Raw genomic sequence first — 55,248 nt, forward strand, 5'->3', positions numbered from 1 at the left:
CCCGCCGCGGCTGACCGGCGTCGCCTCCGGCATGTTCACCACGTTCCGGCAGATCGGCGCCGTCGTCGGCGCGGCGGCGGTCGGCGCGCTGCTCCAGAACCGGCGAGCCGCCAAGGGCGTACCGGAGGAGGTGCGGCAGCAGGCCGGCCGGCTCGCGGACGCGGCTTACGCCGACGGTCTCACCGACGCCGTGCGCTACGGCCTGTTCCTGACCTGACGGTCGCCGTGGCCGTCGTCGCCGCCGCCCTCGCACTGTTCCTGCCGCCCGCGGCCCCGCCACCGGAGCCGGAAGCGCCCGCGGAGCCGCCGGGGCGGATGTTGCCCTGGCCGTGGACTAGAGGAATTCCCCCCTCGCCGCCCTTCCCGGACCTCAGCATCCCTGCCTTTCGCACTGTTCCCTAGGAGGAATTTCCATGTCGGAGAAGACTGTCATCCAGCGCTACATCACGGCTCTCGGTGATCAGGACTGGGCTGTCCTGGAGAAGTTGTACGCCCCGGACGTCACCATGTACGCACCCACCGCCTGGGGGGTGAAGGGCGTGGAATTCCTGCTGAAGTTCTGTCAGGAGATCCACCACGCCCACCCCGGTGTCCGTGCCGTCCTGCACGACGAGTTCTACAGCGCCGACGGCACCCGGGCGGCCTTCCGGTTCGCGCTGCACTGGCACAACACCGGCTCGTACTTCGGCAACGCGCCCACCGGCGAGCGCGGATCGAGCATCGAGCAGCACACCGTACGCATCGAGGACGGGCGGATCGTCGAGCAGGTCGTCGGGGTCAGCACTCTGGGGCTGCACTTCCTCCAGAAGGAGGCGTGGGCGGTGGCGTACGTGACGGACGCCGTCGATCCGGCCCCCGAGATCGTCTCCGCGTCGCAGGCGCGGCAGTCTTCTCCCGCGAAGAACCGTCCGTGACAGAGCCGCTCGTCAAGGGCCCGGCAAGATTCGGTACGAGCGGTTGAAGGTCATGATTGTAGACTCGGCAGGTCAGTTGACTGAGCAAGCGCGACGAGCGCCGATCCTGGGGGAACGGGGAGTCATGGCCGAGGCGACGGCCGTCTCCGAGCCGTCCGGGGCCTCGGATCCGTTCGAACGGTACCGGCAGGTGATGTTCGGCATCTCGTACCGCATGCTCGGTACCGTCGTCGACGCCGAGGACGTCGTCCAGGAGACCTGGTTGCGCTGGCAGCGCGTCGACCGGGACGCCGTCGTCGATCCGCGCGGGTATCTGGTGCGGGCCGTCACCCGCACCGCCATCGACCAGCTGCGCCGCAGCCGGGCCCGGCGTGAGGAGTACGTGGGGCCCTGGCTGCCCGAGCCGCTGCTGGTCTCGTCCGACGTCGCGGTGGAGTCCTCGCTGCTCGGCGAGTCGCTGAGCATGGCGGTCCTGGTGATGATGGAGACGCTGTCGCCGCTGGAGCGCGCGGTGTTCGTGCTGCACGAGGTGTTCGGCTTCAGCTTCCCCGAGGTCGCCGAGGCGGTCGACCGCACCGAGACGGCGGTACGGCAGCTCGGCAGCCGGGCCCGGCGCCATGTGCGGCTGCGCAACCGGCGCTTCGAGCCCGATCGCCGGCAGGCCCGTGAGATCACCGAGCGCTTCCTCGCCGCCTGCCTCGACGGTGACGTGGAGGCGCTCATGGCTGTGCTGGCACCCGACGTGACGCTGTGGGCGGACGGCAACGGCCACGCGGAGACCCCGCGCGTCCCGCTGCACGGCGCCACCGCCATCGCCGAGTACTTCGCGTCCACGGCGGGCCGCTATCCGGCCGGGCTGGTGGTCCGCATGCACAAGCAGTACGACGGCGCGCCCGCCGCCGTCCTGACCACGCCGACCGGCGTGTTCGCCGTGGTCACCGCAGACGTCGACATGGCCGACGGACTCCCCCGCATCACGGCCGTAGGAGCCGTGCGCAACCCCGAGAAACTGGGGCGGGTGCCGGCGGGGCGCTGAGCGGGCGCGGCCGTCCGTCCGCCCACAAGACCCCGACGTGACCTCCTCGTTGAACCACGGCAGCCGGCACGTGTTTTTGGATCTTGACCGAATCCGACCGAGACACCGCAGAACAGTACGAGCCCGTCACCGGCTCCCACTATTCGGCTGACGGTCTTGCGATGTCGGCGTAGAGGCGGAAGAGGGTCGGCCGGGCTTCGTCGTGGTCGTGTTCGGGCAGGGCCGCCCAGCACCGGGCGATGAGCTCCCGGGCCTGGGTGCCGGGCCAGGGCTGGGGCAGGAGCTGAGGCGGCAGCAGCGGGTCGGGCTCCATGGCGCGGGTGAGTTCGGCCGCCAGCTCGACAGCGATGGTGAGCAGTTCGGACGGGGAGAGTCCGGCGGAGCCGGTGAGCCGGTCGAGGCGGGGCCGGGCGATGCGGCTGAGGCGGTGGTAGCGGTCGGCGATCTCCTGCAAGGGCCATAGGTGGCGGGCGAGTTCGGCAGGCTCTCGGGTGTCGCCCCTGCGCAGGTCCGTCGTGCTGAGCAGGGTGAGCGCGCCGTGGGCGCCGAGGCGGTGTGCCGCGTCTTCGACGTACGGTTCCCAGGCGTTGGCGCAGACGTACAGTCCGCCCTGGAGCGGGGCGCCGCCGAGGTGGACGAGCGTCTCGCGCAGGGCGTCCCGGGCCGTGCGCGCCGATTCGGGCACGGCGAAGGCGGCCAGGTGCCAGACGCCGTCCCAGGGGGCGAGCCCGGCGTCCTGACGGAATGCGTGCCGCAGGAAGTCCGCGTTGGGAGCCAGGGATTGTGTGGTGGCTTCCGTAGCGTGCAGCACTGCTTTGCGACCGCGGCCCTCGTGGGTGAACCGGCTCTCGGCCACGAGGCGTTTGACGCACAGCCGTACCTGCTGGTCGCTCATGCCGAGGGTTGCGGCGACGGTGTACAGCTCGTCCGCGCTGACCGTGCCGTCCTCCCGGATCAGCGCGTGGACGAGCATGCGGGTGGGGATCTCGACGTGGTCGGTCACGGCGTGCGCGGTCCTCTCTGCCCGGTCGCCTCGACTGGGCGGTGCATGGTGGTCACCGCGCCGAACCCCAGCAACCTGCGGAGGTAGGGCGTGCGTTCGGTCCGTACGGCCGTGAAGCCGCGCCGCTCGTACAGGGCTCGGGCACGCGGATTGGTGTCGATCACGTCCAGCCTGATCTCCCGGCAGTCCCGCTCCGCCGCGACGGCGGCCACTTCCTCGATGAGCAGGCTTCCGACGCCGCGGCCGCGCACGTCCGGGGCGACGGCGATGCCGTCCATGACGAGCTGTCCGGGGGCCGGCCTGCGTTCGAACAGGGCGAGGAGCGGGAGTCGGTGCAGTACTCCCAGGCATCCGTACGCGCGCAGCACGGCGGAGGCCGACCCCCCGGTGAGGGCCCGCCCGCCGAGCTGGTAGCCGGCGAGGCCCACGAGTTGCCCGTCGAGGAGCGCGCAGACCGCGCGATCGGCGTTCAGGTGGGCGGCGATGAAGGGCACCGCCTTGCCCGGCGGGTTCAGTGCGGGGCCGAGTTTGCGGCCGAAGGCGTCCCAGTAGAGCTCGGCCGCCCGCCGCTCGGCTCCCACCGGAACGCCTCGCTGGACCGTCACCGGCCCGGTTCCGGGTCTTGTCGCGTCCATTGCCATGCCGTACCCCCCTTGTCGCTGCAACTCTCACTGCAACCTGGAACTTAAATCTATCAGATTCACAACGACCGTTCCCGCACTGATAGTTTGGGTGCCTGTCCAACCCGAACAGAGGCGGTCATCCCATGTGTGCAAAGACCCAGCCCCGACGGCACGGGCTCCGCACCGTCGTGTGGTCACTCGTCATGGTCCTGGTCGTGGCCGCCGGTTGCGTCGGTGTGGTGCTGTGGCAGCACTCCTACGACATGGACGAGCAGCGGGTCTCGATCCGCCACGGCGGTCACACCCTCAACGGCGTACTGGCCACCCCCAAGGACGGCCGCAAGCAGCACGGCCTGGTCGTGTACGTCCACGGTGACGGTCCCATCGACGCCACCCACGACGACGGCTACAAGCCCATGTGGGAAGCGAACGCCAAGGCCGGGTACGCCTCTCTGTCCTGGGACAAGCCCGGCGTCGCAGGCGCACCCGGCAACTGGCTCGACCAATCCATGGACGACCGGGCCAAGGAGGCAGCCGCCGCCATCGCCTGGGCGCGCGCCCGCCCGGACATCGACGGCGAACGGATCGGGCTCTGGGGCGCCAGCCAGGCGGGCTGGGTCCTGCCGAAGATCGCAGCGCAGACCCCGGTGCAGTTCGTCATCGCCGTCTCGCCCGCGATCAACTGGCTCCAGCAGGGCCGCTACAACCTCCTCGCCGAGCTGCGCGCCGACGGCGCATCGGCAGCCCGCACCGAGGCCGCGATCGCCAAGAGCGACACCACCCGCCGACTGCTGGAACGCCACGCGACCTTCGAGGAGTACGTCAAGGCCACGCGCGGTGAAACGGACGGCATGACCGCCGACCGCTGGAGCTTCATCTCCAAGAACCACACCGCGGACGCCACGCGGGACCTGCGCGCCCTGCGCGGCATACCGGTACTGCTGACCCTCGCAGGCCATGACATCAACGTGGACACCGCCGACACGGAGCGCGTCTACCGCGAAGTGCTGGACGCAGACGGTGCGTTGACGGTCAGGCGCTACCCGCAGGCGACCCATTCACTGCTCAAGCAGTCCATCGAGCAGTCGGACGTCAAGACCACGCTCACCGCGCTCTTCTCCCCCCGCTCACTCTTCGCGGACGGATTCCTGGACGACCAGCGACAGTTCCTGAAGGATCGCGGATGAGGCACGTTCGCGCCGCTTCACCGTGTCGTCGGGTCCGTTGCCCCCGTGGGGAAGCAGGTGGCCGACCCGCGGATGCAGCAGGGTCTCGCGGTCGGCACGCCGGACCGTCACCTCGTGCTCGTCCAGGTCACCCTTCGGGGGCGCTCAGCAAGGCCTGGGGCAGGTAGGCCGATCGGACGCGCAACGCCCAGCCGTGTACCTGGACTGCCAGTGCGGCCAGGGCGATGGTCTTCTGCGGGAGCAGGCTGCGGGGAGCCGCATCGGGAGGTGCGCTCTCCCGGTGCTGGACAAGACGATGCGACAGAGCCTGTTCGAAGGCCGACTGGTCGTCCTCCAAGAGCACGCGCAGCAGCTGCTGATCCGGCGTCAGGTCGCCAAGGGCGTTCAGCCGCAGCGCCCCGTCGAGACGCTCGTCGACCTCCGGCATGCACAAGGTCACCGAGGGCCAGTCCCGAGGCAGATGCCCACGCGCCTTGGTCAGATAGCAGGCAAGAGTGTCCATCTCCGCCAGTTCCCCCGGATCCGACTTCGACTCCAGCTTCGAATACGGCACCCCCTCGTGGATCGCGGATGCGTGGTCACGCAGCAGCAGCCCGATGACGCGGTCCCGCTCCCGGACCATCCCGCTGATCACACCCAGCGCGAAGGTGTCCAGCCAGTCCCTCGCGGTGGACGCGTGCTCGACCACGGCCTCGAAGTCCGTTTCCTCGCTGCTGATGCTCTCGTCGATGAGGGGGAAGAGGATCTTCTGGTCACCGTTGGGATAGCAGCCGAGGTCCAGGAATCCCAGGGCGCACTCCGCCGCGGTGCGCAGAACGATGCGTGACGGAGCGGTGCCGAGTTGGGGATCCGTCAGCGTGCGGGCGGCGAGGTGATCGAGGAGGTCGTCGCGCATCGCCTGCAGTTCCCCATCGGAGTAGCAGTCATATCGCATCGTGTGCCAGCGGCGGCGGGTCCGCCGCTCGATGTCCTCCAGGGCTTGGTCAATCCGCTGCCGGCTCACGTCATGTCGGGCCACATCCTTGATCTTCATGCACTCATCCTGACAGCCACCACTGACATCAAGGAGGCATGCGGGCTCAGCCCTTGACGGCGGAGCTGGCGACGCCTTGGACGAACCACCGCTGGAAGAAGGCGAAGACCACCAGGACGGGCAGGACCAGGAGGACGCCGAAGGCGAGGATCTGACCCCAGTCCGGGGGCTCCTGGCCCTGGAAAACGCTCATCTCCAGCGGCAGCGGGCGCACCGACGGATCGGAGACCATCAGCACCGGCCACAGGAACGAGCCCCACTGGATGAGGAAGGTCAGGATCGCCACGGAGGCGAAGGCCGGCTTCGACATCGGGACGATGATCGCGAAGAACGTGCGCCAAGGGCCCGCGCCGTCGATGCGGGCGGCTTCTTCGATGCTCGGCGGGATCGAGCGGAAGAAGGTGTGGAACTGGTAGACCGAGAAGGCGTTGGCGATGAACGGCAGCGCCAGGATGGGGAGGGTGTTGCGCTGGTCGTTGAACATGTAGAAGAGCGGCACCGCCACCGACTCGAACGGGACCAGCATCAGCAGCAGGATGAGCGTGAAGACGGCGTTCCGCCCCCGCCACTTCAGCCGGGACAGCCCGTAGGCGGCCATGGAGTTGACGAACAGCCCGCCGGTGACGACGACGAACGCCAGCAGCAGTGAGACGCCCATGAAGCGCCAGAAGTAGCCGGTGCTGTCGGAGTCGAGGCTGTCGAGGACGGCGGAGTAGTTGTCGAAGGACAGGTGAGTGGGGAGGAAGCCGGACAGGCCGTTGAGGACCTCGTCGGACGGCTTGAGGCTGCCCAGGAACAGGTAGATCACGGGCAGGATGAAGATGAAGGCCAGCACGCTGAGTACGGCGTAGTCCAGGAAGCGGCGCAGGGGCGTAGGGGTGGTGCCCATGGGTCAGTCCTCGTTTCCGGGCCGGACGACGCGGCGCTGGATGAGCGTCAGGACGACGACGATCAGGAAGAAGACGACGGTGATCGCGGACGCCTGGCCGATGTTGTTCTGGTCGAAGGCGGTGGTGACGGCCTGGTACATCACGGTGCGGGTGGCGTCCTCGTCCAGGCCGCCGCCGCGGACTAGGACGTACACCTGGTCGAAGACACGGAAGGACAGCACCGAGGTGAGCATCGCGACGAAGACGAGGGTGCCGTGGATGCCGGGCAGGGTGACGTGGCGGAACTGCTGCCAGCGGGAGGCGCGGTCGAGTGCGGCGGCCTCGTACAGCTCCCCCGGGATCTGCTGGAGGCCGGCCAGGAGAATGACCATCTGAAAGCCGACGCCCTGCCAGATCGACAGCACGATGAGTGAGGCCATGGCGGTGGCGCCGTCGCCGAGCCAGTCGAAGGCGCCCCAGTTGCCGAAACTCACCGCGTCCAGTGCGGAGTTGAGCATGCCCTGGTCACTGCGGGCCAGGATGAGGCGCCAGATCACGGCGACCAGCGCCATGGGGAAGACGACCGGCATGAAGAACAGGGACCGGAAGAGGCCGATGGCCTTGAGCTTGCGGTTGAGCAGGATGGCCAGTCCGAGTGCCAGGGCCGTCTGCACCGGGACGACGACCACGGCGAAGGTCAGGTTGTTGAGCAGGGCCCGCAAGAACGGGCCCGACAAGTCCGGGTCGGTGAACAGCCGCCGGTACTGCTCCAGGCCGAAGAAGGTGGGCTCGAGCGGTGAACCCAGGCGGACGTTGTAGAAGGAGAGCACCACGGCGTAGCCGAACGGCACACCGACGAAGACGATGAGTCCGACGACGGCCGGAGCGGACATGAGCAGCCCGTGCATCCAGTCGCGGTCCTTGCGGCCCGGCCGCGTCGATCCTGTCGATGGCGTCGATCGCTTCGACCGCGCGGGCTTCACTGATGTCACGGACGGGGCCTGCTCCGGGCCGGGTGGCACGGCGGGTGCGGGTTCCACGGATGTCACGGGAGGGTCCTGTTCCCGGCGGGGCGGGCGCGCGGTGTGCGGGCCCGCCCCGGCCGAAGGGTCCTACGGGATCTTGTAGCCGGCGTTGTCGGAGAAGTCCTGGTCGATGGCGCGGGCGGCCTTTTGCAGGGCGCTCTTGGGGTCGGTGCCGCCGTAGACGGAGTTCAGGGCCTCGCTGAACTTGGATGTGATGACGGGGTATCCGGCGGTCACCGGGCGGGTGACGGCGACGCAGGACTTGGTGATGTCGCTGTCGCCGCAGGGCTTGGCGAGCTGGTCGGCGAAGAGCTGGAGGGGGCCGCCCTCCTTGTAGAGGCTGCTCTTGGCGAGCGCGGTCTTGGTGGCGGGCACCGCGCCGTTGGCCGTCGTCATGGCGGTGACGTTGGTGTCGTTCAGGAGGGCGTCCAGGAACGTGCCGGCGGCCTTGGCGTTCTTGGTGTCGGCGCCGATGCCCCACGCCCAGGAGCCCTGGCCGGTCTTGGGGCCGTTGCCGAAGTCGGGCAGCGGCAGGACGACGAGGTCGTCGCCGAGGCCCTGGCTGTAGGCGGGGTACATCCAGTGGCCGACCCAGCTCAACGCGACGCGGCCCTTGGCGAAGGCGTTGCCGTCGGTGTTGGGGTCGACGTAGGTCTTCCAGGACTGGAAGGTCTTCAGCGCCGAGGCCACGGCCGGGGTGTCGAGGGCGCCTTCCGCCTTGCCGTCCTTGAGGAGGGAGCCTCCGGCGGACCAGACGATCGGGGCGAAGCCGTAGGTGCCCCACTCGTTGGCGTAGCCGCCGCTCTCCTGGAGGTCGAGGGTCTTGCCGTCGGAGTCCTTGGCCTTCAGCGCCTTGAGCGCGGATGTGAACTCCTCGGCGGTCCAGTCGTCGGACAGGCCGGTCGGATACTTCACCCCGGCCGCGTCCAGCAGCTTCTTGTTGCCGTAGATGCCGAGCCCGGAGTCGAACATGCCCAGGCCGTAGTGCTTGCCCTCGACCTCGCCCTGCGCCTTGCTCGCGGCGGTGGCGTTGTCCATGGTCTTGGCGGAGACGTACGTGTCGATCGGCGCGAGCTTCTTGTTGTAGACGAAGTTCGCCATGGTCGGGCCGTCGAACTCCAGCACGTCCGGCAGCTCGGCCGCGTCGGTGGCGGTGATGGTCTTGGTGTAGTCCTTCTCGGGTATCAGCTTCAGGTCGACCTTGATCTTGTTCTGCGAGGAGTTGAAGGACTTCACCGCGTTCTGCAGCGCAGCGGCCTCGCTCTTCTGGCCCTGGTGGGCCCAGACGCTGATGGTGCCTTTGCCGCTCCCGGCCTCGGCGGAGGCATCGGTGCCACTGCCCCCGCCGCAGGCGGCCAGCGCCACCAGGGGGGCCAGGGCCAGGCCCGTACAGGCGGTGCGGCGGTACTTTCTGCTGGTCGGGCTCATGGCTGTGCCTCCGTGCTGTGGCGAGGGTTCGACTGACTGATGTGCGGTGTCGGCGTGAGTGTGTGGGCGTGTGGGGCTCAGAGGGTTACTGCGGTCCGCGGGGGCGCGGCGGGGCGGTGGTCTCGCGCAGGACGAGGCGGATGGGCATCCGAACCTGCTCGGCGGGGGGTTCGGCGTCCGGGTCGTCCAACTGCCGCAGCAGCAGCCGGGCGGCCTCCGCGCCCTGCTCGGCGACCGGCTGGGCGACGGTGGTCAGGCCGACCACGTCGGCCAGTTCGTGGTCGTCGAAACCGACGACGGACACGTCGTCCGGCACCTTCAGCCGGTGGCGGCGCAGGGCACGCAGGGCGCCCATCGCCATCTCGTCGGACTGCGCGAACACGGCCGTCGGCGGCCGGGAGACGGCCAGCAGCTCGGTCATGGCCCGCTCGCCGCCCTCGACGGTGTAGTCGCCGTCCGCCTCCAGGGCCGCGTCGTGCTCGATACCGGCGTCGGTCAGCACGTCCAGGTAGGCGTTGCGCCGCTCGATGGGAGTGGTCCAGTGCAGCGGACCACTGGACCCGCTGATCATGCCGATCCGGCGGTGGCCGAGGTTGACCAGATGCCGTACGGCACTCTCGGTGCCGGCCCGGTCGTCGATGCCGACGGCGGTGAAGCCGGGCCGGGTGCCGCCGACCGTGGTGGCCAGCGGTACCCCCAGCGAGCGCAGCGCGGCCGACTCCTCCTCGTCGGGGATGAGCAGCGACAGCACCGCGTCCACCCGCTTGCGGACCGGGAGCCTGGTGAAGAAACGCTTGCGTGTCTCCGGCGAACCGAGGTTGTACAGCAGCACGTCGTACCCGGCGGCGCTGAACACCTGCTCTGCGGAGTCCAGCACGGTGCCGAAGAACCAGCGGCCGACATACGGGACCACGACTCCGATGGTGAAGGTGCGCCCGCTGGCCAGGCTCGCCGCGGAACGTGAGGCCGTGTATCCGAGTTGTGCGGCAACGGCCGTGATCTGCGCCCGCACCTCCTCCGACACCCCCGGCCGGCCGCGCAGCGCGCGGGACACCGTGGATGCCGAGACTCCGGCGGCGCGGGCGACATCGGTGATGCTGGCCGTCACGGCTTGTTCCTCCGTTGATTTCACGTCGGTGTGATCTGTGGGTGACGTGACCGTAAACCCGCCCTCGTTGTTGCGCAAGCGTTTGCGTTCATATTTACTTGGGCCGATCCTCAAGAGATCCTTTTGTTATCAAGCGTCAGCGCACGCGTTTGGGCGCTGCGGAGCGACAGGAACTGTGCATGCGATACGCCCCGCCCGGCCTCTGCGTGAACGACTTCGCCCTGCTGCGGGACGGGGACGGCACGTACGCGGTGCTGCATCTGCAGGGGCCCTGGACAACGGAGTTCGACCATCTGCGGATGGAGACCTCCTACGGCCGGGCGACCTCCGCCGACCTGGTCCGCTGGGAGCCGCAGGGCACCGCCTTCGGCAACGGGCTGCCCGGCCGGTTCGACCAGCAGGCGGTGTGGACCATGCACCCCCTCCGGCACGGCGACGGAATGGCGATGTTCTACACGGGCGTCTCCGGGCTCACGCCGGGCGGCTGGCCGGTCCAGTCGGTTGGGCTGGCGTACTCCGACCGCACCGACGGCACGGCCTGGCGGCGCCACGGGACCGGGCCGGTCGCCGAGGCGGACCCGCGGTGGTACCGCACCGGTGAACGCATGGGCTGGCGCGACCCGTTCGTCGTACGCGACGACGAGTCGGACGGCTGGGTCATGGCCGTCTGCGCCAGCGACGCCTCCCTCCCGGTCGAGGTCAGCGGCTGCGTCGCCTGGGCCACCTCCGACGACCTGGAGCACTGGACCGTCCACCCGCCGCTCATCTCCCCCGGCGACGTCGACGAACTGGAGTGCCCCGTCCTGGAACGCCTCGACGACGGCACCTGGCTGCTGCTCGGCTCCATCGGCGCAACGCGCGGCTTCGAGGCTTGGACCGCGCCCCGCCTGCGCGGGCCCTGGACCCGGCGTGGCCCTCTTGGACCAACTGGCGCCTACGCTCCGCGCGTCATCGCCGCGCCCGACGGCTCCCGCGTCGTGCTGCACACCACGCCCCGCCGCGTCGGCCTCAGCGACGCCGGTGACCGCTGCCGTGGCATGCTCACCCAGCCGAAACTCCTGGTCACAGGCGAGGACGCTCCGCCCCGCCTGGCATGGTGGCCCGGCCTGGACGCCTGGCTCGGCGAGGAGACGGACCGGCCCGCCCTGCACGCGGTCGGCGACATCGGCATGACGGGGCCCGTCGAGATCACCCTGCGCACCGCCGGTCCGGACGGCGACGGCCCCGCCCTCGCGGTGGGCTGCGACGGCAAGAGCCTCTGGGCCACCGGCCCCGACGGGAGCCGGCTCGGCGAGACCATCCTGACCGAACCCGCCACCGCCTTGCGCATCCTCACCATCGGCGAGTACGTCGAGGTCTACGCAGACGGTGTGTTCGCCCTGACCACCTTGTGCTACTCCGGTCACCCCGCCCCGTGGAAGGCCGTCGCCGAAGGACGCGAACGCACCATTCCCGTACGCCCGGTCCGGCTTCCCGACCCGCACCGCGACGACGCCTCGGCCATCTGGCCCGGCCCTTCAACTCCCTGACGGCGAGAGCCGCGTCCGCTGACCGACACCCGGCACGACCCTAGGAAAGGCCCAGCCATGAACGTCACCGCCGACGGTCTCCGCTTCCCCGACGGCTTCCTGTGGGGCGCCTCCACCGCCGCCCATCAGATCGAGGGCAACAACGTCAACAGCGACTGGTGGCACACGGAACACAGCGGCGGCTCCATCGCCGAGCCCAGCGGCGACGCGGCCGACAGCTACCACCGGTGGCGCGATGACATGGATCTGCTCGCCGAACTCGGCTTCACCGACTACCGGTTCAGCATCGAATGGGCCCGCATCGAACCGGCACCCGGCCACTTCTCCCGGGCCGAGATCGCCCACTACCGGCGCATGGTCGACGGCGCCCTCGAACGCGGCCTCCGTCCGATGGTCACCCTGCACCACTTCACCGTCCCGCGCTGGTTCGCCGAAGGCGGAGGCTGGACCGCGGACGGCGCCGCCGACCTGTTCGAGCGGTACGTGCGGGCGACCGCGCCGATCATCGGCACCGGCGTACGGCACGTGTGCACCATCAACGAACCCAACATGATCGCGGTCGCGGGCGCGATCCGGGAGCTGGGCACCGAAGCGCCTCCTACCGCGGGACTCGTGCTGCCCGACAAGGCCACCACCGACGCCCTGATCCAGGCACACCACCGCGCGACAGCCGCCGTCAAGGCGATCTCCGCCGACATCCAGGCCGGCTGGTCCGTCGCCAACCAGGTCTACCAGGCCATGCCCGGCGCCGAAGCCGCCACCGCCGCCTACAGCCACCCCCGCGAAGACGTCTTCATCGAAGCCGCCCGCGACGACGACTGGATCGGCGTCCAGTCCTACACCCGCACGAGGATCAGCACCGACGGCCCCATCCCGGCGCCCGACGACGCCGAACGCACCCTCACCGGCTGGGAGTACTACCCGCAAGCCATCGGACACGCCCTGCGCCACACCGCCGAGATCGTCGGTGACGTCCCTCTGATCGTCACCGAGAACGGCATCGCCACCGACGACGACACACGCCGCATCGCCTACACCACCGGGGCACTCCAGGAAGTCTCCGCCGCCCTGGAGGACGGCCTCGACGTACAGGGCTACCTCCACTGGAGCGCACTCGACAACTACGAATGGGGCTCCTACAAACCCACCTTCGGCCTCATCTCCGTCGACCCCGAAACCTTCGCACGCACCCCCAAGCCCTCCGCAGCCTGGCTCGGCGGGCTCGCCCGCACCGGCACATTGCCCCGGGCCACCTCCTGACAGACTCGTGCGTACAGTGGGGATGTACACAGCCGCGCTCCAGGCACTGAGAGCGCCCGAGGACAGCAGACCGCGATGACAGCGGACATCGACTTCACGGCGTTCTTCGACGCCACACCAAGCCCGTACCTGGTCCTGGACGCGGACCTGGTGATCCGCTACGTCAACACGGCGTACCTGACGGCCACCGGGCGGACCAGGAAAGACCTGGTCGGGAGGCACTTCTTCGACGCACTGCCCGAGAATCCCGGCGCCCCCGACGACGTGGAACGGAAGGCGTCACTTCTCCGGGTCCTGGACACCGGGGTACCGGACACCCTGGTACTGCAGCGCTATGACATCTCCTCTCCGGACCGGCCGGGCGCGTTCGAGGAGCGTTGGTGGTCCAAGATCCACACTCCGCTTCCCGGGCCGGACGGTGCGGTGAAGTGGATCGTCCAGCGGGCCGAGGATGTCACCGCCTTCGTCCAGGCGCGCCGGGCGCGTGAGCTCACCACTGAGCTCACCGAGCGTGAGGAGGGCATGGCCTCCGAGCTGTACGTGCGGGCCCGCGAGCTGTATCGGCTGAACGAGGAACTGCGTCAGGCCCACGCCCGTGAACGTCAGGTCGCCGTGACCCTGCAGGAAGCCATGCTCTCCGTGCCCGACCTGGACCGGCACCGCGACACCATCGCCGTGCGCTACCTGCCGGCGACCACGTCACTCAACGTGTGCGGTGACTGGTACGACGTCGTCGATCTGCCTCCCGACCGTCTTTCGGCGGCGGTCGGGGACGTCGTCGGCCACGGCCTGCACGCCGCGGCGGTCATGGGCATGCTGCGCAGCGCCCTCAGCGCGGTCATCCGCGCCATCCCCAGCCCCGCCCAGGCCCTGGAAGTCCTCGGCCTGTACGCCCGCTCCATGGAAGGCGCGACGGCCGCCACCGCGGTCAAGGTACTCATCGACACCCGCAGCAGGCTGATCATCTACAGCAACGCCGGGCATCCGCCACCCGTACTGCTCCGCGGCGACGGGACCTGCGAGCTGCTGGACCAGGCGACCGATCCGCCGCTGGGAGCCCGCCCGCACCACGTTCCACGCCCGCAGGCCGGACTGTCGTACGCCCGGGGAGACACCCTCGTGCTGTACACCGACGGTCTCATCGAGCGCCGCGGCGAGGACATCGACGTAAGCCTGGCCCGCCTCACCACAGCCCTGGCCCAGGACGGCGCCCTCGCCCCTGACCGGCTGGCCGACGCGCTGCTGACCCGCCTCGCCGTCGCGGGCGGCGGCCCGGACGACATCGCCCTCGTCATCATCCGCCTGTAGCTGGATACAGTGCGGGACGGGTCAGGGTGTGATCGGGGGTCGTTCCGGGATGTACCCCGATGCTCGGGTGCGTGCCCGCTGACAGTGTGAGGGGCATGACCTCACCGCGCATGTCACGACGGGCCTTTGCGGGCGCCGCCCTGTCAGGCACGGCAGCGCTGGCCGCCACCGCAGTACTGCCCGCGCACCGCGCCAACGCCTCGTCGGCGCCGCTCCCACCACTGGATCCCATCGCCCTGCGGGCGGCGATCGACGACCTGGAGCACCCGCCGTCGACCGCCGCCCAGCTGCGAGTCGGCGGCACGGCCGGCCGCTGGTGCGGCACCTCGGGCGTGGCCGACCTCAGTACGCGGCGGCCGGTGACGGTACGTGACAAGGTCCGGATCGGAAGCATCACCAAGGTCTTCGTCGCCACGGTGGTGCTCCAGCTGGTGGCGGAGGGCCGGGTCGACCTGGACGCCCCGGTGCGGCGCGTCCTGCCGGGCCTGCTGCCCGCCCGCTTCGCGGCTGTCACCGTGGCGCACCTGCTGAACCACACCAGCGGACTGCCCGACCACGTCGGCATCCCGGAGCCGGACACCGCGGAGGAGGTGTTCCGCCACCGCTTCGACCACTGGACACCGCAGGAGTGGGTGGCGACGGCGACGCACGGGCCACTGAAGTTCGCCCCGGGCACCCGGCAGGAATACCGCGGCATCAACTACGTACTGGCCGCACTGATCATCGACAAGGTGACCGGCCGCCCGTACGGGGAGGCCGTCACGGCCCGCGTCCTGCGCCCGCTGGGCCTGGCGCGCACCGTCGTGCCGGGCGACGACCCGCGCATCCACGGCCGGCACGTGCACGGCTACCTGCGGATGGCCGACGGCACCCTGCGGGACATCACCACCTACGACGCGTCTTCCTCCCGCGGCGAAGGCGACATGATCTCCACCACGAGCGACGTCGACCGGATGCTCGCCGCGCTGTTCTCCGGCGAGTTGCTCCCGCCTGAGCTGCTTCGGCTGATGTTCACCCTGCCGCCGAACGACGTGCGCATGCTGGACGGCTCCCCGGCCCGCTACAGCACCGGCCTGCAACAGGCCACCGTCAACGGCGTGACCCTCTGGGGCAAGACCGGCGAGACGTACGGCTACAAGAACGCCGCGTTCTCCACTCGTGACCAGCGACGCCGTTTCGTGCTCTCGTACCACCCGACGACCGCCCGCGACGGCGAGGAGAGCCGGATGATCGTCCGGGTCGCCGACCTGCTCACCCGCGGCCCGAGCGCACAGGCCAGGTAGGACGTGGGGCGGGACCCCGCCAGGAGGTCCCGCCCCGTCTTCGATGGGTCATGGAGAAATGAGCCGTCCGACCGGGGTCAGAAACGGTCCGGGGCACGCTCCGGAAGCGGAGAGCCGGGGAGTACGTCCTGCTTCTGGTTCTTCCGTGCCTCCGCGTTCGAGTCGGCCGTCGCCTCGCAGGTCACGTCCTTCGCGGGGAGCTTGCCGGTGAGCAGGTAGCGGGTGACTGTGCCGTCCGTGCACGCGTTGCCGCTCGGGTAGACGCCATGGCCCTCGCCGCCGAGGACGGTGACCATTTTCGAGCCCTTCAGGTCGGCGTGCAGGGCCTGAGCGCTGGGCAGCGGGGTCTGCGAGTCCCATTCGTTCTGGACGACCAGGGAGCCGACCTTGTTCTTCACCTTGGTCGCCGGTTCCAGGGACTTGGTCCAGAACGCACAGGGCTTGATGCTGGACGCGAAGTCACCGAAGAGCGGGTACCGGCCCTTGTCCTCGATGGCGTCCTGCCGGTAGCTCTCAGGGTCGCGGGACCACGGGGCCGAGTTGTCGCCGCACACCACGGCCCAGAAGCTCGCCGTCATGTTGTCGGCCGGCACCTCGGCGGCATCGGCAGAAGCGGCGGCGTCTGCTGTTCCGGTCCGCTCTGATCCGGTGAGCGCCGCTGCCTTCTTCGCGGAGGCGGGCTCGCCGGCCGCGGCCTTCTTCAGCTCCACGAACGCCTCGGTGGCGTACTGCGGGCTGAAGACAGCCGCGCGCATGCCGCTGCGGATGTCATCGCCGGTGACCGGCTGCCCCTCCAGCTCGATGGGCTTCTCGTCGGCCTGCGCGACCAGGTCCCAGAAGGTCCGGTCGACCTTCTTCGGGGTGTCACCGAGGCCGTACTTCTCCGAACGCTCGGCGGCCCACTCGGTCCACCGGTCGAACGCGGGCTCGGCGCCCTCCGCCCACCACTGGATCATCCCCCGCCAGGCGCGCGCCGGATCGACCGCGCTGTCCAGCACGAACCGGTCGGCCCGGCGCGGGAAGAGCTGGGTGTAGACGGCGCCCAGATAGGTGCCGTACGAGTAACCCAGGTACGAGATCTTCTTCTCACCGAGGATCGCCCGGAGCAGGTCCATGTCGCGCGCGGTGTTGCGCGTGGTGATGTGCGCGAGCGTCTTGCCCGCTTTCTCCTTGCACTTCTTCGCGACCTCGCGTGCCCAGGCGACGTCCTTGTCGAACGTCGCCTCCTTGTACGGCCGCAGCCAGAGCTCCTCCTCCGGCTCCAGGTCGCAGGAGACGGGGCTGCTCCGTCCCACACCGCGCGGGTCGAAGCCGATGAGGTCGTACTTCCGCTGCGCGGACTGGGGGAGGCTCTCCCGCATTTCGAGCGGCATGTAGAGGCCCGGTCCCCCGGGGCCGCCGGGGTTGGAGAGCAGCACACCGTGCCGCTTGCCGGGCGCGGTGCTCTTGATCCGGGATATGGCCAAGTCGATCCGCTTGCCATGGGGAACCCGGTAGTCCAGCGGGACCTTGATCGTGGCGCACTGGAACTCTGCCGGAGAGTCGGCCTCGCACCGCTTCCAGCGCGGCTTCTGTTTCACATAGCGTTCCAGCCCGCCCTTGGTGGCGGACGAGGAGACGGTCGACGGGGCGGCGGCCGGAGCGGCGGTGGCCGTCGAGGTGGCGAGCGCGGGAGCCAGCGTTGCCGTGACACTCACGGCTAACAGGGGCGCGAGACGTCGTCTGCGCACGATATCGATCCTTCCGGTCGCATGTTCGGACGGGAAAGATCTTTCAGGAACCGGTCCCTCGTGCGGATCCCTCGCCGGGCTGGACTCGCTCTCCACCCTGGGGATGACACAACTGGTGTCTGTGGTACCAGAGTTGTAGTAACAGCTGAACCCGGTCGGCGGGTGGATTCACGGCCCGTGTCTAGCCGGCCAACCGCTGCTCCGTGGCCACCAGGTACTCCCGAAGTGTCTGGCGGGACCGGACGAGCGTGTCGATCTGCTCGTCCAGTCCGGCGATGCGCGCCCGTAGCAGGTCCAGGGTCTCCGGACAGGGCGTCAGATCGGGGGCCGCTCCGGCGACGCACGGTTGGAGGTACCCGATCTCCTGGGTCGACAGCCCGGCGTCGAGCAGTTTCCTGATCTGAGCGACGGTCAGCACCGCGTCGTCGCCGTACTCGCGGTAGCCGTTGTCACCGCGGTCGGGCACCAGCAGGCCCTGCGCCTCGTAGTACCGCAGTTGGTGCGGGTTCACTCCGGTCCGCCGGCTCAACTCCCCGATCCGCATTGCTCATTCCCCCTTGACCTTCATACCGGTGTGAACGTCGACGATTGTGCCACCGAGCAGAGAAGGAGCACATGATGCGTACCAGCACACCCGTAACGGTTCTGGGCCTCGGGCTGATGGGAAGCGCCCTCGCCGGGGCGTTCTTGCGCGCGGGGCATCCGACGACCGTGTGGAACCGCACGACGGCCAAGGCCGACGACCTCGTGGCCCGGGGCGCGACGCTCGCCGAGTCTCCGGCGGCCGCGCTTGCGGCCGCCCCGCTCGTGGTGGTCTGCGTCTCGGACTACGACGCCGTGGCGGACGTGCTCGACGGGCCGCTCGACGGCCGTGTCGTGGTGAACCTGACCTCGGGCACGCCCTCGCGTGCCCGAGCGCTCGCCGAGGAGGTGGCGCGCCGCGGCGGCGACTACCTCGACGGCGGCATCATGGCCGTCCCGGAGGCCGTCGGCACGACCGACGCCGTGCTCGCCTACAGCGGGCCTCGACCGCTGTACGACGCCCACGAGTCCACGCTGGCCTGTCTCGGCACGGGCCTCCACCTCGGCGATGACCCCGGACTCTCGGCCACGCACGAGATGGCCACGCTCGTCCTCATGTGGGGCATGCTCGACGGTTTCCTCAACGGCGCCGCGATCCTCGGCACGGCCGGTGTGTCCGCCACGGCGTACCTCCCCCTCGCGCAGACCGCGATCGACACGGTGGCCGGCTGGCTGCCGGGCTACGCGCGGCAGGCCGACCACGGCACCTACCCGGCCGACGACGGCACGATCGGCACCCACTTGGCGGCGATGGCGCACGTGGTCGAGGAGAGCGAGTCGCTCGGCGTCAACGCCGAGTTGCCGAGGCTCGTCAAGGCACTGGCCGAGCGCGCGGCGGCCGCCGGTCACGGCGGCAGCGGATACGCGGCGCTGGTAGAGCAGTTCCGCAAGCCGTGAGTCGCGCGGTGGCGCCCGGGTGGCCGTGGGTCGCGGTGTCGTACAGCGGATCCGTCCCGATCAAGCAGCCGGGCGTCGGGCAGGTGCGCCGCTCACAGGTCCGCGGCGTCCACCACGTCGCCCAGGTCGACGAACTTGAAGCCGGTCGCGGTGCGCGTGCCGCCCTCGCCGTCGGCGACCTCGGGGGTCTCGTGACCGTCCTGGACGACCAGCAGGCCATTGGGATAGCGGCTGCCGAGCGGGGAGTTCAGGACGGCGGCCCCGTCGCACTCCTGCGCCCCGTCCAGGGTCGTCGAGGCCGCGCCGACACGGAAACCGCCTTCGTACTCGTTGTCCTCGCTCACCTCGCGGTCGTACAGGGCGAAGGTGTCGTCGCCCTGGCTGGAGGCGAGCAGGTAGCCGTCCCCGTCGGACTCCTGGAACAGGGTCAGACCCTCGACATCGGCGGACAGCCGGTCACCGCCGTAGCCGGGGTCGGCGCCCGCCGCGCACTCCTCGGACTCCTCGTCGTAGACGCCGGGGACGCCGAACTCGCGGACCTTGTCCACCAGGACCGGCTTGCCGGTGAGGTCGGCGCGCATGCGCCAGATGCCGATGTCCTCCTGGCCGGCGTAGAGCGTGCCGGTGGCGGGGTCCACCACCATGCCCTCGACCTGCGGGAGTTCGCCGGGCTCCGCGCACGGTGACCAGGTGGTGCCGTCCGGGAGGCGGAAGGAGGCGGGCAGGTCGAGTGTGCGGACCTTCTGGTACGTGACCGTTCCGCTGGCGGTCGGCTTCAGTTCGACCAGCGCGAGGCGAGTCCGCTCCCGTCGGCTGACCAGGGCGTAGGTACGCCCGGTGGACTTGTCCCGCCAGGTGGCGAGGCCGTAAGCGGTGCGCTGGTCGTTGATCTCGGCCTGGTCGGTGGAGAAGAGCGGGGCGGCGGCCGGGTCGGTGATGTCGGTCAGCGGGCCGCCGGGCTTCGACGGGTCGATGCGGTAGATCCGCAACCGGTCGTTGCCGCGGTCGCTGACCACGGCCACGTCGGCCCGGCCGGTGGAGGTGCGCAGACCGGTGACGAGGTCGACGTTGTTGTACCGGCCCGGGGCGTCGTCCTCGGCTGGTGGACGGGGCGCGGGCAGCGACTGCACCAAGCGGGCGTCCAGGTCGTACACCCGCAGGCCGCCCTCCTTGGCGGTCGCGATGACGAGGCTGCGGTCGGGGTCGGCCGCATTGCGCCAGATCGCCGGATCGTCCGCGTCGGAGTTGCCGCCCGCCTCGTCGTCGTACAGGGCGGGGGTCTCGCTGACGGGCGTGACCGTCGGCAGGCCGCCGTCGGCCCCGGCCTGGACGGGGGTCAGGAGGGCGAGGACGGCGGCGCCCAGGGCGAGGGCGGCGGTTCTGCACGGAATGCGGTGTGTTCTCACAAGCACTTCCTTGGTCGAGGTCGAGGACATGCCGATCGTGCGGGGAGAACCTTGCGCGCAGGAGACTGTGATCTGTACACGTGATCACAGAAAAGGCGATTGCCTGCCAACTGCCGTTCAAGAAAGAGCAGTAGGGCCAGGACGGCTCAGGGAGAGGTGACGGCGGCATGCGCGAGGGCCGCGGTCTGCTCCGGTGTGCCGTCGATCGGGACGGCCGCGCCCGCTTCGTCCTCGCCCATCGGTTCGAGGTCGGCGAACTGGGTGCGGAGCAGCTCGGGTGGCATGAAGTGACCCCGCCTGGCGGTGATGCGTGCGGCGATCAGCTCGGGCGAGCCGTCGAGGTGGAGGAAGAAGACGCGCGGCGCGGCGGAGGCCAGCCGGTCACGGTAGCGCCGCTTCAGCGCCGAACATGCCACCACGCCCCCGCTGTCGGCATGACCGGTCAGCCATCGAGCGATCTCGTCCAGCCAGGGGCGGCGGTCTTCGTCATCCAGGGGGTGACCGGCCCGCATCTTCGCCACGTTGGACGCGGGGTGGAAGTCGTCCCCCTCGGCGTAGGGAACACCGAGACGCTGTGCCAGCAACCGGCCCACCGTGGTTTTCCCCGAGCCGGACACGCCCATGACCACCACCAAGCGAGCAGTGTGGTGAGACATCCAGAACCTTCCCTTCGCGTCCTGTCGCCTGGAGCTCGATGACTACCTCAGAGCTCGACGACTACCTCAGAGCTCGATGACTACCTTGACGTCGTCCGGTCGCGGCGTGAACGCCTCCGTCGCGCGCTCCAGCGGCACCCGCCGGGTGATCACGCGCTCGAGCCACGACAGGTCGGCCGCAGCCAGCGCGTCGGCAGCCTGACGGTAGTGACGCAGGTTGGCGTTGACCGAGCCCACTACCGCGTCGTTCTGAAGCACCATCTCCCTGTTGATGGCACCCGCGTCCACGGTCATCCTGCGGCCGACGGGCGACACACCGGTCAGGCACACCACTCCGTAGGGCGCGGTGCCGGTCAGCGAGGCGAACACGGGCTCGTTGGCGCCGGTCGCTTCGATGACGACGTCCGGGCACACGGCGGAGATGACCTGCTCGATGTCCTTCGCGTGGTAGGTGGCACCCAGATCCCGTACCAGGGTGGGCTTCGGCCCCTCGGTCACCCGGTCGAGCACATGCACGTCCAGTCCGCGCTGTGTGCCCAGCAGGGCGGCCAGCAGACCGATGGGCCCCGCACCGGTCACCAGGACGCGCTGAGGCTCGAACCACGAGCGGGCACCGACCCGCTCCACCTGTTCCCATGCCTTCGCCACCACGGTGGTCGGCTCCATGAGCACACCGGCGCGGTCCAGACGCGGCTCCAGCTTCACCGCGTAGTCGGCCTCCACGCACCACGCCTGCGCGCCGTAACCGTCGAGCTCCTTGATGCCGCGCTCGGTGTAGCGGCCGTTGCGGCACATGTCGAACTCCCCGCGTGCGCAGGCCCCGCACGGCTCGGGGTCCGGGCGGCGCACCACCCCGGCGACCAGGTCACCGGCCGAGAAGCCGCCGGCGGGCGGCGCCTGACGCACCCGGCCGAGGGACTCGTGCCCCAGGACGAGCCACTCACGGCCGGGCGGGGCCCAGCCGTATTCGCCTCGGGCGATCTCCTTGTCCGTTCCGCACACCCCCACCGCCAGGCCCTCCACCAACAGCTCTCCCGTAGCCGGGGCGGGGGCGGGCAGATCCCTCACCTCCAGGGAGTCCTTGGCGCCAGGTCGCACAGCCAACGCTCGCATCGTCCACCTCGTCCCTCTCGTCGGGCGGCGCACGAGAGCTGGGCGCCGCTGCCTGACCGTGTGTCCCCTTCAGAGGTTTTCAGCACCGGCCGGCCGACATGAAGGGACACGACCGGGCCAGAGCCGCTGTTCCGTACCCTGACTGCATGCGCATGCGCCCCACCTTGAGCTGGACGCCTCCCGAGGACCTGCCACCGGGTACCACGGATCCGGAGCCGGTCGCCGATGCGCTGAGCACCGGCGGTGTGCTGGTGCTCAGCGGAGCGGGCATCTCCACGGAGTCGGGCATCCCCGACTACCGGGGCGAGGGCGGGAGCCTCAGCCGGCACACACCGATGACCTACCAGGACTTCACCGGCAGTGCCCAGGCCCGGCGCCGGTACTGGGCGCGCAGCCATCTCGGCTGGCGCACCTTCGGCCGCGCCCGCCCCAACGCCGGGCACCGGGCCGTGGCCGCCTTCGGGCGGCACGACCTGCTCTCGGGGGTCATCACCCAGAACGTCGACGGCCTGCACCAGGCCGCCGGCAGCGAGGACGTGGTGGAACTCCACGGGAGCCTGGCCCGGGTCGTCTGCCTCGCCTGCGGCGCCTTCAGCCCGCGCGGTGAACTCGCCCAGCGGCTGGAGGAGGCCAATCCGGGCTTCGACCCCGTGGCCGCCGGAATCAACCCGGACGGTGACGCCGACCTCACCGACGCACAGGTCGGAGACTTCCGCGTGGTGCCCTGCACGAGCTGCGGCGGCATCCTCAAGCCGGACGTGGTGTTCTTCGGCGAGGCCGTTCCGCCACGCCGGGTCGAGCACTGCCGCGAGCTGGTCCGTGAGTCGGCGTCGCTGCTGGTCCTCGGCTCCTCACTGACGGTGATGTCGGGGCTCCGCTTCGTCCGCCAGGCGGCCCAGGCCGGGAAGCCGGTGCTGATCGTCAATCTGGAGCCGACCAGGGGTGACCGGCACGCCGTCACCCGGGTCTCGCTCCCGCTGGGAGCGGCACTCACGACCGTGGCGGAGCGGCTGGGTATGGCCGTCGACGGCCAGGCGGCGGTGCGACGGTGACCGTGGTGGGCGTCGTCGGGGCACATGCCGGTGCGTGGGCTGAGGCCCGTTCCTGCCTGGTCAGGTCACCGCCGGATCGCGCCCCGCTGAGCGCATGGCGGCGAACGCCCCGAGGTACAGGGCCGCGACGACCAGGAGCAGTGCCTGATAGCCCGTCACCAGGGCGAGGTACTCGATCGCGCCCCCGGTCATCGCGCCCAGCAGGTTCGCGCCGAACGCGGAGGTCGGGTCCGGGGCGAGGGCGAGGCGGTCCGAGAAGATGAGGTTGGCGCAGAAGATCGGGGTGAAGGCCAGGGCGATGGCGGCGGCCAGCCGGGCGGCGAAGGGCAGGGACAGCACCGCGCCGGTGGGGACGAGCCAGACCACCGCGAGGGAGCCGAAGAGCAGCAGTTGCAGCAGCAGTTGGTTGACCTTCCGCAGCCTGCGCCGGACCTCCACCGCCGCGAGGACGGCGACCAGGACTCCGAAGAAGACGAGGGCGTTGACCAGCCAGGTCGTGCCGAAGTAGAGGGCGAAGCCGATCACGTTCTTCGTTTCCAGCAGCATGAAGGCCGCACCCAGCAGGAACATGTCGGTGTAGCGGAGGGTGCCGCGGATGCGTACCCCGGTCAGGCGCACCGACAGGAGCGTCACCAGCAGGATGGTGCCCAGGGCGCCCAGGTAGAGCGTGGGAATGCTCCGGTGCAGCAGGTACGGGAAGGGGTGGTCGTCGCTCGCGGCCGCCGGAACCGCGCCGCTGGGCCGCCAGGTCTGCGCGCAGGACTGGTCGGCGGGCGTCATCCCGGCCACCAGCACGGCCGCGTTCCTCTTGAACGTCGTCATGCAGGGGGCGTGACCGTAGACGTCGCCGAGGCTCCCTGCGAAGCGGTCGACCAGCCAGCTCTCGCGGTAGTAGTTGTACATGGCGAACGCGCCGTTCGGCGCCAGGTGGTCGCGTGCGGCCTCGAAGGCCTGCCGGGTGAACAGGTAGCTCTCCAGGCGCAGGTTGCTCGCACCGGCGACCAGCGTCAGCGAGTCCGGCAGGGCCAGGACGATCAGGTCGTACTTGGTCTTCGTCCGCTCCAGGAAGGCGCGCCCGTCGTCGATGTGCGCGCGCACCCTCGGGTCGTCGTAGGGCTTCGCCGGGTGCAGTTGTGAGCCGATCTCCTGGAGTCGTGGATCGATCTCGACCGCGTCCACGTGCTCCGCTCCGTAGGCGAGTGCGACCGCGACGTCGTTGCCGTTGCCGGCGCCGATGATCAGCACGCGCTTGTGCGGGTTGCGGGGCGTCTGGTCGTACGCCTGGCGGTAGGGCGAGTCCTCCCGCATCAGCACCGCTTGCGGGGCGGTGCTCTGGTGGGGGACGCCGTTGGCCGAGATGTACCAGGTCCGGGTAGTGGTCGGCGAGGGCTTGAGTTCGATCTTGTAGTAGGGCGACCAGGAGATGCCGCTCGTCGCCGTCTCCAGGAACAGCGCGGCGACCATCGCCGTGAGGGGAATGCCGTACCGCAGGGAGTTGCGCCGTCCGCCGAGGACCAGCAGGGCCGCGGTGGCGAGTACGCCCCATACGACCGAGGGAGCGCGCAGCCAGGACAGCACGGCGAAGGACAGCGAGCCGGTGATGCTGCCGAGCAGGTCGTAGCGGTAGGCGTCGAGCGAGGGAAGCCGGCGGAAGAGATCCGCGGTGATCTTTCCGATCCCCGCCATGATCACCGCGGTCAGCAGGAAGATGGCCGGCAGCGTCACCCACTCGGGAAGGCCGGTGGTCTTCACGGCGGTGAAGTACAGGACCTCACTGCTGCTCTGGCGCACCTGCACCGGGTACTCGCGCACCAGAATGACCAGCAGCGCGAGCGGGACGGGTGTCCAGCGCTTGAGCCACTGTCCGCGCTCGGCGGGGATCAGGAACCCGACGCCGATCCCGAGGAACGATCCCAGCAGGATGAAGTTCGAGAAATAACTCAAGTGGACGACGTTGGCGCCCGCCCATCTGATCAGCGCCAGCTCGACGAAGAGCATGGTGGTGCTGGCCAGCACGAGCCTCCAGCGCACCGATCTTACTGATTGCCCTGACTCGTTCCCTTTCATGGCGTTTTACGGTGCCATTCTCGCTGCGGTGAGTCGAGGTGCCGTGCCGTGGCTCGCTCGTCCGCCGGGCGTGCAAGCATGGCGACGGCTGCGGAGAACAGCCACGGCAGCCGTTGTGCGACGGGCAGCAGCGCTGCGCGGGCCGGGGGCTTGCGCGTCGCGCCGAGGAGCGCGTGCGTCAGCCAGCGGTAGCGCCGGGTGAGCCGCCGCCACTCCCCCTCGTAGGCCGCCGGGTCACCGCTGGTGATGGCCCGCACCGCGGCGGGCGCCTGCGCGAGCGCCAGCGCGATGCCCTCGCCGGTCAGGGCATCGACGTAACCGGCGGCGTCGCCCACGAGCAGCACCCGGCCGGCGGTGCGCGCGCTCGTTACCTGGCGGAGCGGGCCCGCCCCCCGTACCGGTCCGGCGCGGCCGGCCCCGGCCAGCCGCTCCCGCAGCTCGGGGAAGGCGGCGAGGTGGTCGTCGAACGACCGGCGGGCGGTGGTGAGCACCGCGACGCCCACGAGGTCGTCGGCCACCGGCGTCACGTAGGCCTCCGCTTCGCGGGCCCAGTGCACCTCGACGTGGTCGCTCCAGGGAGCGAGCGCGTAGTGGCGCCGCAGCCCGTGCCGCAGCGGGGACCGGCGCGGCCGGTTCAGCCCGAGGGCGCGGCGGATCGGCGAGTGCAGGCCGTCGGCGGCTACGAGGTGGCCGGCGCGGGTGCCGTCGACCACCACCCCGTCCCGGTCCTGCTCGACGTGACGCGCGGTGCGCTGGTCGACGCGTACGCCCGCTGCCAGCACCGCCTCACGCAGCAGCGCGTGCAGCGTCGTACGACGCACCCCGCGCCCCGGGCCCGCCCTGAAGTCGGCGTCGACGCGGCGGGGTCCGGCGACGTAGCGAATGCCCCGCAGGGAGTACCCCGGCGGGTGCACGCCCAGTGCGGCCAACGCGGCGACGGCGCCCGGCATCAGGCCTTCGCCGCACGCCTTGTCGACGATGCCGGCACGCTGCTCCCAGACGGTGACGTCGAGCCCCGCGCGGGCCGCGTGCAAGGCCGTGGCCAGGCCCGCGGGGCCCCCGCCGACGACGAGCAGATCCATGTGTGCCTCCTCAGGCCAGCCGTGTCAGGGCGGCATCCTCGGCGCGGACGCGGGTGGCGAGCAGGAGCCCGTTGAGCGCGGTGAAGACGACCGCCGTGATCCAGGCCGAGTGCACGAGCGGAAGCGCGAGCCCCTCGACCACTACGGCGACGTAATTCGGGTGCGGGATCCAGCGGTAGGGTCCGCCGGTCACCCGCGCGGCGCCGGGTACGACGATCACCCGGGTGTTCCACTGCCGGCCCAGTGTGGCGATGCACCACCAGCGCAGCCCCTGCGCGAGCAGGACTAGAGCGAGCATCGACCAGGCCAGCAGTGGTACGACGTCCGGCCGGCGCAGCCACACCTCCGCGAGCGCGCCGACGAGCAGGCCGGTGTGCAGCACCACCATGAACGGGTAGTGCCCCCGCCCGGACTCCACGCCTCCCCGCGCGAGGCTCCAGGCGGCGTTGCGCTGGGACACGGCCAGTTCGGCGACCCGCTCCAGGCCCACGGCCAGCACCAGGACGGTGAACCAGGCCTCGCTGCTCACCGTCCACCACCCGGGGCGCGGAGGAGTACGAGTTCGGAGCAGAATCCCGGGCCCATGGCGAGCATGAGCCCGTAGGAGCCGGGTGGGGGCGGGCGGTCGGCGAGCGTGTCCGCCAGGACGTGCAGCACCGACGCGGAGGACAGGTTGCCGATCCGGCGCAGCGAGTCCCAGGTCACGCCCAGCGCCTCCCGCTCGACACCGAGGGCGTCCTGCAACGCCTCGAGGACCTTGGGACCGCCGGGGTGCGCGACGTACCAGCCGAGGTCGCGGCTGGTCAGTCCGTGATCGGCGAGGAAGCCGCGGACGTCGTCGCCGACGTACCGGCGCACCAGGTCGGGGACCGCGGAGTCCAGGACGACTCGGAAGCCGCCGGAGCCGACGTCCCAGCCCATCATGCGTTCGGAGTCGGGGTAGAGGCGGCTGCGCGAGGCGAGCACTCCGGGAGCGGCGGGGTCGTCGGTCCGTGCGAGGGGGTGCTCGCCCCCGACGGCGACCACGGCGGCGGCACCGTCGCCGAACAGGCCGCTCGCCACGGCGTTGGCGACCGAGGTGTCGTCGCGCTGGAGCGTGAGCGAGCACAACTCGACCGACATCAGCACCGCCACGGCGTCGGGGCGGCCGCGCAGCAGGTCGTTGAGGCGGGCGATGCCGGCCGCGCCGGCGACGCAGCCGAGGCCGACGAGGGGCAGGCGCACCACGTCGGGGCGCAGCCCGATCTCCGCCGCGACCCGGGCCTCAAGGGAGGGCACGGCCAGGCCGGTCACCGTGCAGGAGACGATGTAGTCGACGTCGGCCGGTGTGAGGCCGACGCTCTTGAGCGCGTCGACGACCGCGCGGCCGCCGAGTTCGACGCCGGCCCGGATGAAGACGTCGTTCGACTGGCCGAAGTCCTCGATCCGGCCGTACTCCTCCAGCGGCAGCACGGTGTGCCGGGTCTCGACGCACACGTTGCGGTGGAGCCGCTCGACGACACCGCGATCGACCGTGTTCCCGACCAGCGTGGTGGTGAAGGACTCGGTGATCTCCTCCTGTCGGTGGCGGTGCTCGGGCAGGGTGCCGCGGACGCTGAGGACGCGCATGGTCATGCTGGCTCCTGGGACGGGGCGGTGGGGCGCGGGGAGCACCCGGCCGAGGCCGAGCGCGAGGTCGACCGTGACGGTGAGCGCAGGACTTGGGGCGGGAGTGCGGGGGCGGTCGTGGCGCGAGACGGGCCGGCGCCGGCCTGAGCGGTGTCTGCCGGTGCCATCAGGCGACCGTCAGCAGCACGACGTCGAGCAGGGCGATGGTCACCGCGGCACGGAAGGGAGCGCGCCCTCGGCCGGACCAGGTGAGCACCGCGAGGCCCGTGACCAGTGCCAGGGCCGCCCATGCCCACGCCGGAGGGGACCCGGCGGGACCGGTCACGGCGAGCGCCGAGGCGGCGGTGAGCAGAACGGCGGCCAGGGCGCGCGAGGGACGTTCGCCGATCCGGTGCGGCAGGCCGCGGACCCCGGTGGCTTCGTCGTCGGCGAGGTCGGGCAGCACGTTGAGCAGATGCGCTCCGACGCCGAGCGCGGCGCCGGCGGCGGTCATCCACCAGGGCGCCCAGTGAGGGGGCGAGGCGGCGAGGGTGACGACCGAGGGCAGCATCCCGAAGCCGCACGTGTACGGCACCCATGACCAGGGGGTCGCCTTGAGCCCGGCGTTGTAGGCGTGGCCCGCGCCGGTGGCGAGGACGACGTTGACCAGGGCACTGCGCCAGCCGGCGAGCGCGGACAGCACGAGGGAGGCGAGAGCGGCCACGACGAGGGCGCGTGCCACCCAGCCGGCCGGGAGGGTACCGACGGCCAACGGCTTGTCGGTGCGGCCCACGGCGCGATCGCGCGCGAGGTCGAGCAGGTCGTTGCCCCAGCCGATCGTGAGCTGGCCGGTGAACACCGCCGCGGTGACGGCGGCGGCGTCCAGCGGGTGCAGGCCGCCGCGGAACGCCAGCAGGCCCGTGACGGCGGTGACGGCCAGAGCGGGCCCGCCGTGGGCGGCGGCGAGCAGCGCGAGCCCACGCGGTGGTCCGGGGCGCGCCTGGGCCGTGCCGGCGGTCACGGGCATCGCCTCTCCGCGTCCAGCGCCTGGCAGATCGCGTCACCGAGGGCGCGGGACACCGTGCGGGGGTGCGGCACGGTGTCTGTGCCGCACCCCTCCGCTCTGTCTCCGGTCACCCAGGACCACGGCCCGTCGTCACCGGTGATCACGTTGCGCATGCAGCATCGGTGCCACGTTGCCCGCCCGCTCACACGGGGTGGTCCGGCATCCGGTGGAATGGCCATGCCGCCCCCGGCGAGGAGTGGACGACGCAGTCGCACGGCGGGTTGGTGTCCACGTGCCGCTCCAGAGGCGGGAGGTGTCACCCCGGAGCCGTGACTCCGGTCCAGGTCTCCCCCGCGCGCTCGGCCCACTCGCGGGCCGCCTCCGGACGGCCGGTGAGCAGCAGGAGCAGGGCCGCGATGGGGCCGCGCACCTCCGGGCCGTCCCCGCGCGTGAACTCGATGTCGGTGGCGACGAGCCGGGCCTTCGGCAGGGGCCAAGGGCGGGGCGGGAAGCGCATGGTCCATACGCGGTCGGCGGCGTCGCGGGCGGCGGCCCGGGGCATCTCGCGTGTCCGGCCGAGCGCGAGGGCGATGTCCTGGCCGTGGACGAGGAGGTCGAGGAGCGGCTCGCGGGGTGAGGTGGTCGGGGCGAGACGGCGGGAGCCGACGATCGAGCGGAGGTCCGCGACGATCTCGGAGACGGGCCGCTCCCCCTCGCGCACCGCCGAGTCGTGGATCATCTTGTTCCAGTTCCCGCGGGCCCGGAGCATCTCCCGTACGACCTGCCCGTACGAGAAGCGCGCCGCGAGGGTCAGATGCGCGGCAACGTCCCGTACCCGCCAGTCCCCGCACCGCGTGCGCGCCTCCCACTCCTGTGAACTCAGGCCCTCCAGCAGGTCGGCCAGGCTCGTCCGCTCCTGGTCGACGATCTGCCAGAGCTCGTCGGTCTCCAGCACTGCACCCACGACCATCACCCACCCCAAATGGTAAGCTTCTCTGACCAAATTAGTCAGCGAATCTGACCAATGTCAAGAATGGGGACAGGAACGACGATGGTGCGGGAAGTGAGCCGGCGATGGTGACGGAAAGCGAGCTCAACACGGGCGTGCTCCTGTTCCTGCCTTACCGGGCCCTGGAGAACCGCGTCTTCGCCGCGCTCGCCGAGGCCGGTTTCGACGATTTCACGCCCGCCCAGGCCCGGGTCATGCAGCGCATCGGACCTCACGGCACTCGCCTCACCGAACTCGCCGAACAGGCCCAGATCACCAAACAGACCGCGGGCTTCCTCGTCGACCAGCTGGAGAAGGCGGGCTACGTCACGCGCGTACCCGATCCGACCGACAAGCGGGCCCGCCTGGTGCGCGGCGCGGAGAAGGCCAGGGCGGCCAAGGAGGTCGCCGACGCGGTGGTCGCCGAGGTGGAGAAGGAGTGGGAGCAGCACATCGGCAAGCGGCGGATGAAGCAGCTGCGCGAGGCACTGACTCTGCTGAGGCAGATCACCGACCCCTGGGAGTAGCCGTTGAGTGGGTATGCCTGCGGCGGCGGACCCTCACCTCGGTGGTCTTCGCGGCCAGGATCACTCCAGGCCGTTGCGGTCGACTGCCGCTCTGATCCGGCCCAGCCACTCCCTGCCCAGCCGGCGCCCGTTCGGGAACTGGTCGCCTCGGTCCCAGCGCCACGTTGTGATCATCGCCAGCACCAGGAGCCGGCACTCGCGCAGCACGTCCTGATCGACTCCCGGATAGTGCTCGCCGACCTCTTCGGGCGCATGGGCGAGGTCGAATTCGACGGGCCCGCGGCAACACGTCTCAAGGTCTATGAACAGCAGCCCGTTCTCGGTGGTGAGCAGATTGCCCGGGTGCGGCTCGCCGTGCAGCAGCTGCTCGGCGCCGCAGCGCTCGCCGATCACTCGTCTCAGGCTTCTCAGCGTGTCGCCGAGCAGCTCCCGGTCCACGTCGGCGAGCGCCGGAGTGCGGTCGCGGTTCGCCACCAGCTGTTGAGCCTGCTCGACTCGATCCGTGAAGTGCGGTGTCGGGACGTCGAGCTCGCGCATGCCGGCGTGCAGCAGCTCGAGCGCATGGGCGTAGTCGGCTGGTGAGACCTCGCGAGATGTCACGGGCTCGTAGTAGGTCCACAGCGTGACCACGAAGCCGTCACGCTCATGGACGCCTGGCTCCACTCGGGGATCGAGAGCAGCCACAGGGCACCCGGATTCGGCGAGCCGCTGAGCAAGCTCCACTTCGAACCGCGCGACCTGATCCGCTTCAGGTGCCACCCGGGCCAGGACGTCACAAGGCAGCAGCCGCAGAGTGAGTTTGTTCGAGTCATGAAGAACGACCGCGTCGTCGGCTGTCAGGCCAAGTGATGAGGCGGTCGACATGGCCGCGGCCACCGCACGCGGGACTTCCGACGCCTGCATCGTCGCCTGGCCTCTCTCCCTGAGCGCTGCGCTGCCCTGACTCTCCAAGCGGTGAACTCGCGGCACCTTACCAAGGGTCGGCGATCTCCCCGGGTGGAACGTGGGGGTGGGCTGCGAGGCGGCGGGCTTCGGCCGTGACCTCGGCATCGACCTGGTCCACGGTTCCGTTGTCGTATTCGAGGACGTCGTACTCGTCGTCGAGTTCGGCGAGCCGCTCGGTGAGGGGCAGTTCGTGTCCGAAGCGCTGGTGCGTACGGGAGGTGAGCTCCCGGGGTGTCAGCTCGCCGGCGAGCATGCGGCGTGCGAGCGCTCGGGCGGCGTGCTCTCGGCCGGCATCGCTGGTGGCCGGGTAGAAGGTGAGGCCGAGTTCGTCGAGCGCTTCGGGAAGCAACTCGTGGACGTCGTAGTCCGCTTCGGCGCGCGTGCAGGCGGCGAGGGTCCGAAGGCCGGGGGTGTCGAGTCCGGCGACGAGCGCATCACAGGCGGCATGGACGACATCGAACGCACGGATCTCTCCCACGCTCCAGAGGGCGGCATGGTCCTGTAGAGCGATTGCTGCCGCTTCGGTCGACGTCACGCGCCCATGATTCCCTCCACGGTGCGTCCCGGTCGACCGGGTTTCACCCCGGCCCTCCGAGAGAGGGCCGGGGTACCGGGGCCGAGCCCCGGACGTCCTTGATCGCACGACTCCCGAGTGGGTCAGGCCGCCCAGACACCGGACTTGGCTGCGGTCCCCGCGAAGTCGAAGATGAAACGAGTGCCGTCCCTCACGTCGGTGGCGACCACGGTCCACTGGCCTGCCGGTGCGGTCTTGAAGGAAGGCTGGCACTGGGAGCCGCCCGAGGACGGGTAGAAGCAGACGGCGATCTGAGTGGTCTGGTTGGGCTTGATGTTGATGTCCGCGCAATTGCTCGTCGTGGTGAGCCGGCCGGTCCCGTTGGCCGGGTACCAGCGGTCGCCCGCCGGCTTGGAGTACGACTTCGCGCTGCCGTAGCAGGACGTGGCCGCGGCCTGCGCGGTCGGCGCGAGCATCAGGCTGCCGCCGATGGCGGCGATCGAGAACGCGCCTGCGGCGATACGCGTGACTGCCTTCACGAATTCCCCCTCAACTGACGGACCGGCACTCCTGTGCCGGTCCTGCAAGGTGGCTCCTGTGTGTTTCCGGTCGACGGAGCCGCAGAAACGATGCTGCCCATCCACCGGTGCACCAGTAAGGCGCCTTCAGGCCATTGGGCGACATCTGGCGTTCGGCGGTTTGTACGCTGTACCCCCGCCTCGTGCCCCTGGCGACCCGGGGAATGCGGAAGCACGTCAGGTGGACGGGCCCCCTCGGGTCCTCGCGACTTCCCCACCGAGCATCGGATTCCATTGCGCGCCACGAACCCCATCCAGCGGTGGCGGGCCGTGAATGCGCCCCACCTCGCCGAACACCCCGCGGCGGTCGTGGCGTGAGCACCTTCGCGGCCCAGGCCATCAGCACTCGGCGACTGGACCTGCTGCCGCTTCGCGTCGAGCACGCCGGGGAGATGGCCGGGGTGCTGTCCGATCCGGCGCTGCACGCCTTCATCGGCGGCGCTCCGGACACCCCGCAAGCTCTGCGCTCGCGCTACCGGCGCATGACCGCGGGCTCTCCCGATCCGGCCGCCTCCTGGCTGAACTGGGTGATCAGCCTCCGTGAGGAGGCATGCCTGACGGGAACGGTCCAGGCGACGATCAGACACTCCGGCCACGGCTCCCACGCCGAGATCGCCTGGGTGACGGGAACTCCGTGGCAGGGAAGAGGCATCGCCACCGAAGCCGCCCGAGGACTCGTCGGCTGGCTCAGCCGGCAGCCGGTGCGGACCGTCATCGCCCATATCCACCCCGACCACCAGGCATCCGCCGCTGTCGCCACCGCCGCCGGGCTCACACCCACCGACGAATGGCACGAAGGCGAGATTCGATGGCACCGGAGCATCAGGTGATGACCGCACCGCACCACGGGTCTTGACCATCACTGCCCCAGGTGGCCGGGGCGTCGAAGACGGAGTTGGCAGCTTGGGGCAACAGCGATCCGCACAGTCGTGCGACGTGATCACTCGATGGTGAGTTGCCGCTCTCTCGCGCCCGGTTCGCCCCGATGCTCGGAAGGACGGCGCGTGACCGGCGCCGCCCGGATGCGTGTGGGTGGGGGAGCATGACACGAGAAGCGGGACGTCGGGACGGGTTGGACCGGCAGGCGGTGCTGCTGGTGGCTGGGCTTGCCGATCTGGCGGTGAGCACGCTGGGTTCCGCCGTGGGGTCGGTGCGGGGGCTGTTGCGTCGCTCGGACACCGCGGAGCTGGCGGCGGAGGCCGAGAGCGAGCTGCTGGCGCGTGGGCGCCTGGTGCTGGACCGGTACACGGCCGTGCCCCCGGCCCATCTGGAGATCCTCGCCCGGCACGCCCTGGACCGGAAGGCCGCCGATGGCGTCTGACCGGTGGGAGCCGGCCGCGTTCAAGACCCGCGTCGACGAGGTGCTGCACCGGTTCGTCGCGCAGGAGGCCGACCGGTTCGCGGCGATCGATCCGCTCCTGGGCCCGGTGGCCGAGCAGCTGGAGATGGCCGTCGCGGACGGTAAACGGCTGCGGGCCGCGTTCTGCTACTGGGGCTGGCGCGCGGTAGGGCAGCCGGACAGCGACGCGCTGGTTCGGGCCGCGGCCTCGATGGAGCTGGTGCACGCCGCCGCGGTCGTGCACGACGACCTCATCGACGACAGCTCCTTGCGGCACGGACGGGCCACGGTCCACGTCGCCCTGCGTGGCGCCGTGCGGCGGCGTCCGCGCGCCGACGCCGCCGCGAGGTCGCTGGCCATGCTGGTGGGCGACCTGCTGATGTCGATGGCCGGGCAACTGTTCACCACCAGCGGTCTGCCTGCCGCATACCTGGCCCGGGCTCGCCCTTTGTGGTCGGTCATGGCCCGCGAGCTCGTCGCCGGCGAGTGCCTGGACATTCTGAGCACCGGAGCCGGTCCGGACACGACAGCGTCGCTGAAGGTGGTCCGCTACAAGACCGCCAAGTACACCGTTGAGCAGCCCCTGCTGATCGGCGGCGCCCTGGCGGGCGCGGGCGGGCGGCTTCGCGAGGGCTACTCCGCGTACGGGCTGCCGCTGGGCGAGGCGTTCCAGCTGCGGGACGACCTGCTCGGCCTGTTCGGAGACCCGGAACGCACCGGCAAGGCCAACGCCGACGACGTGTGCGGCAACCGGCCCACGGCCCTGCTGGCGGAGACCTGGCGCCTCGCTGACGACGCCGACCGCGAACGGCTGCGCGCCCTGCTCGGCCGGCGCCGCCTGGACGCGGAGGAGCTGGACGCGGTGCGCGAGGTGATGCGCGGGCTGAAGGCACCCGACCGCATCGAGGGCATGATCAGCGCACGCGTGGAGCAGGCGCTCGGTGCCCTGCACGAACTGGACGCACCGGCACCTGCCACCAGCGCCCTGACCGCACTGGCGCACTCCGCGGCGAACCGCCCGTCCTGAGCCTTCGCACCCCCGAGTGGGTGCGGACCCGCGCCGTGTCCGGCCGCCGGCCCTCCGCCGGCCGTCGATGGTCCGACAAGACAAGGAGCCCCGCCGTGACCTACACCGAGGCGTCGATGGACGCCCTGCGGCACGCTGGTGACGAGCTCGCCGACGCCACCGTCGCCGCCCTCTTCGAGCGCGGCCAGGTGGGCACGTTCAACACCCTGATGCGCTACGTCTCCACCGCCGGCGCTCCCCTGCCGGACGGGCTGCCCGATGTCGCCCGCGAGTACCTGGAGGCCACGGCCGCTCCGCCCTCCTGGGTCGACTGGGCGGAGATGGAAAAGGCCCGGCTGTTCTTCATCGACAACAACGTGCACATCTCCACCGCGCTGTCGTTCGCCTCCATGCCCGCCTGCTACGTCGTCCCGCACGTGGCGAAGCTGTTGTCGGCCACCCACGGACTGAAGTACCCGTCCAAACGGATGGCGGAGACGGGTCAGTTCACCGTCTACCTGATGCAGCCCGACGCCTTCGAGGCCGGCAGCCGCTTCATCCCCGCCGCCCAGAAGGTGCGCCTCCTGCACGCCTCCATCCGCCACCATCTCAAGCGGGAGAACCGGTGGGACACCACCGCGCTGGGCACGCCGATCTGCCAGGAGGACATGATCGGCGGGCAGATGTTCTTCTCGCTACTCGTCCTGGACAGCCTGCACCGCCTCGGCATCCACATGTCGCAGGAAGGCGCCGAAGCCTACTACTACGCCTGGCGCGTGGTCGGTGCCATGCTCGGCGTCGACCAGCACGCCGTCCCCGAGACCCTGGAGGAGGCCCGTACCTTCCTCGACCTGTACATGATCCGGCACATGGGGCCATCCGAGGAGGGCGCGCACCTGACCCGGCAGCTCATCGACCTCTACGAAGACGTGGTGCCCGGCACCTTCTTCGACCCGATCGTCTCCGCTCTCATCCGCCACCTCGTCGGCGACACCTGCGCCGACTGGCTCGACGTGCCGCAGACCCGGTGGGACACCGTCGTCAAGGCCGTGCCCCACCTCCTCGGCATTCTCGAAACCATCGAAGACCGCTCCCCGTTCGGCGCCTGGGCCCTGGACCGCCTCGGCCACCTCACCACCGTCCTGGAGCTGTCCTCCCTGACCCGAGGACGCGTCATGCACTACGCCATTCCCGAGCAGCTCAAGAAGGACTACGGCATCTCCAGCACGGCACCCCGCAGCCACCGATGGACGCCACCGGCCGCCACGGTTTCCTGACCGCCGCTCCGCCACTGTCCCGCGCCTACAGGGGGCAGTTGTTCGCGAGGGTCACGGGGTTCGTCCCGGCGGGCAGGGCGACCGTGCGGGAGACGGGCGGCCGTCGGCCGGACCCGAGCCAGGCCTCCAGCGCCGTGAAGGCCGTACGGTGGCACGGCGTCAGCGGACGGAGCCGGTCCGGGTACGTGTCGGCCAGGGCGTCGGTGTGGGTGCCGCCCTCGATGCGGTAGTAACGGTGCAGGTGGCCGCGGCCGGTCCGGCGCACCATCCGGGCATAGACGTCGGAGTCCTGGCTGATCGGCAGCAGGACGTCCAGGGTGCCGTGCAGGGTGATCAGCGGCTTGCCGATCCGCCCGGTCAGTCCGATCTTCTTCACGGCCCCTCTGACCTCGGCGGGACGGGACGCGTAGTCGTAGTCGGCGTCACAGGCCGGTGTACCCGTCGCGCAGAAGGGCGTGCCCGCCTCGGTCGGCCCGTCGAAGCCGGGGTCCAGTTCCTCGCGGTAGACGCGCTGGGTCAGGTCCCAGTAGACCTTGTGGTGGTACGGCCAGAGGAACTCGGACCCGGCCGGGAATCCGGCGGCGTGCAGGGCTCGGCGCGCCTTGCCGGCTCCCTCGCCCCCGGCTGCGTACACGGGGTAGGTGCGCAGTGCCTCGGGCAGGAAGTCCAGCAGGGTGGGGCCGTCGGAGCGCCACAGGGTGCCCTCCCAGTCGACTCCCCCGTCGTAGAGCTCGGGGTGGTTCTCCAGCTGCCAGCGCACCAGGTATCCGCCGTTGGACATGCCGGTCACCAGAGTGCGTGACGGAGGCCGGTCGTAACGCCGGGCGACCGTCGCCCGGGCGGCTCGGGTGAGCTGGGTGAGACGGTCGTTCCACTCGGCGACGGCGTCTCCCGGCGTCCTGCCGTCCCGGTAGAAGGCGAGGCCGGTGTTGCCCTTGTCGGTGGCGGCGTAGGCGTAGCCGCGGGACAGCACCCAGTCGGCGACGGCCCGGTCGTTGGCGTACTGCTCGCGGTTGCCGGGGGTGCCCGCGACCACCAGACCGCCGTTCCACCGGTCGGGCAGGCGGACGACGAACTGGGCGTCGTGCCCCCAGCCGTGGTTGGTGTTGGTGGTGGACGTGTCGGGGAAGTAGCCGTCGATCTGGATGCCGGGGACCCCGCTGGGGACGGCCAGGTCCTTCGGCGTCAGCCCTGCCCAGTCGGCCGGGTCGGTGTGCCCCGAGGCGATCGTGCCGGCCGTGGTCAACTCGTCCAGGCAGGCGGCCTGCTGGTGCTGGGCCCCCGGTACACGCACCTCGGTCAGGCGTGCGCAGTGGCCGCCCGGGATCGCCGGTGCCGCCGTGACGGGCGCTTGGGTGAGCGTGAGGGCGGCCACGGCGAGGACCGCTGGGGCGCTTCGCCGCCAGGAGCGCGGCAGGGGACGGACGGTGGGGCGCATGGTGTGCCTCCGCGACGGCGTACAAGGACGCGCTGGAAGCTACGACGCCCGTTCGCCGCGGCATATGGGCCCGGGGACCACCATCGGCCGCTTGGCGGTGGCTGCCGACACCACCCGGTCGGCTGGGCCGGGAGAGGCCTCGTCCGGTGGTTCCGGCCTTACCGATCCCTCACGAACGGGGCCATGTAGCGCCGTCACACAGCTCGTCGCCAAGCGTGGCCGTCCCACCCATGCCGACGCCGGCGAGCGCGCCCCGATGATGCTCGCCACGCCGGTCTCCGGATCCCCCGTCCGGCATCGGCGACACGAAGCATCCCTCCCCCACATCAGGAGGCATTCGTCATGGGACAGTCGCACCCTCCGTTCCGCCGCACGAGAAGCCGCCGCATCCTCGGAGGCATCCGCCGCTGGGTCACCGCCGCCGCGGGGGCTCTGGCCCTCACCGGCGGCCTGATCGCCGCGAGCCCCCCGGCATCCGCCGCGGGTCTGACCCAGGTCACCGGCTTCGGCACCAACCCCGGCAACCTGTCCATGTACGCCTACGCGCCCGAAGCGCTGCCGGCCGGTGCCCCGCTCGTGATCGCCCTGCACGGCTGCACGCAGAGCGCGAGTGACTACTACGCGCACTCCGGCTGGCCGAAGTTCGCCGACACCTACGGTTTCGCCCTGGTCTTCCCCCAGACGAGCAGCGCCAACAACGCCAACTCCTGCTTCAACTGGTTCGAACCGGGCGACAGTGCGCGCGGTCAGGGCGAGGCGCTGTCGATCAAGCAGATGGTCGACAGAGCCGTCTCCCTGTACGGCAGCGACACCCGGCGGGTCCACATCACCGGCCTGTCCGCCGGCGGCGCCATGACCGCGAACATGCTCGCCGCCTACCCGGACGTCTTCGCGGGCGGCGCCATCGCCTCCGGACTGCCCGCGCGGTGCGCGAACGGCGTGGCCGCGGCGTACACCTGTATGTACAGCCCGCCCGACAGGAGCCCGGCCCAATGGGGGGACCTGGTGCGCTCCGCCGCTCCGGCCGGCACGACCTCCTGGCCGCGCGTCGCGATCTGGCAGGGCACCGCCGACACCACCGTCAAGCCCGCCAACGCCGCCGAGTTGCGCGACCAGTGGACGAACGTCTGGGGCATCGGCCAGACGCCTTCCCGCACCGAGAGCCTCGGCGCGGGCACCACACGGAGCGTCTACGACGACGCCTCCGGCAGGCCCGCCGTCGAGGTCTACTCCGTCTCCGGGATGGGGCACGGGCTGGCCGTCGACCCGGGCAGCGGCCCCGAACAGTGCGGCAGTACGGGCACCTACTACCTCGACACCGTCTGCTCCGGCTACCACACCGCCCGCTTCTGGGGGCTCGACGACGGCGGCACCGGCTCCCTGCCCGCGCCCACGGGGCTGACGGTCACCGGGACCACCGACACCACCGTCTCCCTGAACTGGAAGGCGGTCGACGGGGCGACCTCGTACATCGTCTATCGCGGCGGTACGAAGGTGGGCACTACGACGTCGACCTCTTACACCGACACCGGCCTGGCGACGGGCACGACGTACACCTACACCGCGGCGGCCGTGGACACAGCGGGCGCGGCAGGCGTCGTCTCCTCACCCGCGACCGCGACCACCACCGGGTTCACACCCACGTGCCACACGGCCGGCAACTACGACCACACGGTCGCCGGACGCGCCTACCAGAGCGGCGGTCACACCTACGCCAAGGGCTCCGGTCAGGCGATGGGGCTGTGGAACACCTTCACCATCCGCACCCTCAAGCAGACCGCGCCCGCCTACTACGTGATCGCCGACTCCGGCTGCCCGGCCTGAGCCCGCCTGCCTCGAACTCGTCGGGTCAGAGACTGCGGTTGATCTTCTCTTCCCGCAGCAGTTTCTCCAGTTCCTCGTCCGAGAGCGGGTGAAGCGTGTCCAGGAGACGACGCAGCCCGGGTTCGCCGAGGGTCTGGCTGGTCACCTCGACCTCCGCCTTCCGGTGACGGCGGACGAGGGTGACGGCGTGATCGCCACTGGGGAGGTCGCGGACCATGCGCATCTCACCGCGCGCGTCCACCGCGCAGGTCACGCCCTTCTCCCGGAGGTCGGGGCACCGTGGGGTGGGTGTGAGCGGCGAGCGCACCGTGAGCGCCGCGTAGGAGAAGACGTCCTCCCGGACACCGCGGTACTCGACGCTGAAGGAGGCGGGGCCGGCCTCGGCACGGGACAGTTGCATCCCGGGCGGCGTAGCGCCCAGGTACAGCAGTTCCGCGTGCTCCCGGTACCGCACGACCTCCGCTTCGCGCTGGCGCTGCTCCGCCTGCGCCGGCCCGACGAAACCTCCGTAGACCACCCCGGCCGCCAGCACGGTCACCGCGCCCACCCGCACCCAGCGGTTCGGCACGAAGAACGCCGCGGCCACGGCGTACGGCACCCCCGTCAGCGCGATACGGGTCCTGGCGCCGCCCAGGTCGACGTCCCCACCGTAGGCGGCCACACCCGCCAGGACGCCCAGCGTGCCGAGGACGAAGACCGACGCCGCCCAGCCGAGCCGCTGGGGCACGGAGCCGCACAGCGGCACCACGGTCCGCACCGGTGTGGCCGTCGCGGCCAGCAGACCCACCGTCAGCGGCACGCCCAGCAAGAACACCGGCGCCGTCGCTCCTTCCCCGCCGCCCCAGGCCGCCATCACCAGCCCGAAGCCGAGCACCGGCACCGCGGCCGCCATCATCACCCAGACCAGGAGGAGGTGCAGGGCCGTCAGCGCCCGTCTGCCACTCGTCATGCCGGGGATCTTGTCAGCCAGGCCCCGGGCGCACATGAGTACTTGTACTCAGTCCCGGACCGAGCGGCCCGGCCGCTCGGTCCGGGACGATCTCAAGGGCATCCAGGTGGTGCCGCACGCGTCAGTCCACGATCACCTCGGCACGCGCCGCCGGGGCCCGCCCGACCCGTAGGTCGCCGAAGTTCCCCTCGACCTCCGCCTTTTCCGCCGCGTTCGGATACGGGTTCGTGCACGCGGTGCCCGCGCTGGAACCGGACATCAGGCTCGAGCACGGCCCGGGCTTGCGATCGGGCAGCCCCAGGATGTGGCCGAGCTCGTGGGCGGAGATACGCACCGTGTTGTAGCCCTGGTCCACGGCCTGACGCCCGATGTAGACGGTTCCGTTGCCCAGGGTCGTGGGCAGGGCGCGCGGCCAGCCGTTGTCCGCCAGTACCCGTATGTTCGCGCGTTGCCCGGCCGCGGCCGGGCGCAGCTCGACGGCGTCGACACTCTCGTTCCAGATCGCCGCGCCCCGGTCGACGGCGCTTCTGAACTCCGCGGAGCCGCCGGCGTCGTAGGTGAGGACACGGGGGGCCAGGGGGGCGGCAGCCGTTTGCGGGGCGGCAGCCGCGGCCTGGACGCCCGTCAGGGACAAGGACACCAGACAGGCAGCGGCCAGGCCGCCGCTCAGCATGCGGACGTGCATGATCGACCTCCTTGTGGGGGAAGGACAGTCGTGCAGTCGTGCTCATGACATTCTCTGGGGCCATTCCCCAACCGCGGAGGATATGAATCCGTCATTCCTCAGGTATTCCGAGGGACTCCGGACTGAACGCAGGGGCCATGCCTGCCTGTCGCCGCTTCCCGGTATCCGGTCAGGCGCTGGCGTGGCGACGCCAGGCCGTCCTCCGCGGAGCGGCATGGTGCACGGGCTCACCCGAACGGGCGGCCTGCTGACGCCACAGCCACAGGGACGTCATGGACAGCAGGGCGGCGAAGACCACCAGGAGGACGACCGATACCCACATCTGCCGGCTTCCAGGCTCGTCCCATCCCGCCGATGCGGCCACAGCACCCCACAAGACCGAACCCCCGGCGTAGAAGGTTCGCATCCTGCGCAGCTGCCGCAGGGCTCGGACGGACTCAGCGTGATCGTTTTCCGGTGCCATGCCGACGCAGGTACCCCGATACGCGGACTCCATCACCGGGGCCTCCAACCGGAGATGTTGATGGTCGAGAATCCAGGTCGGATCACCCGGCGTCTTGTACAGAAGGGGCAGCTTGATGAAGCGAGGACGTACCGAGAACGGACTGCGCTGGATAGCCGACGCCTACGGCACCAGCTTCACGCTCACACTCAGCGAGGGGCTCTCGCCGTACGAGCTGCTGCGCGGCATCGGCGCCGAGGAGCACCACCTCGTCCCGCTTTCCCGCTCCGCGGCGTACGAGCTGCTCCTCCGGAGCGAGGATGACCACATCAGTGACCTGGACTTTCTGGACTGGGAGGACGAAGCGGCGGTCACCCGGCTGACGCGCGCGGGCTTTCTGCCTGCTCCGCCGGACGTCATCGTCAGGGCCGGCTCGGTCGCGGGTTGGGCGTACGCGCTGGAGGAATTCAGCTCCTACACGGGGAACCACCTTGCCGCGCTGTCCGAGCGGGGACGGGCCTTTTGCGTGCATCGCAACGCGAAGGGCTTCAGCAGCGTCGACTACGCAGTCCACGGCGAGACGGTGACATCTTTCGAGCCTGGTCTGCCGCATCTTACGAACGGGATACCGGCCGAAGAGGCGCTCGGCTTTGTTCCTGGCGACGACGAGGTGGCTGATGTGGCGTTCCTTCAATTCCTGGAGCGCGACCTCGACATCTGCCTCCCTTGGGAGGAGACCGAGGCGGAGCTACCCGCAGCCGCGTTCGCCTGACGCCGTTCGCGATCAGCACCGTGTCCCGGCGGAACCGCTCGCGCTGCCGCGCTGACGCGTGCGTGGACGGTCAGTCCGGCGACCGCATCCCAGCAAGCCGTTCCAGGTCGCCGATATCCCTGCTGGTCAGCGTCCGTTCCATCATTCCGGCGTCCCGTAGTGGGCGCCTTCTGTGGCAGGCGGGACGGATCGGCGAACAAGCTGTGGTCGTCCAAGCAGTCCGCTGGGCAACCCACTTCCGCACCATGGAGATCTTGATGCGTTCGCGCTTTGCCGCCCGCCCCGCCCGCCTCGCCCTCGCCGCAGTCGCGGCGGTGGCCCTCACTGCCACAGCGACCGCCACCGCCGCTGCCGACAGCCGGAGTGACACCGCGCGGGCCTGTGGAACCAACGACCTGGACTTCAGGGTCAGTTCCGAGACGCAGGCCGGTGGATACCTCCTCGTCACCGCCAAGGCGAAGTCCGGTGTCACCTGCTCCCTGAAGGGCGTCCTCCCTTCCGCCTCCTTCGGCTCCTCCATCGACACCGAGGTGTCGCCGGCCGAGCAGGGCGTCAGCGAGAGCATCACCCTGTCCGGCTCCACCGCCGCCTATGCCGGCATCAGCCCCAAGACCACCGGCGGCAACCAGGGCAGGCAGTTCGACCAGCTCCACCTCTCCGTCGCAGGCGACGAAGCCGACTCCGTCACCCTCGACCTCCCCGAGGCCGTCACGGTCGACAAGCCCGTCGCCACCAACTGGCACGCCGATCCGGCCGACGCGGTGCCCTTCGCCGGATGACATCCGTGCCCATCGTCTCCACCGGGACCGGTGACGGCAGGGTCACCTGCCCGCCGGCCGGCGCTCTCCGCCCCCTGTCCCGGTGACAGGCGGCAGCAACCGCCCCCGGCCGACAGACACACCGTCGGCCGGGGGCACACGCACACTTCGACGTCTCGATGCTCCGGGAACCGAGCGGGACGACCGGCCGCTGATCCCTCCTACGAGGTCCGCGAGGCGAGGTACTCCTTGACCCCCGGCGCGGTGTGCGCCTCCTCCACGTTCACCGCGGCGCCGACCGCCTTGGCGTCCGGCTTGTGCACGTACGTCGAGGTGTTGGCCGGCTGTGCCTTGTCGGAGAAGTTCTGCGCGGTGCCGAGGCCGACGTCGACGTTGGACTGGGAGCGGTGGGCCTTGACGACGTCCTCGCGAGCGAGGCTGCCGTTCTCGCAGGCCCGCTTGAGGTCGGTACCCATCAACTGGGCGGCGTTGTAGCCGGAGAGGACACCGGAGTCGATCAGGGACCCCGGGTACTTCTTCTTGTAGGAGGCGACCATCTTGCGCACCCCGGCCAGGTCGGAGCTGACGGCAGGCGCGGCGCTGACCACGTTCAGCAGGGCGGCGAGGGCGGGTGCGGCCGGCGTCTTCATCAGCTGCGGGGCATAGCCGGGGGCGCTGCTGACGACGGGCACCTTCAGGCCGCGGGAGGCCGCGACCCCGACCAGGGAGGCGGTCTGGGCCGGTCCGGCGCTAATCAGGACCGCCTTGACGCCCTCCTTGCGCAGCGCCGAGACCTGCGCGGACAGGTCGGTGTCGGTGGCCTTGATCTTCTGTCCGACGACCTTCAGGCCCGCCTTCTTCGCGGCCCACTTCGAGCCCTCGAGCGCGTTCGCGCCGTAGTCGCCCTCGAAGTAGACGTGGCCGATCGTGTCGCCCTTGTCCAACCCCTTGGTGCGGGTGAGGAAGTCGACCGCGGCGATCATGTCGATGTCGTAGGTGGTGCCGAGGACCTGCACGGAGTCCCGGCCGAGCAGGGAGGCGGCCCAGGCCTGCGGGAAGGTCAGCACCTTGTCCCGCTCGATGTCGTCGAGCAGCGCGGCCATCACGGGCGAACCGATGACCTGGGGCAGCGCCACGACGTCCGAGGAGATGTCGGCGTAGGCGGTGACGGCCTTCTGGACGTCGTAGCCGTGGTCCTTGACGACGATCTCGACGCGCCGGTCGCAGATGCCGCCGCGGGCGTTGACCTCGTCCGCCCACATCTGCTGGGCCTGCACGATGCTCTTGCCCAGGGTCGCGTAGGGGCCGGTCAGATCGGTGAGGGCGCCGAGCTTGATCGTCTTGTCGGTCACTCCGGGGCCGGTCTTGACGCCGTCGGCGCCCTCACCGGCGCTCCCGGAGGAGTCCGCCTTGGAGCTGCAGCCGGTGCCCGCGAGCAACAGGGCCGCGACGGCCGCGGCCAGGAGTGACGTGGTGCGCGGAACACGGGGCGTGTGGTGCGTGTGGTGCGAGGACTTCACGGGGTGGGCTCCTTGGCTCGTACGGCTGACGCGGGTGGCTGGGACGGGGAGGCGGCATCGGCGGGCGGTGGGGCGGTCCGACGGCGGCGCAGGCGGGCGCGCAGGCGCCGGACCAGACCGTGCAGCCCGTCGGGGGCGAACAGCAGGATCAGGACGATCGCCGCTCCGTAGAGGTAGCGGGCCGCCTCGGTGGGACCGACCGCGCCGTCGGTGGTGCCGGGGGCGGCCACCAGCGGCAGTTGGTCGGCGTAGCGGGTCATCAGCAGGGGCAGCGCGGTGACGAAGACGGCACCGGCGGTGGCTCCGGCCACCGACCCCAGCCCGCCGATGACGATCATGGCGAGGTAGTCGACCGACAGGACGAGGCCGAAGTAGTCGGGCACGACGCGGCGGAAGGCGAGGGCGAGCATCACCCCTGCGAGGCCCGCGTACATCGACGAGACCACGAAGGCCGCCGAGCGGTAGCGGGAGACGTCGACGCCCATCACGGCGGCCGCCGTCTCGCTGTCGCGCAGGGCCACCAGGGCGCGTCCGGGACGGCCGCGGAGCAGTCCTCGGGCGGTGAACCAGGTGATCGCGAACAGTGCGAGCCCCAGGTACCACAGCCGTTCCTCGGCACCGAACGGCACGCCCAGCAAGGACAGTTCGGAGTCGGCCGCGAAGGAGAAGCCGCCCACGTCCAGGGGTGGCACCGAGCGGCCGTTGAAGCCGCCGGTGACGGAGTCCGCCGTGAGGAGGACGTGGTGCCCCAGGAAGACCAGGGCCAGGGTGGCGACGCCGAGGTAGACACCGCGCACCCGGCCGGCGACAGGGCTGAACAGCCCGCCCGCCGCCCCGGCCAACAGCACCGCGAGCACGGCGGCGAGGGCGGTCGGCAGTCCAGGTCCGGGCTCACCGGCCAGCCATACGTAGCCGTAGGCGCCCACGGCCAGGAAGAAGGCGTGGCCGAGGGAGAGTTGGCCGGCGGTGCCGGACAGCAGGCCCAGGCCCACCGCGCCGACGGCCGCCGCCATCGAGAACAGTCCGATGCGCAGCCAGAACGCGTCGAGGTAGAAGGGCAGGGCGCACAGCACCACGACGGCCGTGAAGGTCCAGCCGAGACGGACGGCGCGGGTGCGGGAGAGTCGCTCAGACACGGACCGCCGCCTTTCCGCCGAACAGCCCGGTGGGCCGCACGAGCAGCACCAGCACCATCACCGCGTAGGGAGCGACGTCACCGAACCCCTCCCCCAGGATGTGCAGGTCGGACTGGTAGCCCGCGACGAGCGCCTCGGTCAGGCCGATCAGCAGGCTGCCCGCGAGGGCGCCGGGCGGCGAGGCCATTCCGCCGAGGATCGCCGCCGGGAACGCCTTCAGGGCGATCTGCCCCGTGGTGCGCTCCAGGCCGGGTGCGGGGAACGCGGCGAGGAAGACCGCCGCGAGGGCCGCGAGCGCGCCGGCCAGGCACCAGGCGAGGGTGCGGATGCGCACCAGCCGTACGCCCATCAGGGCGGCCGCCTCGACGTCCTCGGCCGAGGCGCGCAGCGACAGGCCCCAGGACGTGTACCGGAACAGGGCGAAGACACCGGCGATGACCACGGTGGAGACGACGATCGCGGCGATCCGGCTGTCCGCGACGGTCACCGGCCCCAGCCCGCTGACCGAGTCGCCCCAGGGATCGCCGAGCGAGAGCAGGTCGCCGCCGATGCGCCGCGAGAGGTCGGTGAGGATGACGATGTCGACGCCGATGGTGACGATGGTCTGCACGTGAGCGGCGTGCGGGTCGGTCCCGCCGGCGTGGAGCAGGAAGCGGTCCATGGCGCCGGCCACGGCCGCGGTCACCAGGACGGCCACGGCCAGGGCTCCGGCGAAGCCGAGGTCGTCGTGGAGTACGGCAGTGAGGTAGCCGCCGAGCAGCAGCAGCGAGCCGTGGGCGAAGTTCATGACGCCGGACGCCTTGAAGATGATGACGAAGCCGAGGGCGACGAGGGCGTAGACCGCGCCCAGGGCGAGGCCGTTGAAGATGTTGTCCAGGAAAGTGGTCATGCGGCGTCCTCCGCTTCAGCCCCGGTGCCCAGGTAGGCGCGCAGCACCTCCGGGTCGCGGCGGACCTCGTCCGGGGTGCCGTGCGCGATGACACGGCCGAAGTCGAGGACGGTGACCTCGTCGGCCAGGCGCATCACCAGACCCATGTCGTGCTCCACCAGCACCACGGACAGGCCGAGTTCCGCGCGTACGGCGTGCACGACCTCGACCGTGCGGGCGCGTTCGGCCGCGTTCATCCCGGCGACCGGTTCGTCCAGCAGCAGGACGCTGGGCTCCAGGCACAGGGCGCGGGCGAACTCCACGCGCTTGCGGTCGCCGTAGGAGAGCAGGGCGACGGGGCTGTCGAAGTGCGCTCCCAGGCCGGTGAGTTCGGCTGCCTCACGGGCCCGGGCGAGTTGTTCGCGCTGTTCGCGCCGCGCGTGCGGCAGGCGCAGCGCGCTGGCGGTGAAGCCGGCCCGGGACAGGGCGTGGCGGCCGAGCAGCAGGTTGTCGGCGACCGTGCCCTGGGTGGTGACGATGTTCTGGAACGTGCGGGCGACGCCGAGGGCGGCTATGCGGTGGGGGGCGAGCCGGGTGAGGTCGGCGTCACCGAGCCGTACGGTGCCCGTGGCCGGGCGGCACAGGCCCGACAGGACGTTGAAGCAGGTTGACTTGCCCGCTCCGTTGGGTCCGATGATCGCGTGGACGGAGCCCGGGGTGACGGTCAAGGACACCGCGTCCAGGGCGGTGAGTCCGGCGAACCGGACGGTCACGTCCGTCACGGTGAGCGGGGGTGGTGCGGTGGTGCGGGTGGTCACGCGGCTCCCTGCCCCTCGGTGGTTCCGGCGGTTCTGGAGATGTCGCCGGCTTCCGTGGTCTGTGTGGTGTTCGTGTTCTGTGCGGTCTCTGTGCTCTGTGTGGTGTCTGTCTCTGTTGTCTCTGTTGTCTCTGTTGTCTCTGTGGTGTCTGTGGTCTCGCCCAGGTACAGGCGTCGTACGGCGTCCGTGCGGGCCAGTTCGTCGGCGGGCCCGGACAGCCGGACCTCGCCGACCTCCAGGACGTGGGCGGTGTCGGCGAGGGACAGCGCCATGCCCGCGTTCTGCTCGACGAGCAGGACGGCGGTGCCCTGGGCGTTGATCTCGCGGACGACCTCGGCGATCCGGTAGACCATCTGCGGGGCGAGGCCGAGGGAGGGTTCGTCGAGCAGGAGCAGGCGGGGCGCGGCCATCAGTGCCCGGCCGATGGCGAGCATCTGCTGCTCACCGCCGGAGAGGAGACCGGCGGCCTGCCTGGTGCGTTCGGCCAGGCGCGGGAAGAGCGTGAAGACCCGGTCCCGGGCCTCGGCGACCTGTGCCGGGCGGCGCCGTCCGAGGCCGAGGCCGCCGGAGCGTAGATTCTCGTCGACGGTGAGCCCGGCGAAGACCCGGCGGCCCTCGGGGACCTGGACGACTCCGGCGCGCACCGCGGCGACCGGGTCGCGCCCGTCGAGCTCTGTGGCGCCGTAGCGGATACTGCCGGCCGTGACAGCGCCGCGGTGCAGGCGCAGGGTGCCCGACACCGCCCGCAGCAGGGTCGTCTTGCCCGCGCCGTTGGCGCCGAGCAGGGCGACGACCGTGCCGTGCGGGACGGTCAGGGATACGGAACGAAGGGCGGACAGGGCGCGGCCGTAGGTCACGTCGAGGCCCTCCACGCGCAGGGCGCGCTCTTCGTCCGGTGGTGCTTCGGGCATCACGGCTCCTCGGGTCCGTGCCTGGGGCACGGGAGCTTCGGGGGAAGGGCAGCCCACGACAGCACGGGCGCGGGCGTGCGGTACAGGTGTTCGGGCGGGGTGGCTGCGTGGTCCCAACGGGGGTCGGCGGGGATTGTGCGGCTGCCCAGGGGGACGAGCCGGGGGCAGCGCCGGGGACGGAACGCAGGTCGGTGGGTGGCGGCGCTGGGCACCGCTATGAGAGGGGTGTGCGCCGCCGTGTGGGGGGGGTGGGCACCGCCATGCGGAAGGGCCTGGGCCCGCCACGCGGAGAGGTAGGCGCCACCATGCGGAAGGGCCTGCACCCGCCACGCGGAGAGGTAGGCGCCACCATGCGGAAGGGCCTGCACCCGCCACGCGGAGAGGTAGGCGCGGTGCCAGGTTGTTTTGGGAGCGCTGTGAGGTGGCACGAGGACCGTACGCGGCGTGCGCCGTGGCCCCGGGCGGGGCGCGGAAGCCGGGAGCCCCGGTAGTCCGCGCGGCAGCGGCGGCCGGACGCCGGTCAGCCGCGCGGCAGCCGGCGCGCCGTCAAGGCGAGGCTGATCTCCACCACGTCGAGCGGGCGGGCCAGGGAACGGCCGATGAGCTGCTCGCAGCGGCGCAGCCGGTTCAGGACGGTGTTGCGGTGGCAGTAGAGCCGTTCGCCGGCACGCTGGGCCGACCCCTCGGACGCGAACCAGGCGACCAGCGTGTCCAGCAGTACGTCCCGGTCGGCCGGTTCCAGCCGCAGCAGGGGGCCGAGCACCTGCTCGGTGAGCGACGCCCCGAGCCCCGGGCAGGAGGCGACCAGTGCCTCGGGCAGGTGATCGGTGAGCCGGACGGTGCCGCCCTCGGGCGGGCAGATGCTCAGGGCCAGGTCGGCAAGGCGCCGGGCGTCGCCGACGGCGGCGAGCCCCGTCACGGCGCTGCCGATGCCGATCCGGTACCCGGCCGCAGCATCGGCGGGCAGGGCCAGCGCTGCCACGGCGTCCCGGTCGTCCTCGTCGCCGACCAGGACGATGCCGTAGTCCACTTCCGCTCCTGAGTGCCAGTACGCGCTCGTGCCGGGTGGGACGGCGGTGGCCAGGACGTCCGCGGAGTCCTCCGGCCGGCCACCGGCGACCGCGACGACGATGTACCGGCCGTGCTCCGGCAGGCCCAGCCCTTCGGCGGTCTCCGGCAGGTCGGCGATCCGGCTCGTGCCGTCCAGGAGGGCCGCCGCGAGCAGCCGCACCCGGTTCTCGCGCCGCCACGCCAGCTGCCGCTCGGCCTGCCGGTAGGCGTCCGCGACGAGGGTGCAGTGCTCGTCGACGAAGTTCCACACGTCGGTGGCCACGTGGACCAGGAGCCGGACGTCCTCGGGCTCCGAGCGGGAGGTCTCCTCGACCAGCCGCTGCCACACCAGGGACCCGCCCAGCCGGAACGCGTGCAGCAGCGCGTCCAGCGGCAGGCCCTGCTCGGCCCGGGCGACGCCGATCCGCCAGGTGCAGCGGTGGGCGGCCTCGCGGGTGCCGCGCGGGTCGAGCAGCGAGGTCACGCTGTGCCGCAACGAGCGGTACACCTCCTGCCAGGTGCCCGCGTGGTCGTTCTCCAGCGCGCTCCGGTACGCCGGCTCCTGCTCGCGCAGGACCGCCAGCAGCCGGTCGGTCAGCTCGGGCAGGTCGTCGAGCAGGACGCGGGCCGCCCGGTGCAGGACGCGCAGGGCGTCGGCGTCGATCAGCGACCGGATGCGTCGTGTCCGCGGTCGCGGAACGGGCATCGGCCCGGTGCGGAACGTCGCGCGTGTGCGTGCGGCAGGATGCATCGCGGTCCTCCCCCAACTCGGCTTCCCGGCTGTGCTCCGACGCCGGGTGGCCTCGGCGGCGTCCGGCGGGTGCGCTGCCCGTGCGGCCCTCGCCACCCAAATCGTCCTGCATCGAAGAATGGCATACCGTCCGGTCGGTCCCCAGAGGCGTGCGGCGGTCTTTTCCGTGCGGACCGCCGGGAACGCCTCTGGGCAGACCGCCGGGGCTCCCTCCGGCGGACCGCCAAGGTCCCCGCTTGGCGGACCGCAGGGAACGCTCTGGGCAGACCGCCGGGGCTTCCTCCGGCGGACCGCAAGGTCCCCGCTTGGCGGACCGCAGGGAACGTCTCCGGGCGACCGCCAAGACTTCCGCCGGTCGGACCGCCGGCATTCCCCCCGGGCGGGCCGCCGGGCCATCCTCGGCACGGACGGCTGGGCTCCTCCGGGCGGACCCCGCGAAAACCCCCGACCGGCAGACCACTGAGAACCCAGCCAGGCGGACCACCGGGATCCCTCGGCAGGCAGCCGGGCCTCCTCAGCGTGGACCGGCGGACCCCCGCCGGGCAGACCACTGAGACCCCCTCCGGGCAGGCCACCGGGAGCGCCTCCAGGCAGAGCACCGAGATCCCCGCCGGGCGGACCACAGGGATTCCTCCGGGCGGGCCGCCGGGCCCTCCTCGGCGCGGACCGCTAGGCCCCTCCAGGCGGACCCCGCCAAAACCCCCGCCCGGCAGACCACTGAGGCCCCCGCCAGGCTGACCACCGGAATCCCCCGGCAGGCCACCGGGCCCTCCTCAGCACGGACCGGCAAGGCCCCCGCCGGGCAGACCACTGAGATCCCCGCCAGGCACACCACCGAGCCCTCTCCGGGCAAACCACCGGAAACGCCTCCTGGCAGACCACTGGGAAGCCCGCCGGGCGGACCACCGGGAGTCTCGCCCCCGGGCGGACCACCAGGCCCTCCTCAGCACGGACCGGCAAGGCCCCCGCCGGGCAGACCACTGAGATCCCCGCCAGGCACACCACCGAGCCCTCTCCGGGCAGACCACCGGAAACGCCTCCTGGCAGACCACTGGGAAGCCCGCCGGGCGGACCACCGGGAGTCTCGCCCCCGGGCGGACCACCGGGATTTCCTCAGCACGGACCGCTGGGGCCCGCCTCCCGGCGAGGGCTCAGCGGCTCTCCTGGTCGACCATGCGGGCCAGTTCCATGCGGGAGCGTACGCCGAGGGCGGCGAAGACGTTGCGCAGGTGGTAGTCGACCGTGCGGGTGCTGACGGCCAGCCGCTGGGCCACCTCCCGGTTGGTGGCTCCCTCGGCCACGTAGCGTGCGATACGCAGTTGCTGGGGCGTCAGCCGCGACAGCCCTCCGGCCGCCTCCGTCACGGACGCGGCTCCGTTGGCGCGCAGCTCGCCCCTGGTCTGGTCGGCCCAGGCGCCGGCGCCGCAGCGCTCGAAGCCGACCAGGGCGGCTCCGAGCCGGCTCCGGGCCTCCCTCAAGCGGCGGCGGCGCCGCAGCCACCGGCCGTAGAGGAGCTCGGTGCGGGCACGTTCGAAGTCGCCGCCCCTCTCGTCGTGCAGGGCCAGCGCCCGCAGGTAGAGGTCGTCGGCGCGGTCATCGGGGGCGAGCAGGGCGCGGCAGCGGGCGAGCTGGGCCGGCGCGTGCGGGTCGACGCCGAAGGCCGCCCACCGGGCGAGGTCGGCGAGGACCGTACTCGCGTCCTGGGGGTGTCCGGCCAGCACCGCGGCCTCCACGTAGCAGGGCAGGGCCAGCATCCACACGGCGAAGTGGCCGCGCCGGGGCCCGGGCCCGACGAGCGGGCCGAGCCGGTCGTAGGCGTCCAGGGGACGGCCGCGGGCCAGGTCGGCTCGGGCGGTGGCCCACTCCGCGAGGGTCGCCGTCTGGGCCAAGCCGTGACGGCGGGCGGTGGTCAGGGCCACCGAGGCGTGACGCGCGACCATGGCGGTGTCCCCCTCGATGGAGGCCGCCAGGGCGAGCATGGCGTGGTGGCTGGCGGCCGTGTTGCGGTACCCGGCCGCCAGCGCGGCCCGGACACCCTCCTCGGCATGGGTGCGTGCCTGCGCGTGGCAGCCGGCGCGCAGTTCGCCGTAGGCCAGGTATTCGAGGGCCCGGGCCTCGGCCGCGGGGCAGTCCGCGTCGCGGGCGGCCGCGAGGGCGCGGGCACCGGCGGAGCGGGCCGCGCGGACGTCCCCGAGCAGCAGGGCAGCCGCCGCCGCGCGCAGCAGGCGGTCCGTCCGGCCGTCGGTGCGCGCCTGGTCCAGCACGCGCCGCAGCGGTCCGGCGGCGCGGTCGGGGGTCCGGGCGAGCAGGGCCCGCATGCCGTCGCGGTAGTCCCGCACGAATGCGTCGCGTGCCCACCCCGGTCCCGGCCCGCCGGACGGCTCGGGCGGGCCGCTCCCAGCCGGAGGAACAGCGGCGTCCGTGGGGTCGGGCGAGGCCGGGCGGTCGGTGTCTCGTCCTGTCGTCGGGGCACCGTCCTGGCCCGCGGCGGCCCTGTCGGTGGCGGCGGCGGTGACCAGTCCTGCGTACCCGCCCGCGCGCCCTGCCGTGTCCGTGCCGTCGAGAGTGGTCAGACAGAGCATGACGTCACCCGTCGCCCAGGCGGCGTCCGCGGCGGCGAGGCGTGCGGCCTCGGCACTGTCCGGGGCGTCGGCGGCCAGCAAGGACGCGGCCAGCAGCAGGGACGCGCGGGCGTCGCCCACCGGCCCGTCGAACAGCTGCCGCCTCCCGCGCGCGAGTGCGGCACGGCCGCGGTCCGCGGCCGCCGGCCCGGCGCTGTCTCCTCCGATCCGGCCCCCGATGGGGGGAGCCGTCCGCACACGGCTTCCGTCTCCGTTCATTCCCGGGAGGTTACTTGCGCGTAGTGAAGACCGGAAGGCTGACGTCCGCGCATCCTCGCGCGCACATCCGCGGGTTCACCTGCGCGTTGACCGGACACGGCCGGTGGACGGATTGTGCCGGCGCCCAACGGCCGGTCGTCTCGGCCGTGCCCCGGCACGACCCGGCTGCGGACGCGTCGCACGCGCCCGCAGCCGGTCCCCTCGTCACCGAGGCCGCGCATCCCGGGGCTCGGGTGTCAGGAACCGTGCGGGCAGTTGCCGCGGTACTCCTCGATGGTCAGGCTCGGCCGGGGCAGCGGGCACAGGAACTGCTCGTAGCGGGTGTCGTTGTCGATGAACCGCTTGAGCCAGGAAATGCTGTACTTCGCGATCGTCGTGTTCGACGAGTTGGGCGTGAAGTGCGTCGCCGAGTTCAGCTCCAGATAGCCCCGGTCGAGCGAGGAGGACAGGCTCGAGTAGAAGGGTTCGGCGTGGGACGAGACGGGCGCGATGGAGTCCCCGTCGGCTCCGAAGATGAGGGTCGGAGTGGTGACCTCGGGCCAGGTCTTGTCGAGGTTCCACGGCGTCAGCGGGATCGCCGCCTGGAGGCCGGGACGCGACTTGGCGGCCTCCAGGCTGCCGCCACCGCCCATCGAGTGGCCCATCACGCCGAGGCGGGAGGCGTCGACGCGGCCGCGCACCGAGCTGCGCTCGGTGAGGTGGTCCAGGGCGGCCAGGAGCTGACGTCCGCGGGAGTCGGGCTGGTCGACCGTGGTGAGCGTGTCGATGGTGAACACCACGAAGCCCTGCGAGGCCAGGCGCGGTCCCAGCCAGGCGATCGACGACTCGTAGGCGGTGTAGCCGGGAGAGATGGCCACCGCGCCGAACGTGCCGTCGCTGGTGCTCGTCGGGTAGTAGATGGTGCCGCCGCCGAATCCCGTGACGGACAGCGAGGAGACGGACGTCTGCGACACGGCGTACGGGCCGCGCGGCGCCTCGATGCTGGATGTGGTGGGGGCGGGGCCGCGCTCGTAGGGGTTGTCGGCGGCGTGGGCTCCCGGGCCGGCCAGGGGCCCCAGGCCGACGAGGACGGCGAGCGCCGCGGCGGTGCCGGCCAGTCGCCCGGTCCGGTGCCGGAGGGAGCCGGAGGGATGGGTGGGTGGGTCGGTGTGGGGGCGGAGTCGCACGACGAGTCGTCCTCTCTGTCATGGCGGCGACTCGTGCCACGGGCACGCGGGACCTGGGGAGTCCGCAGCGTGCCCGCGGAGGGCACCGCCATCGGGCTGGCCGTGCCACTGTCGAGGACCGGCACCCGCGCGCGGACCGGCAATGTCACCGGTCACCTCGGGCTGCGGGAAGTCGCCCCGCTGCCCGGCGTGATCGCGAGGGATCCGGAAGCGCGCTAACTCAAGGCCACGTCGGTGTGAAACATATGGTGGTCCGAGTACGCGCTGGGTTGCACGCGGTGCCTGAGCGGGGCGATGCCTCGCAGGAAGACGTAGTCGAACTTGAGGTGCCAGTCGGTGGTCACCTCACACGTGCCCGCGGGCGAGGGACGGCACTGAGGGTCCGCATCCGTGCCCAGTGCCCACATCCGGGCGAGTTCGGGAGCATCCGGTACGGCGTTGAAATCGCCGAGCACGATCGCGCGGTCGTGCCGGGCGACTTCGGTTGCCAGTACCGCCGTCTGGTCCGCGCGGACTTCTTCCTGACGTCGTTGGGCGAGGTGCGTGTTGAAGACGCGGACCCGCTGGCCGCCCACCGTGGTCGTGACTGCCATGTACCCACGGTCCTCGGATCCGCCGTCGGGGTATTCCACGTGGACGCGGTCCGTCATGGGTGCCGCCGAGAGAACCGCCTGGCCGAAGGACCCCGGACTCCACGGCAGTCCCCCGCAGCGGCCCCAGTTCTGAAGAACCATCCCGTACTCGACGTGGTAAACCAGCCCGTGAAGGCTCTCCAGATAGTCCCGGATCCTCTCGACGTCACGCACGCACGCTTCCTGAAGACCGATGACCTGCGGCGCGTAGGCGGCGATCTCCGCCGCCCGGTCGACGTTGCTCACCTCGCAGGGATTGCAGATGTTCCACGTCATGACCCGGTTCGGCACGGCATCCCTGACGGCAGCGATGGGCAGTGACCTGCCGAAGACGGGACCGCCTGGTGCGCTGGGGCCGAGGAGCATCATGCAGACCACGGTCATGGCGCCCGCGAACAACCGCGTGGCCCTTCCGAACACCGTCGCCTCCTCAGTGTCCCTGCACATGGCATCCGTCGTCCCCCAGGCACGAGGTTATGGGACGGGAGCGACAGCAGTACATGCTTCACCCATTACAGGCCGGGGCAGGCACGAACTCATATCCGCTTACTGCCGCGTTGGCACGCTGACACCAACACATCGAGGACCACGACGGGCGCCTGACACAACACGGTGCGAACAACCGGCTCCACCTGTCCGTACTATCTCTACACGAAGGCACCCTGCGGCACGCGCGATGTCCTGCCAGGCCGGCCGAGACCTCGCCCCCGGAGAAGCCCGGAGAAGCTTC

53 protein-coding genes and 1 pseudogene (1 of these 54 cut by a window edge) are annotated in these 55,248 nt (G+C 71.2%); 19 read left to right on the top strand and 35 right to left on the bottom strand.

The genetic code is table 11. From position 1 onward, the window contains the following. From ABFX81_RS31405 to sigJ, 3 genes are all read left to right on the top strand, one after another. On the top strand, positions 1-217 hold the final stretch of the coding sequence (locus ABFX81_RS31405; RefSeq protein ID WP_346138991.1) for a DHA2 family efflux MFS transporter permease subunit. Its footprint begins 1,184 nt before the window's first position; the window shows 217 of its 1,401 coding nt (coding positions 1,185-1,401); its start codon lies off the left edge, out of view; it ends in the stop codon at positions 215-217. Positions 218-413: 196 nt separating this feature from the next. Then, positions 414-914, top strand: a complete 501-nt coding sequence (locus ABFX81_RS31410; RefSeq protein WP_086854762.1) for a nuclear transport factor 2 family protein — start codon at positions 414-416, stop codon at positions 912-914. A gap of 124 nt (positions 915-1,038) precedes the next feature. Then, positions 1,039-1,950 carry an RNA polymerase sigma factor SigJ gene (gene sigJ, locus ABFX81_RS31415; protein ID WP_086854763.1) on the top strand — a complete coding sequence of 304 codons (912 nt, stop codon included), beginning with the start codon at positions 1,039-1,041 and terminating at the stop codon, positions 1,948-1,950. Between the two features lie 139 nt (positions 1,951-2,089). Here sigJ and ABFX81_RS31420 read toward each other — a convergent pair whose 3' ends face one another. Together ABFX81_RS31420 and ABFX81_RS31425 are read right to left on the bottom strand one after the other, a co-directional pair. Further along, positions 2,090-2,953, bottom strand: coding sequence for a PaaX family transcriptional regulator C-terminal domain-containing protein (locus ABFX81_RS31420; RefSeq protein ID WP_086854764.1), 864 nt, complete (start codon positions 2,951-2,953; stop codon positions 2,090-2,092). Beyond that, positions 2,950-3,588: a GNAT family N-acetyltransferase gene (locus tag ABFX81_RS31425; RefSeq protein ID WP_086854765.1), complete on the bottom strand. Its 639-nt coding sequence runs from the start codon at positions 3,586-3,588 to the stop codon at positions 2,950-2,952. The genes ABFX81_RS31420 and ABFX81_RS31425 overlap by 4 nt, the downstream gene beginning before the upstream one ends. Positions 3,589-3,719: 131 nt before the next feature. Here ABFX81_RS31425 and ABFX81_RS31430 point away from each other — a divergent pair, with 131 nt between their 5' ends. After that, positions 3,720-4,763 carry a serine aminopeptidase domain-containing protein gene (locus ABFX81_RS31430; RefSeq protein WP_086854766.1) on the top strand — a complete coding sequence of 348 codons (1,044 nt, stop codon included), beginning with the start codon at positions 3,720-3,722 and terminating at the stop codon, positions 4,761-4,763. 127 nt (positions 4,764-4,890) lie between these two features. On the opposite strand, the gene ABFX81_RS31435 is transcribed toward ABFX81_RS31430, so the two are convergent. The 5 genes from ABFX81_RS31435 to ABFX81_RS31455 all read right to left on the bottom strand — a co-directional run bounded on the left by ABFX81_RS31435 (position 4,891) and on the right by ABFX81_RS31455 (position 10,226). Next, the gene (locus ABFX81_RS31435; protein ID WP_346138992.1) at positions 4,891-5,796 is read right to left on the bottom strand and encodes an immunity 49 family protein; all 906 of its coding nucleotides are present in this window, start codon (positions 5,794-5,796) and stop codon (positions 4,891-4,893) included. Between the two features lie 46 nt (positions 5,797-5,842). Next, the gene (locus ABFX81_RS31440) at positions 5,843-6,685 is read right to left on the bottom strand and encodes an ABC transporter permease subunit (RefSeq protein WP_086854767.1); all 843 of its coding nucleotides are present in this window, start codon (positions 6,683-6,685) and stop codon (positions 5,843-5,845) included. 3 nt (positions 6,686-6,688) lie between these two features. After that, complete coding sequence (locus tag ABFX81_RS31445; RefSeq protein WP_428837227.1) at positions 6,689-7,714, bottom strand: carbohydrate ABC transporter permease; 1,026 nt, start codon at positions 7,712-7,714, stop codon at positions 6,689-6,691. A gap of 63 nt (positions 7,715-7,777) precedes the next feature. Next, the gene (locus ABFX81_RS31450; RefSeq protein ID WP_086854768.1) at positions 7,778-9,118 is read right to left on the bottom strand and encodes an extracellular solute-binding protein; all 1,341 of its coding nucleotides are present in this window, start codon (positions 9,116-9,118) and stop codon (positions 7,778-7,780) included. An 85-nt stretch (positions 9,119-9,203) separates the two neighbouring features. Continuing rightward, positions 9,204-10,226: a LacI family DNA-binding transcriptional regulator gene (locus ABFX81_RS31455; RefSeq protein WP_346138994.1), complete on the bottom strand. Its 1,023-nt coding sequence runs from the start codon at positions 10,224-10,226 to the stop codon at positions 9,204-9,206. Positions 10,227-10,405: 179 nt separating this feature from the next. On the opposite strand from ABFX81_RS31455, the gene ABFX81_RS31460 reads away from it, so the two are divergent. From ABFX81_RS31460 to ABFX81_RS31475, 4 genes are all read left to right on the top strand, one after another. Then, entirely contained in the window at positions 10,406-11,755 is a 1,350-nt protein-coding gene (locus ABFX81_RS31460; protein WP_086851028.1) for a glycoside hydrolase family protein, read from the top strand. A 57-nt stretch (positions 11,756-11,812) separates the two neighbouring features. After that, positions 11,813-13,015 carry a family 1 glycosylhydrolase gene (locus ABFX81_RS31465; protein ID WP_086851030.1) on the top strand — a complete coding sequence of 401 codons (1,203 nt, stop codon included), beginning with the start codon at positions 11,813-11,815 and terminating at the stop codon, positions 13,013-13,015. Positions 13,016-13,090: 75 nt separating this feature from the next. Then, on the top strand, positions 13,091-14,323 hold the full coding sequence (locus tag ABFX81_RS31470; RefSeq protein ID WP_086851032.1) for a SpoIIE family protein phosphatase: 1,233 nt from the start codon (positions 13,091-13,093) through the stop codon (positions 14,321-14,323). Positions 14,324-14,418: 95 nt separating this feature from the next. Further along, entirely contained in the window at positions 14,419-15,606 is a 1,188-nt protein-coding gene (locus ABFX81_RS31475; protein ID WP_086851034.1) for a serine hydrolase, read from the top strand. Between the two features lie 77 nt (positions 15,607-15,683). Here the strand turns inward: ABFX81_RS31475 and ABFX81_RS31480 are convergent, their stop codons facing one another. Both ABFX81_RS31480 and ABFX81_RS31485 read right to left on the bottom strand, forming a co-directional pair. Next, the gene (locus ABFX81_RS31480; protein ID WP_086851036.1) at positions 15,684-17,336 is read right to left on the bottom strand and encodes an alpha/beta fold hydrolase; all 1,653 of its coding nucleotides are present in this window, start codon (positions 17,334-17,336) and stop codon (positions 15,684-15,686) included. Positions 17,337-17,517: 181 nt separating this feature from the next. Further along, the gene (locus ABFX81_RS31485; RefSeq protein ID WP_086851038.1) at positions 17,518-17,880 is read right to left on the bottom strand and encodes a MerR family transcriptional regulator; all 363 of its coding nucleotides are present in this window, start codon (positions 17,878-17,880) and stop codon (positions 17,518-17,520) included. A gap of 74 nt (positions 17,881-17,954) precedes the next feature. On the opposite strand from ABFX81_RS31485, the gene ABFX81_RS31490 reads away from it, so the two are divergent. Then, positions 17,955-18,815, top strand: coding sequence for an NAD(P)-dependent oxidoreductase (locus ABFX81_RS31490; RefSeq protein ID WP_428837228.1), 861 nt, complete (start codon positions 17,955-17,957; stop codon positions 18,813-18,815). 92 nt (positions 18,816-18,907) lie between these two features. On the opposite strand, the gene ABFX81_RS31495 is transcribed toward ABFX81_RS31490, so the two are convergent. The 3 genes from ABFX81_RS31495 to ABFX81_RS31505 all read right to left on the bottom strand — a co-directional run bounded on the left by ABFX81_RS31495 (position 18,908) and on the right by ABFX81_RS31505 (position 21,990). Continuing rightward, the gene (locus ABFX81_RS31495) at positions 18,908-20,221 is read right to left on the bottom strand and encodes a phytase (protein ID WP_428837229.1); all 1,314 of its coding nucleotides are present in this window, start codon (positions 20,219-20,221) and stop codon (positions 18,908-18,910) included. Between the two features lie 146 nt (positions 20,222-20,367). Next, positions 20,368-20,877 (bottom strand): gluconokinase, GntK/IdnK-type, encoded by a 510-nt coding sequence (locus ABFX81_RS31500; RefSeq protein ID WP_086851042.1) that lies wholly within the window; start codon positions 20,875-20,877, stop codon positions 20,368-20,370. A 66-nt stretch (positions 20,878-20,943) separates the two neighbouring features. Next, positions 20,944-21,990, bottom strand: a complete 1,047-nt coding sequence (locus tag ABFX81_RS31505) for an alcohol dehydrogenase catalytic domain-containing protein (protein ID WP_086851044.1) — start codon at positions 21,988-21,990, stop codon at positions 20,944-20,946. A gap of 146 nt (positions 21,991-22,136) precedes the next feature. On the opposite strand from ABFX81_RS31505, the gene ABFX81_RS31510 reads away from it, so the two are divergent. Beyond that, positions 22,137-23,042, top strand: a complete 906-nt coding sequence (locus ABFX81_RS31510) for an NAD-dependent protein deacetylase (protein WP_346138995.1) — start codon at positions 22,137-22,139, stop codon at positions 23,040-23,042. Positions 23,043-23,102: 60 nt separating this feature from the next. On the opposite strand, the gene ABFX81_RS31515 is transcribed toward ABFX81_RS31510, so the two are convergent. From ABFX81_RS31515 to ABFX81_RS31545, 7 genes are all read right to left on the bottom strand, one after another. Continuing rightward, positions 23,103-25,058, bottom strand: coding sequence for a spermine/spermidine synthase domain-containing protein (locus ABFX81_RS31515; protein WP_346138996.1), 1,956 nt, complete (start codon positions 25,056-25,058; stop codon positions 23,103-23,105). 47 nt (positions 25,059-25,105) lie between these two features. Continuing rightward, positions 25,106-26,191 carry an FAD-dependent oxidoreductase gene (locus tag ABFX81_RS31520; RefSeq protein ID WP_086851937.1) on the bottom strand — a complete coding sequence of 362 codons (1,086 nt, stop codon included), beginning with the start codon at positions 26,189-26,191 and terminating at the stop codon, positions 25,106-25,108. 10 nt (positions 26,192-26,201) lie between these two features. Continuing rightward, entirely contained in the window at positions 26,202-26,720 is a 519-nt protein-coding gene (locus ABFX81_RS31525) for an isoprenylcysteine carboxylmethyltransferase family protein (RefSeq protein WP_086851940.1), read from the bottom strand. Then, the gene (locus tag ABFX81_RS31530) at positions 26,717-27,805 is read right to left on the bottom strand and encodes a 3-oxoacyl-[acyl-carrier-protein] synthase III C-terminal domain-containing protein (RefSeq protein ID WP_086851941.1); all 1,089 of its coding nucleotides are present in this window, start codon (positions 27,803-27,805) and stop codon (positions 26,717-26,719) included. The genes ABFX81_RS31525 and ABFX81_RS31530 overlap by 4 nt, the downstream gene beginning before the upstream one ends. Positions 27,806-27,965: 160 nt before the next feature. Continuing rightward, positions 27,966-28,805: a UbiA family prenyltransferase gene (locus ABFX81_RS31535; protein WP_086854336.1), complete on the bottom strand. Its 840-nt coding sequence runs from the start codon at positions 28,803-28,805 to the stop codon at positions 27,966-27,968. Continuing rightward, the gene (locus ABFX81_RS31540) at positions 28,796-28,957 is read right to left on the bottom strand and encodes a hypothetical protein (protein ID WP_346138997.1); all 162 of its coding nucleotides are present in this window, start codon (positions 28,955-28,957) and stop codon (positions 28,796-28,798) included. Before ABFX81_RS31540 ends, ABFX81_RS31535 begins: the two co-directional genes overlap by 10 nt. Before the next feature lie 143 nt (positions 28,958-29,100). Next, positions 29,101-29,754 (bottom strand): maleylpyruvate isomerase family mycothiol-dependent enzyme, encoded by a 654-nt coding sequence (locus tag ABFX81_RS31545; protein ID WP_086854337.1) that lies wholly within the window; start codon positions 29,752-29,754, stop codon positions 29,101-29,103. A 104-nt stretch (positions 29,755-29,858) separates the two neighbouring features. Between ABFX81_RS31545 and ABFX81_RS31550 the strand changes: the two genes are divergently transcribed. Continuing rightward, a complete protein-coding gene (locus ABFX81_RS31550) occupies positions 29,859-30,299 on the top strand; it encodes a MarR family transcriptional regulator (protein ID WP_086854338.1) in 441 nt (146 codons plus the stop codon). A gap of 60 nt (positions 30,300-30,359) precedes the next feature. Here the strand turns inward: ABFX81_RS31550 and ABFX81_RS31555 are convergent, their stop codons facing one another. The 3 genes from ABFX81_RS31555 to ABFX81_RS31565 all read right to left on the bottom strand — a co-directional run bounded on the left by ABFX81_RS31555 (position 30,360) and on the right by ABFX81_RS31565 (position 32,297). Next, positions 30,360-31,202 (bottom strand): phosphotransferase, encoded by an 843-nt coding sequence (locus ABFX81_RS31555; RefSeq protein ID WP_086854349.1) that lies wholly within the window; start codon positions 31,200-31,202, stop codon positions 30,360-30,362. Between the two features lie 67 nt (positions 31,203-31,269). Next, positions 31,270-31,779, bottom strand: a complete 510-nt coding sequence (locus tag ABFX81_RS31560) for a hypothetical protein (RefSeq protein ID WP_086854339.1) — start codon at positions 31,777-31,779, stop codon at positions 31,270-31,272. Between the two features lie 122 nt (positions 31,780-31,901). After that, positions 31,902-32,297 (bottom strand): hypothetical protein, encoded by a 396-nt coding sequence (locus ABFX81_RS31565; protein WP_086854340.1) that lies wholly within the window; start codon positions 32,295-32,297, stop codon positions 31,902-31,904. 353 nt (positions 32,298-32,650) lie between these two features. On the opposite strand from ABFX81_RS31565, the gene ABFX81_RS31570 reads away from it, so the two are divergent. The 4 genes from ABFX81_RS31570 to ABFX81_RS31585 all read left to right on the top strand — a co-directional run bounded on the left by ABFX81_RS31570 (position 32,651) and on the right by ABFX81_RS31585 (position 35,958). Continuing rightward, the gene (locus tag ABFX81_RS31570) at positions 32,651-33,166 is read left to right on the top strand and encodes a GNAT family N-acetyltransferase (RefSeq protein ID WP_086854341.1); all 516 of its coding nucleotides are present in this window, start codon (positions 32,651-32,653) and stop codon (positions 33,164-33,166) included. A 212-nt stretch (positions 33,167-33,378) separates the two neighbouring features. Beyond that, the gene (locus ABFX81_RS31575; RefSeq protein ID WP_086854342.1) at positions 33,379-33,657 is read left to right on the top strand and encodes a polyprenyl synthetase; all 279 of its coding nucleotides are present in this window, start codon (positions 33,379-33,381) and stop codon (positions 33,655-33,657) included. Beyond that, on the top strand, positions 33,647-34,702 hold the full coding sequence (locus tag ABFX81_RS31580; protein WP_086854343.1) for a polyprenyl synthetase family protein: 1,056 nt from the start codon (positions 33,647-33,649) through the stop codon (positions 34,700-34,702). The genes ABFX81_RS31575 and ABFX81_RS31580 overlap by 11 nt, the downstream gene beginning before the upstream one ends. Before the next feature lie 95 nt (positions 34,703-34,797). Continuing rightward, a complete protein-coding gene (locus tag ABFX81_RS31585) occupies positions 34,798-35,958 on the top strand; it encodes an oxygenase MpaB family protein (protein ID WP_086854344.1) in 1,161 nt (386 codons plus the stop codon). A 25-nt stretch (positions 35,959-35,983) separates the two neighbouring features. Here the strand turns inward: ABFX81_RS31585 and ABFX81_RS31590 are convergent, their stop codons facing one another. Further along, positions 35,984-37,396, bottom strand: coding sequence for a tannase/feruloyl esterase family alpha/beta hydrolase (locus ABFX81_RS31590; protein ID WP_086854345.1), 1,413 nt, complete (start codon positions 37,394-37,396; stop codon positions 35,984-35,986). Positions 37,397-37,738: 342 nt separating this feature from the next. Here ABFX81_RS31590 and ABFX81_RS31595 point away from each other — a divergent pair, with 342 nt between their 5' ends. Then, complete coding sequence (locus ABFX81_RS31595; protein WP_086854346.1) at positions 37,739-39,220, top strand: extracellular catalytic domain type 1 short-chain-length polyhydroxyalkanoate depolymerase; 1,482 nt, start codon at positions 37,739-37,741, stop codon at positions 39,218-39,220. Between the two features lie 25 nt (positions 39,221-39,245). Here ABFX81_RS31595 and ABFX81_RS31600 read toward each other — a convergent pair whose 3' ends face one another. The 3 genes from ABFX81_RS31600 to ABFX81_RS31610 form a co-directional block, all read right to left on the bottom strand. Then, positions 39,246-40,169, bottom strand: coding sequence for a spermidine synthase family protein (locus tag ABFX81_RS31600; RefSeq protein ID WP_086854350.1), 924 nt, complete (start codon positions 40,167-40,169; stop codon positions 39,246-39,248). 121 nt (positions 40,170-40,290) lie between these two features. Further along, on the bottom strand, positions 40,291-40,854 hold the full coding sequence (locus tag ABFX81_RS31605) for a snapalysin family zinc-dependent metalloprotease (RefSeq protein ID WP_086854347.1): 564 nt from the start codon (positions 40,852-40,854) through the stop codon (positions 40,291-40,293). A gap of 169 nt (positions 40,855-41,023) precedes the next feature. Then, positions 41,024-41,176 carry a hypothetical protein gene (locus ABFX81_RS31610; RefSeq protein WP_346138998.1) on the bottom strand — a complete coding sequence of 51 codons (153 nt, stop codon included), beginning with the start codon at positions 41,174-41,176 and terminating at the stop codon, positions 41,024-41,026. 256 nt (positions 41,177-41,432) lie between these two features. On the opposite strand from ABFX81_RS31610, the gene ABFX81_RS31615 reads away from it, so the two are divergent. Next, the gene (locus ABFX81_RS31615; RefSeq protein WP_086854348.1) at positions 41,433-42,068 is read left to right on the top strand and encodes a DUF6461 domain-containing protein; all 636 of its coding nucleotides are present in this window, start codon (positions 41,433-41,435) and stop codon (positions 42,066-42,068) included. 257 nt (positions 42,069-42,325) lie between these two features. After that, positions 42,326-42,847, top strand: a complete 522-nt coding sequence (locus tag ABFX81_RS31620; protein ID WP_346139000.1) for a DUF4232 domain-containing protein — start codon at positions 42,326-42,328, stop codon at positions 42,845-42,847. A gap of 200 nt (positions 42,848-43,047) precedes the next feature. On the opposite strand, the gene ABFX81_RS31625 is transcribed toward ABFX81_RS31620, so the two are convergent. The 8 genes and pseudogenes from ABFX81_RS31625 to bdeA all read right to left on the bottom strand — a co-directional run bounded on the left by ABFX81_RS31625 (position 43,048) and on the right by bdeA (position 53,886). Next, on the bottom strand, positions 43,048-44,346 hold the full coding sequence (locus ABFX81_RS31625) for an ABC transporter substrate-binding protein (protein WP_086851590.1): 1,299 nt from the start codon (positions 44,344-44,346) through the stop codon (positions 43,048-43,050). Further along, entirely contained in the window at positions 44,343-45,482 is a 1,140-nt protein-coding gene (locus ABFX81_RS31630; RefSeq protein ID WP_346139001.1) for a branched-chain amino acid ABC transporter permease, read from the bottom strand. Before ABFX81_RS31630 ends, ABFX81_RS31625 begins: the two co-directional genes overlap by 4 nt. Next, entirely contained in the window at positions 45,475-46,371 is an 897-nt protein-coding gene (locus tag ABFX81_RS31635; RefSeq protein ID WP_086851593.1) for an ABC transporter permease subunit, read from the bottom strand. Before ABFX81_RS31635 ends, ABFX81_RS31630 begins: the two co-directional genes overlap by 8 nt. Further along, complete coding sequence (locus ABFX81_RS31640; RefSeq protein ID WP_086851595.1) at positions 46,368-47,168, bottom strand: ATP-binding cassette domain-containing protein; 801 nt, start codon at positions 47,166-47,168, stop codon at positions 46,368-46,370. The genes ABFX81_RS31635 and ABFX81_RS31640 overlap by 4 nt, the downstream gene beginning before the upstream one ends. Beyond that, a complete protein-coding gene (locus ABFX81_RS31645; protein ID WP_346139003.1) occupies positions 47,165-48,079 on the bottom strand; it encodes an ABC transporter ATP-binding protein in 915 nt (304 codons plus the stop codon). The genes ABFX81_RS31640 and ABFX81_RS31645 overlap by 4 nt, the downstream gene beginning before the upstream one ends. A 520-nt stretch (positions 48,080-48,599) precedes the next feature. Beyond that, complete coding sequence (locus ABFX81_RS31650) at positions 48,600-49,880, bottom strand: PucR family transcriptional regulator (RefSeq protein WP_346139004.1); 1,281 nt, start codon at positions 49,878-49,880, stop codon at positions 48,600-48,602. A 1,151-nt stretch (positions 49,881-51,031) separates the two neighbouring features. Beyond that, positions 51,032-52,636 (bottom strand): annotated as a pseudogene (locus tag ABFX81_RS31655) (LuxR C-terminal-related transcriptional regulator); the annotation flags it as partial. Between the two features lie 320 nt (positions 52,637-52,956). After that, positions 52,957-53,886: a bis(hydroxyethyl) terephthalate hydrolase gene (gene bdeA, locus ABFX81_RS31660; RefSeq protein ID WP_428837230.1), complete on the bottom strand. Its 930-nt coding sequence runs from the start codon at positions 53,884-53,886 to the stop codon at positions 52,957-52,959. Positions 53,887-53,955: 69 nt separating this feature from the next. Here bdeA and ABFX81_RS31665 point away from each other — a divergent pair, with 69 nt between their 5' ends. Beyond that, on the top strand, positions 53,956-54,105 hold the full coding sequence (locus ABFX81_RS31665) for a hypothetical protein (RefSeq protein WP_346139005.1): 150 nt from the start codon (positions 53,956-53,958) through the stop codon (positions 54,103-54,105). On the opposite strand, the gene ABFX81_RS31670 is transcribed toward ABFX81_RS31665, so the two are convergent. After that, positions 54,102-54,965, bottom strand: coding sequence for an endonuclease/exonuclease/phosphatase family protein (locus tag ABFX81_RS31670; protein WP_346139006.1), 864 nt, complete (start codon positions 54,963-54,965; stop codon positions 54,102-54,104). The two genes, ABFX81_RS31665 and ABFX81_RS31670, sit on opposite strands and share 4 nt — an antisense overlap. Positions 54,966-55,248 lie beyond the last annotated feature (283 nt).

Source organism: Streptomyces coeruleofuscus, assembly GCF_039532725.1.
Taxonomy (GTDB): domain Bacteria; phylum Actinomycetota; class Actinomycetes; order Streptomycetales; family Streptomycetaceae; genus Streptomyces; species Streptomyces coeruleofuscus.

What these genes read in the sequence shown, in the direction of transcription:
- ABFX81_RS31410 (WP_086854762.1), top strand. Translation starts at nt 414, where the DNA reads ATGTCGGAGAAGACTGTCATCCAGCGCTACATCACGGCTCTCGGTGAT.
- sigJ (WP_086854763.1), top strand. Translation starts at nt 1,039, where the DNA reads ATGGCCGAGGCGACGGCCGTCTCCGAGCCGTCCGGGGCCTCGGATCCG.
- ABFX81_RS31425 (WP_086854765.1), bottom strand. Translation starts at nt 3,588, where the DNA reads ATGGACGCGACAAGACCCGGAACCGGGCCGGTGACGGTCCAGCGAGGC.
- ABFX81_RS31430 (WP_086854766.1), top strand. Translation starts at nt 3,720, where the DNA reads ATGTGTGCAAAGACCCAGCCCCGACGGCACGGGCTCCGCACCGTCGTG.
- ABFX81_RS31435 (WP_346138992.1), bottom strand. Translation starts at nt 5,796, where the DNA reads ATGAAGATCAAGGATGTGGCCCGACATGACGTGAGCCGGCAGCGGATT.
- ABFX81_RS31440 (WP_086854767.1), bottom strand. Translation starts at nt 6,685, where the DNA reads ATGGGCACCACCCCTACGCCCCTGCGCCGCTTCCTGGACTACGCCGTA.
- ABFX81_RS31450 (WP_086854768.1), bottom strand. Translation starts at nt 9,118, where the DNA reads ATGAGCCCGACCAGCAGAAAGTACCGCCGCACCGCCTGTACGGGCCTG.
- ABFX81_RS31460 (WP_086851028.1), top strand. Translation starts at nt 10,406, where the DNA reads ATGCGATACGCCCCGCCCGGCCTCTGCGTGAACGACTTCGCCCTGCTG.
- ABFX81_RS31465 (WP_086851030.1), top strand. Translation starts at nt 11,813, where the DNA reads ATGAACGTCACCGCCGACGGTCTCCGCTTCCCCGACGGCTTCCTGTGG.
- ABFX81_RS31470 (WP_086851032.1), top strand. Translation starts at nt 13,091, where the DNA reads ATGACAGCGGACATCGACTTCACGGCGTTCTTCGACGCCACACCAAGC.
- ABFX81_RS31475 (WP_086851034.1), top strand. Translation starts at nt 14,419, where the DNA reads ATGACCTCACCGCGCATGTCACGACGGGCCTTTGCGGGCGCCGCCCTG.
- ABFX81_RS31485 (WP_086851038.1), bottom strand. Translation starts at nt 17,880, where the DNA reads ATGCGGATCGGGGAGTTGAGCCGGCGGACCGGAGTGAACCCGCACCAA.
- ABFX81_RS31490 (WP_428837228.1), top strand. Translation starts at nt 17,955, where the DNA reads ATGCGTACCAGCACACCCGTAACGGTTCTGGGCCTCGGGCTGATGGGA.
- ABFX81_RS31500 (WP_086851042.1), bottom strand. Translation starts at nt 20,877, where the DNA reads ATGTCTCACCACACTGCTCGCTTGGTGGTGGTCATGGGCGTGTCCGGC.
- ABFX81_RS31505 (WP_086851044.1), bottom strand. Translation starts at nt 21,990, where the DNA reads ATGCGAGCGTTGGCTGTGCGACCTGGCGCCAAGGACTCCCTGGAGGTG.
- ABFX81_RS31510 (WP_346138995.1), top strand. Translation starts at nt 22,137, where the DNA reads ATGCGCATGCGCCCCACCTTGAGCTGGACGCCTCCCGAGGACCTGCCA.
- ABFX81_RS31520 (WP_086851937.1), bottom strand. Translation starts at nt 26,191, where the DNA reads ATGGATCTGCTCGTCGTCGGCGGGGGCCCCGCGGGCCTGGCCACGGCC.
- ABFX81_RS31530 (WP_086851941.1), bottom strand. Translation starts at nt 27,805, where the DNA reads ATGACCATGCGCGTCCTCAGCGTCCGCGGCACCCTGCCCGAGCACCGC.
- ABFX81_RS31535 (WP_086854336.1), bottom strand. Translation starts at nt 28,805, where the DNA reads ATGCCCGTGACCGCCGGCACGGCCCAGGCGCGCCCCGGACCACCGCGT.
- ABFX81_RS31540 (WP_346138997.1), bottom strand. Translation starts at nt 28,957, where the DNA reads ATGCGCAACGTGATCACCGGTGACGACGGGCCGTGGTCCTGGGTGACC.
- ABFX81_RS31545 (WP_086854337.1), bottom strand. Translation starts at nt 29,754, where the DNA reads ATGGTCGTGGGTGCAGTGCTGGAGACCGACGAGCTCTGGCAGATCGTC.
- ABFX81_RS31550 (WP_086854338.1), top strand. Translation starts at nt 29,859, where the DNA reads ATGGTGACGGAAAGCGAGCTCAACACGGGCGTGCTCCTGTTCCTGCCT.
- ABFX81_RS31555 (WP_086854349.1), bottom strand. Translation starts at nt 31,202, where the DNA reads ATGCAGGCGTCGGAAGTCCCGCGTGCGGTGGCCGCGGCCATGTCGACC.
- ABFX81_RS31575 (WP_086854342.1), top strand. Translation starts at nt 33,379, where the DNA reads ATGACACGAGAAGCGGGACGTCGGGACGGGTTGGACCGGCAGGCGGTG.
- ABFX81_RS31580 (WP_086854343.1), top strand. Translation starts at nt 33,647, where the DNA reads ATGGCGTCTGACCGGTGGGAGCCGGCCGCGTTCAAGACCCGCGTCGAC.
- ABFX81_RS31590 (WP_086854345.1), bottom strand. Translation starts at nt 37,396, where the DNA reads ATGCGCCCCACCGTCCGTCCCCTGCCGCGCTCCTGGCGGCGAAGCGCC.
- ABFX81_RS31595 (WP_086854346.1), top strand. Translation starts at nt 37,739, where the DNA reads ATGGGACAGTCGCACCCTCCGTTCCGCCGCACGAGAAGCCGCCGCATC.
- ABFX81_RS31600 (WP_086854350.1), bottom strand. Translation starts at nt 40,169, where the DNA reads ATGACGAGTGGCAGACGGGCGCTGACGGCCCTGCACCTCCTCCTGGTC.
- ABFX81_RS31605 (WP_086854347.1), bottom strand. Translation starts at nt 40,854, where the DNA reads ATGCACGTCCGCATGCTGAGCGGCGGCCTGGCCGCTGCCTGTCTGGTG.
- ABFX81_RS31610 (WP_346138998.1), bottom strand. Translation starts at nt 41,176, where the DNA reads ATGTGGGTATCGGTCGTCCTCCTGGTGGTCTTCGCCGCCCTGCTGTCC.
- ABFX81_RS31615 (WP_086854348.1), top strand. Translation starts at nt 41,433, where the DNA reads ATGAAGCGAGGACGTACCGAGAACGGACTGCGCTGGATAGCCGACGCC.
- ABFX81_RS31620 (WP_346139000.1), top strand. Translation starts at nt 42,326, where the DNA reads ATGCGTTCGCGCTTTGCCGCCCGCCCCGCCCGCCTCGCCCTCGCCGCA.
- ABFX81_RS31635 (WP_086851593.1), bottom strand. Translation starts at nt 46,371, where the DNA reads ATGACCACTTTCCTGGACAACATCTTCAACGGCCTCGCCCTGGGCGCG.
- ABFX81_RS31645 (WP_346139003.1), bottom strand. Translation starts at nt 48,079, where the DNA reads ATGCCCGAAGCACCACCGGACGAAGAGCGCGCCCTGCGCGTGGAGGGC.
- ABFX81_RS31650 (WP_346139004.1), bottom strand. Translation starts at nt 49,880, where the DNA reads ATGCATCCTGCCGCACGCACACGCGCGACGTTCCGCACCGGGCCGATG.
- ABFX81_RS31670 (WP_346139006.1), bottom strand. Translation starts at nt 54,965, where the DNA reads ATGTGCAGGGACACTGAGGAGGCGACGGTGTTCGGAAGGGCCACGCGG.